Raw genomic sequence first — 42,467 nt, forward strand, 5'->3', positions numbered from 1 at the left:
CCGGCCGCCTCCCCGGACATGCCGTGGCAGACCCCGGACCCAGCCGCCCCGACCACCCGCCCCCGCCGCTCCCGCTCCGTCTCCGACGGCAGCGTCAGCCAGGCCCCCGCGCCGGAGGCCGAGCAGGTCCCCGAGCCGCCCGCCGAGCGGGCCCCTGCGCCGGAGGCCGAGCAGCCTGCCGCGACGGAGGCACCTGAGGCGCAGGCCCCCGCGCCTGCCGCGCCGGATGCGCAGAGCGAGGCGGGCCCGGTCGAGTCGGCTCAGCCTCGGCCGCGCCGCTCCCGCTCCGCGTCGGAGGGCAGCGTCAGCCAGGCGGAGCCGTCGACGCCGCAGGCGCAGGCCGCCGAGCCGGATGAGGCTGCCGAACCCGAGACCGCCGAGGGCGGCTCCGCTTCTGAGGAGGGCGAGTGACCACCACGCTCGACGCGCTGGTGCGCTGCATCGCCGTGCTCCTCGTGTTCCTGGTCTTCCCGCTCGTCATCGGGCAGACCGAGCACAAGGTGATGGCCCACATGCAGGGCCGGCTCGGGCCGATGTACGCCGGTGGGTTCCACGGGTGGGCGCAGCTCGTCGCCGACGGGGTGAAGTTCGCGCAGAAGGAGGACGTCGTCCCCGCCGGGGCCGACCGGAAGATCTTCCAGCTCGCGCCCGCCGTGGCCCTGCTGCCGTACCTGCTCGCGCTCGTCGCCATCCCGCTCGGTCCGGGAGACCTCCTCGGCCAGTCGCTCGACGCCGGGTTGTTCTTCGTGCTGGCCGTCATGGGCGTCGGCGTGCTCGGCTCGCTCATGGCGGGGTGGGCGTCGGCGAACAAGTTCTCCCTCCTCGGCGGCATCCGCACCGCTGCCCAGCTGATGGCGTACGAGCTGCCGATGCTTCTCGCCGCGGCCAGCGTGGCGATGGCGGCGGGGACGGTGTCGCTGACCGGCATCCTCGGGGCGTTCCACTGGTGGTGGGTGCCCTGGCAGATCGTCGGCGGGTTCGTCTTCTTCGTGTCCGGACTCGCGGAGCTCCAACGGCCGCCGTTCGACATGCCGGTGGCCGACTCCGAGATCATCTTCGGCGCCTACACCGAGTACACGGGACTGCGCTTCGCGCTGTTCCTGCTCTCCGAGTACGCGGGCATCCTCGTCGTCTCCGCGCTGACCGCCGTCCTCTTCCTGGGCGGCTGGCACGGGCCGATGGCCGACGGCCTCGGCTGGCTGTGGATGCTGCTGAAGACCTTCGCCCTGGCCTTCCTGGTGATCTGGATCCGCGTCACCTACCCGCGTCTGCGCGAGGACCAGCTGATGCGCTTCGCCTGGACCGTGCTCATCCCGCTCTCGCTCGCGCAGCTCGCGCTGACCGGCATCGTCAAGGTGGTGATCTCCTAGATGGCTCCGTTTCCCGGCCGCGGCCTGGCCAAGGGCCTCGCGGTCACCCTGCGCACGATGACGCGGAAGACCGTCACCGCGCAGTACCCCGACGTGCAGCCGGAGCTGCCGCCGCGTTCGCGCGGCGTCATCGCGCTGCTGGAGGAGAACTGCACGGTCTGCATGCTGTGCGCGCGCGAGTGCCCGGACTGGTGCATCTACATCGACTCCCACAAGGAGACGCTGCCCGCCGCCGAGCCGAACGCCCGTGCCCGCACCCGCAACGTGCTGGACCGCTTCGCGATCGACTTCTCGCTCTGCATGTACTGCGGCATCTGCATCGAGGTCTGCCCCTTCGACGCGCTGTTCTGGTCGCCGGAGTTCGAGTACGCGGAGGAGGACATCCACGACCTCACCCACGAGCGCGAGCGTCTGCGCGAGTGGATGTGGACCGTGCCGGCCCCGCCCGCGTTCGACCCGGCCGCCGAGGACCCGAAGGAGATCGCCGCCGCGCGCAAGGCCGCCGAGAAGGCGCAGGCGGCGGCGGAAGCCGCCAAGGAGGCCGAGGCGTGAACCTGGCTGCCGTACCTCTGGACTCCACCCGCGGGTTCCTCTCGCCGTCCGGCGTCGAGATCGTCTTCGTCCTCGTCGGCCTCGGCGTCCTCGGCGCCGCGCTGCTGACCGTGACCACCAAGCAGCTCGTGCACGCCGCGCTCTGGCTGGTCGTCGCGCTCGGCGGGCTGGCGATCGAGTACCTGCTGCTGACGGCGGAGTTCATCGCCTGGGTGCAGGTGCTGATCTACGTCGGCGCGGTCGTCGTGCTCGTGCTGTTCGGGCTGATGCTCACCAGGGCGCCCATCGGCGCCTCGCCCGACGCGGACTCGGGCAACCGGTGGGTCGCGCTGGGCGTCGCTCTCGCCGCCGCCGCGACGCTGGTGACGCTCGTCGTCGACGCGTTCCGCAGCACCTGGATCGACCTCGGCACCGTCGCGGGCAGCACCAAGGCCAACGGCGTCACCCTGTTCCGCTACTGGGTGCTGCCCTTCGAGGCCCTGTCCGTGCTGCTGCTGGCCGCGCTGGTCGGTGCGATCGTCCTGTCCCGGCGCGAGAAGAAGGAGCCCTGAACGGGATGCATCTCGTGTTCCCGGCCGTTCTCGCGGCCCTGCTCTTCTGCGTGGGCCTCTACGGCGTGCTGGCGCGGCGCAACGCCGTGCTGATGCTGATGTCCGTCGAGCTGATGCTCAACGCCGTCAACCTCAACCTCGTCGCTTTCGACGTATGGCTGCGCGACGCCCTGCACTCCGGCCAGGCGCTGACCCTGTTCACCATCACCGTGGCGGCCGCCGAGATCGGGCTCGGGCTGGCCATCGTGCTGCTGATCTTCCGCAACCGGGGCACCGCCGACATCGACCGGGTGGGCCGCCTGACCGACGGCGACGAGCAGGCCGGCGGTGACGAGCAGGCCGGCGGTGACGAGCAGGCCGACGGCGCTGAGACGGTCGGCGACGATGAGATGGAAGGCGTCGGATGACCCTCACCCTCGCGATCCTCGTCCCGCTGCTGCCGTTCCTCGGCGCGCTCGCCGGCCTCGCGTCGGGCCGCCGCGCGCCTGGGCTGGTCCGGCCGCTGGCCGTGCTGCCGACGCTGGCCTCGGCCGTGCTGGCGGTGCTGGTCCTGACCCGGATCGGCGCCAAGGGGCACCTCGACTCGGCCACGCGGCTGACGCCGACCGGAGGCCTGCCGATCTCGCTGTCGCTGCACCTGGACGGCATCGCGGTGCTGCTGGCCGCGCTGGTCGCGGTCGTCGCCACCTGCGTGCAGCTCTACTCGACCGCGTACCTGCGCGAGGATCCCCGCTACCCCTCGTACGCGGCCCTGGTCTCGCTCTTCACCGCGGCGATGCTGCTGGTCGTCTACTCCGGGGACCTGATCGTGCTGCTGGTCGGCTGGGAGGTCATGGGCGTCTGCTCGTACTTCCTGGTGGGGCATCACTGGGAGCGCCCGGACGCGCGGTCCGCGTCGATCAAGGCGTTCCTGGTCACCAAGCTCGGCGACGTCCCGTTCCTGTTCGGCATCTTCGTGCTGGCCACCGACGCCGGGACGTTCCAGATCAACGGCATCCTCGGGGCGGCGGCCGCCGGGCGGCTGCACCACGCGACGCTCGCCGCGCTGCTGCTGCTCTGCGGCGTGGCCGGCAAGTCGGCACAGTTCCCGCTGCACACCTGGCTTCCGGACGCGATGGCCGGCCCGACGCCGGTCTCCGCGCTGATCCACGCCGCCACCATGGTCGCCGCGGGCGTCTACCTGGTGGCCCGGCTGGAGCCGGTCTTCCTGCTCTCCACCGCCGCGCTGGTGGTGCTCGGGATCATGGCCGTGATCACCATGATCGGGTCGGGTCTGTGCGCGCTCGCGCAGGACGACCTCAAGCGGGTGCTGGCCTACTCGACGGTGGGTCAGCTGGGCTACATGGCCGGAGCGCTCGCCGTCGGCGACCGCGACGCCGCGCTGTTCCACCTGCTCACCCACGGCGCGTTCAAGGCGCTGCTGTTCCTCTCCGCCGGCGTCGTCATCCACGCCGCGCACACCAACTCGCTGACGGCGATGAGCCGCATGGACGGCCTGCGCCGCCGCGTGCCGGACGCCTACGCGACGATGGGCATCGGCCTGGCCGCCCTCGCCGGGCTGCCGCCCTTCTCCGGCTTCTTCAGCAAGGACGCGGTCCTCACCGCCGCAGAGCGCGCCGCCGACGGCGACGCGCTGACCGGCGGGCTCGGCCCGGCCGGGAACGTGCCGTGCTGGCTCGGCTGGACGGTGCTGATCGGCGGCCTGCTCGCCGCGCTGCTCACCGCCGCGTACGCCGCCCGGCTGTGGCTGCTGGCCTTCTTCCCCGTGAAGCGGACCGCGACCGCCGCGACCGCCGCGACCGCCGCGACCGAGGGCGTCGCGGGTGACGCGGGTGTCGCGGGTGTCGCGGGTGTCGCGAGGGAGGGCGCGGTCGCCCCGACCGCCGCCGCAGCCGCCGCGCTGGCCTCGGACGAGCCCGCCGGGCCTGTCGGGCCCGCCGCGATGGTCGCCCCCCTGTGGCTGCTGGCCGTGCCCAGCGTGGCCCTCGGCCTTGTCGGGCTGTGGCCGCACGCCCTCCCCGCCTGGCTGGACGGCGTCTCGCTCACCCCCTCCGGGGTGACCTGGCCGATCGCCACCGCCGTCGCGCTGCTCGGCGCGGGCCTGGCCTGGTTCGCCTGGCGCCGCGCCGCCGCCCGGGTACTGGCCGGGGCGGAGGCCGACGCCGCCGCTGCCGCGGACCCGGCGCCGCTGCTGCTCGGCCCGCTGCTCGTGCCCGCGCGCGTCGGCTTCGGCGTCGACACCTTCTACGACCGCGCGTTCGTCCGCCCCGTCCTCGGCGCGGCCCGGCTGGTCTCCTTCCTGGACCGCGAGGTCGTCGAGACCTACGTCAAGGGCGCCGCCGGCACCCCCGGCGTGATCGGCCGCGTCGTGCGCCGCGCCCAGAACGGCAACACCCAGGGCTACCTGAGCGCGCTCGCCGCGGGCGTCGTGGTGCTGGCCGTGATCGTGGCGGTGGCCCAGTGACGCAGCAGGCAGTGACGCAGCAGGCAGTGACCCAGGAGGCAGTGACGATCCACGCGGAGACGATCCACGCCGTGACCTCGATCGTCCGCAGCACGGAGGCGACCGCCCGATGACCGCCCTGCTCCTCGCCCTGCTCGCGCTGCCGCTGGTCGGCGCCGCCGCCACGCTGGTGCCGGCGCTCCGCGGGCGCCGCGCGCTCCGGTTCGGCGTCGCCGTGACCGGCGCGGACCTGGGCGTGGCCATCGCCCTCGCCGCCGGCTTCGACCTGCACCGCCCGGCCGTCATGCAGGGCGTCACGAACGTCGCCTGGATCCCGGCGCTCAACGTCCGCTTCCATCTCGGCGTCGACGGCATCTCGCTGCCGCTGCTGGTGCTGACCGCGCTGCTGACCTTCCTGTGCGCGCTCTACTCGCTGAAGAAGCTGCCGTCCGGCGGCAGCGAGCGGGCCTGGACGGGGCTGCTGCTGCTCCTGGGCACCGGCATGCTGGCCACCTTCGCCGTGCTCGACCTGCTGCTGTTCTTCCTGGCGTTCGAGATCGTGCTGGTGCCCATGTACTTCCTGATCGCCCGCTGGGGCGGGGAGAACCGGGGCCCGGCCGCCTTCCGCTTCATCCTCTACACGCTGCTCGGCTCCGCCGTCATGCTGCTGGGGCTGCTGCTGCTCGGCCTGAAGGCCGGGACCTTCGACATGTCCGCGCTGGCCGCGAACCACGGCGTCGGCCTCTCCCGTGGCACCCAGATCATCGTCGTGCTCGCCATCGGTGTCGGACTGGCCGTCAAGTCGCCGATGTGGCCCTTCCACAGCTGGCTGCCCGACGCCCACACCGCCGCGCCCACGGCCGGGTCGGTGCTGCTGGCCGGCGTGCTGCTGAAGATGGGCACCTACGGCTTCGTCCGGGTGCTGATCCCGAGCACGCCGCTCGGCATGCACACCCTCGCGCCCTACCTCGGCGCGTTCGCCGTCGTCGGCATCCTCTACGGCTCGCTCGCCTGCCTGTCGCTGGTCCGCCCCGGAGCCAAGGGCGACCTGAAGCGCCTGATCGCCTACTCCTCCGTCGGCCACATGGGCTTCGTCCTGCTCGGCATCGCGACGCTGACCGCCACCGGCGTCAACGGCGCGCTCTTCGCCAACATCGGCCACGGGCTCATCACCGGCCTGCTCTTCTTCCTGGTCGGCGCGGTCAAGGACCGCTACGGCACCGCCGACCTCGACGCGCTCGCCGGAGCGGGCGCCGACACGGGGGCGGCCCTGTACGGGCGGCTGCCGCGCCTCGGCGGGCTGCTGGCCTTCGCCGCCGTGGCCAGCCTCGGGCTGCCCGGGCTGGCCGGGTTCTGGGGTGAGCTGCTGGCGATGCTGGGCTCCTTCCAGCCCGCCGCCGGCCTCTCCCGGCCGACATTCGTGACCCTGATGGTGCTGGCCGGACTCGGCACCCTGCTGACCGCCGCCTACCTTCTCTCCGTCGTGCGCCGCGTCTGCATGGGCGACCCGGGCCTGGAGCCCCCGGCCGTCGCCAAGGCCCCGGCTCTCGCCGACGTCCAGGCCTACGAGGCCGCCACCTGGACCCCGCTGGTCGTCCTGACCGTCGTCGCCGGGCTCTGGCCCGCGCTGCTGCTCGGGCTGACCACCCCCGCCGTCAAGGCCCTGCTCGGAGGCAGCTGAGCCATGCTGACCGTCGCCGCTCCTGCCGTGGACCACCTCGCCGGTTCCCTGATCCAGTCCGTCGACTGGGCAGCGGTCGCGCCGGTGCTGGTGCCCGCCGCGCTGGCGCTCGTCGTCCTCGTCGCCGACCTCTTCCTGCCGCCCGCCCGCAAGGCGCTGCTCGGCCGGCTCACCGTGGCCGGGCTGATCGCCTCGCTGGCGCTGCTGCTGCCGCTGCGCGCCGGCCACCACCGCACCTTCTGCCTCCCGGGCCAGGCCCAGGCACCGGTGTCGTGCTCGTACGTGGCCGACCACTTCGCGCTGGCCTTCCAACTGCTGGTGCTGGGCGGGGCTCTCGTCGTCGCGCTGATGTCGATCGTCTCCGTCGACGAAGACCGGCTCCCCGCGGGCGAGTTCTGGTTCCTGTTGCTCGCCTCGACCTGCGGTGCGGCGCTGCTGCCCGCCTGCCGGGACCTGGCCTCGCTCGTCGTCGCGCTCGAGCTCGCCTCGCTGCCCGCCTTCGCGCTCGTCGCGCTGCGCCGCGACGGCCGCGGCGGGGAGGCCGCGCTGAAGTTCTTCCTGTCGTCGGTGACGGCGACGGCCGTCACGCTGCTCGGCGTCAGCTTCGTCTACGCCGCCGCCGGCAGCCTCTACCTGGACCGGATCGCCGCGGCCCTGCCCGGCGTGACCGGCCAGTTGCAGCCGCTGACCGCCGTCGGCACCGTGCTCACCCTCGTCGGCTTCGCCTTCAAGACGGCGGCCGTGCCGTTCCACTTCTGGGTGCCGGACACCTACGCCGGCGCCCCCGTGCCCGTGGCCGGATACCTCTCCGTGGTCGGAAAGGCTGCCGGACTCTCGGGCCTGGCCGCAATCGCCGTGCTCGGTTTTCACTCCTACGGGCGAGACTGGGGCCTGGCCCTCGCCGTGCTGGCCGCGCTCACCATGACCGTCGGCAACGTCGGCGCCCTGCGCCAGCGCGGCGACGCCCCGCGCAGCGCCGTCCGGCTGCTGGCCTGGTCCTCCGTCGCACAGGCGGGCTACCTGCTGGTCCCCATCGCCGCGGCCGGCTACGGCGCGAACGCGCACGCCATCGGCGCGACCGTCGCCTTCGCGCTCGTCTACGGCGTGGTCAACCTCGGCGCGTTCGCGGTCGTCACCTCTGCGGGCGCCCGCCTGACCGACTACCGCGGCCTGTTCTCGCGCCGCCCCGCGGCGGCGCTGGCGATGGCCTTCTTCCTGCTGAACCTGGCGGGCCTGCCGCCGGGCGTGGTGGGCCTGTTCGGCAAGGTCGTCGTCTTCCGCGCGGTGGTCGACGCGGGCATGGGCTGGCTGGCCGTCATCATGGCCGTCAACGTCGTGATCGCGCTCTACTACTACCTCGTCTGGACCGCCCGGCTGTTCCAGCCCGCGCCGGACGCCGTCGCCGCGCCCCGCCGGGTTCCGGCCGCGCTCGTCGGCGCGCTGGCGCTGGCCGCCGCGCTGGGCGTGGTGCTGTCGGCGGACCCGCAGCTCGTGATGCAGCTCGCCTCCGGTTCCCTCTTCGGCTGACCCGCCGGGGCCCCCGCCCCGGGGGGCCACCCAGGTGAGAAGGGAACTAGAGAATCCGTCTCACCCGTTGAAAATCCTGAACGGGCTGTGAAAGACACCCCCCACGCACGTCTCGGAGGGCTTCCGTGCACCGCCAGCACAACGGTCTGAAGACGGCCGTACTCCTCGGCGCGATGTCCGCCCTGATCCTCGTGATCGGCAGCTTCTGGGGTCGGACCGGCCTCGTCATCGGGCTGGTCGTCGCGCTGGCGACCAACGGGTTCGCCTACTGGAACAGCGACAAGCTGGCACTGCGCTCGATGCGCGCCCGCCCGGTCAGCGAGATCGAGGCGCCGGTGATGTACCGGATCGTCCGCGAGCTCTCCACCTCCGCGCGGCAGCCGATGCCGCGGCTGTACATCTCGCCCACGGACGCGCCCAACGCCTTCGCCACTGGCCGCAACCCGCGCAATGCCGCGGTCTGCTGCACCCAGGGGATTCTCAACCTGCTGGACGAGCGGGAGCTGCGCGGCGTGCTCGGGCACGAGCTGTCCCACGTCTACAACCGGGACATCCTCATCTCCTCGGTGGCGGGCGCGCTCGCCTCGGTGGTGATGTTCCTGGTCAACTTCGCCTGGCTGATCCCGATCGGGCGCAGCGACGACGACGAGGGACCCGGCCTGATCGGGATGCTGCTGATCATGATCCTCGGCCCGCTGGCCGCGGGCATCATCCAACTGGCCGTCAGCCGCTCCCGGGAGTACCAGGCGGACGCCTCGGGGGCCCAGCTGACCGGGGATCCGCTGGCCCTGGCGAGCGCGCTGCGCAAGCTGGAGCGCGGTACGCAGATGCTGCCGCTCCCGGCCCGTCCCGAGCTGGAGACAACCAGCCACATGATGATCGCCAACCCGTTCCGGGCGGGCTCCGGCGGCGGGATCGCCACCCGGCTGTTCTCGACCCACCCGCCCATGCCGGACCGCATCGCCCGGCTGGAGCGGATGGCGGGCCACCGCGACTGACCACCCCGAGGGGGCGTCAGGCCGGCGCCGGGCGGGGGCGCCGGGCGGGAGGGTCAGCCCAACCCGAACCAGCCGAGCACGGTGTCCACCAGCAGGATCGTCGACATCAGCGCGACGCCCACCACGACGACGGTGGCGACGATCCGGAAGCGCGGGCCGTTGGCGTGGGCGCCGAGCAGGCTGCGGCGGTTGGTCAGGATCAGCAGGTAGACCAGGATGACCGGGGTGATCAGGCCCTGCAGCACCTGAGTGCCGATCAGCAGCTGGATGACGTCCACCGGGGTCATCGCCACGGCCGCGCCCAGCAGGATCTGCGCGGTGAACAGGCTGAGGAAGAACGGCGCGTCGCGGAACGAGCGGGAGACGGAACGCTCGACGCCGGCCGCCTCGCCAATGGCGTAGCTGGCCGAGAGCGGCACGACCGCGCCCGCCAGCGCGGAGGCGCCGATCAGGCCGACCGCGAAGAGGGCCTCCGCGCTCTGCCCGGCCACCGGCTCCAGCGCCTTGGCCGCGTCCGCCGCCGAGTTCAGCGGACCCGTGCCGCCGATGGCGGAGGCGGTGGCGATGATGATGGTCAGGCTGATGACGCAGGCGAACACGGCGCCGATGATCGCGTCCGCGCGGATCAGCGGGTAGTCGATGGTCCGGGTTCCCCGGTCGACCACGCCCGAGGCGGCGTAGAACTGCATGTAGGGGCTGACCGTGGTGCCGATCAGGGCCACCGCCAGCAGGATGAAGGCCTTGTCGCCGGTCAGGTGGGGGATCACCAGGTTCTTGCCGACGACGCCCCAGTGCGGCTTGCCCAGGATCATCGCGATCGGGTAGGCGAAGAAGACCAGCGACATCACCAGGAAGATCCGCTCGGCGTAGCGGTAGGAGCCGAACAGCACCAGCCCCCACAGCAACAGCGCGGCGGGCGGGATGATCGCCCACTTGGGGATGCCCAGCAGTTCGAATCCCGCGCCGATGCCCGCGAACTCGGAGACCACCAGGCCGGTGTTGGCCAGCAGCAGACAGCCGAGGGCGAGCCCGGTCGCGCGCAGGCTGAACTGCTCGCGGATCAGCGCGCCCAGGCCCTTGCCGGTGAAGGCGCCGAGCCTGACCGCCATCTCCTGCACCAGCACCAGGGCGATGGTGACCAGCACCATGAAGAACAGCGTCCCGTAGGCGTACTGCGATCCCGCGCTGGCGTAGGTCGCGATGCCGGCCGCGTCGTTGCCGGCGTTAGCCGCGACCAGGCCGGGGCCGGCCACGCCGACCAGGGCCACGATCCTGGTCCAGCGGTTCCAACGGGTGACGCGGCCCAGCACGGGGATCCGGGCCAGTCGGCTCGCCGGCGCTGCGCCGGGCTCGGCCGCCGCGGCCTCGCCCTGGGCGCTGTCGGTGTCGACGGTCACTGCAGGAACCTCCGGAAGTGCAGGCGGCCCCGGGCGGGCAGCAGGTGGTCGAGGACGTCGTCGGCCAGGATCCGGCCGAGGGGACGCCGGTCCTCGTCGACGACCAGGAGCGAGGAGGCGCGTGAGGCGACCAGCCGCGCGGCCACGTCCCCGAGCCGGGTGTGCGCGTCCACCGCCTCGTCGCGGGTGAACTGGCTCAGCCAGTCCGCGATCTCGCCGATCGTGGTGCGGTCCTCGGCGACGGTCAGGTCGAACAGCGGGATGTCGGCCAGCAGCCGGCCGTCGTCGGCCACCAGCGCCACCGCGTCGATCTCGGCGCGGTGCTCGGCGGAGGTGGCCAGCTCGGCGCGGATCTCCGCCACGGTCTGCTCGCGCAGGGCGGTGACCAGGCGGGTCGTCATCGAGCCGCCCGCGGTGTCCTCCGGGTAGGCCAGCAGCTCGCGCAGCTGGGCCGCCTCGTCGTCGCCGATCCGGGTGAGCAACTGCTCTCGCTCGTCGTGCTGCAGGTCGCGCAGCGCCTCGGCCGCCTCGTCCGGCTCCATCTCCTCGACCAGGCGGGCGGCGCTCTCCGGCGGGGCCTCGCGCAGCAGGTTCTCCAGCTCGGCGGGCTCCATCTCCTCCAGCGCGTCGGCGGCGTGCCCGGGGTCGAGCATGGCCAGCAGCTGCTGGCGCTCGGAGCGGCCGAGGTCCTCCAGCAGGTCGGCCAGCTCGGAGGGGCGCAGCCGGTGCAGGGCGGAGCGGGACGCGTTGAGTCGCACCTCGGCCGGGCCGTCGGTGGCGTTCTCGGCGAAGGGGGCGACCGTCTGCCAGTCGACCACTCGTTCGGGTGTAGCCCGGGCCTGCCAGCGCTTGGGGCCGAGGCGCCGCAGTAGGGTGGGGAGGCTGACATCGACTCCCACCAGCAGCACCCGTCCGCCGACGGGCGCGAGGTAGAGGTCGGCCGCGCGGTTCACCTGCACGCCGTCCACGTCTACCAGTTGATGGTCCAGCACATCGCGCCCGAGCAGCACCTCGCCCGGGCGCCGGACGAAGTCGGTCAGGTCCATCCGGGCGCTCTTGAGCTGCACCTGGTCGGCCCGGATCTGCCCGATCGCCGAGGCGGCCAGGAACGAGCGGCGGCGTCCGACGCGGACGACCAGCCCGGTGACGGGCGGGTAGGGCTCGTTGCCGTACAGACGCGCGACGACGTCGACGACGCGGCCGACCTCGTCGCCCGCGGGGTTGAGCACCGGCCGGCCGGTCAGACCGGCCAGGGAGACGAGGGCCTCGCGCACGGCGCGCGTGGCGGTGGCCTGGCGGACCAGCTGGACGCGACGGCCGCGCAGCCGGGTGGTCGTACCGGCGGACAGGGCGGACGAGGTCGGGCTCGCCTCGGACGAGGTGGTGGAAGGCATGGCGGTGGCACCCCCAGTTTTCCGCGCAGAGGCGGAGCAGGGCGGCGCGAAGTCGGGCGGCCTCGGGTGCGGGCCCGGCGCGAGGCGGCGGGCACGGTCTGTGGGGAGACGCCTAGCGGCGCGGGGCGGCCGGCTTCGAGCAGCGGGAGAAGGCGGAGGACGAGGTGGTAACTGGATAGGGCCGACTATGGCCCGGACTACTGTCCACGTTTCGCCTCCTTCCGATCGGGGACGCCGCACACCGGTGCGTGGTCGCGTCGCTGCGAGTCGGCGGTCGGGGGTGCCGTTGACACAATGACAGGTCGACACGGTGACAACCGGCCGGATTCTATCCGGGTGGAGCCGTGGGACGCCATTGGTCCAGCTAGCGCCCCGAGTGGCAGCCCCCCGAACGGGGAACCAGACTGTCATGGACGGGCGTGGAACGCGGTGGAACCGGAAGGGTCGACACGGAGGAGAGAAGTGAAGCTGATCAACTTCGTCCTGAACGTCATCTGGCTCGTCTTCTGCGGCCTGTGGATGTCGCTCGCCTACGTGGTGGCCGGGATCATCTGCGCGATCCTGATCATCACGATTCCGTGGGCCATCGCTTCCTTCCGCATCGCCCTGTACGTGCTGTGGCCCTTCGGGCGGGCGACGAGGGTGCGCGACGACGCGGGCGCCGCGTCCTGCGCGGGCAACGTGATCTGGCTGATCTTCGCGGGCTGGTGGCTGGCCATCGGGCACATCGCCACGAGCATCGCGCTGGCCGTCACGATCGTCGGCATCCCGTTCGCCTGGGCGAACCTGAAGATGATCCCGGTCTCGCTGATGCCGCTCGGCCGCGAGATCGTCTCGACCGAGGACCGTTTCGCGGGCTGGTGAGCCGACGAGCCCGCGATCTGGTGAGTCGGCGAGCCCACGAGCCGGTGAGCAAGCCGGTGAGCCGGTGAGCTGGTGAGTCGGCGACGGCGGGCGCCGGGCGCGGCGCGGGGTCAGCCCTCGACGGCCTCGCGCAGACGGCGGAACTCCGCCGCGATGCCGTCCAGGGTGTAGTGCGCGTTGAGCCCGCTCGGGTTGGGCAGCAGCCAGACGCGGGTGCCCTCCGTCGCGCCGCCGAGCCCTGCCTCCTGCGGGCCCACGGCGGCCTTCGGTCGCCCGAACGCCGCCCGGTACGCCCCGATGCCGAGAACGGCGAGCGCCTTCGGCCGCCACCGCTCCACCCTCTCGACCAGCGCCTTGCCGCCCAGCCGGTACTCCTCGGCGCTCAGCTCGTCCGCCTTCGCGGTCGTGCGGGCGACCACGTTGGTGATGCCGAGCCCCAGCCCGAGCAGTTCGCCCTGCTCCTCGGGCCGCAGTTGAAGCGGCGTGAAGCCGCCGCGGTGCAGCGCGGGCCAGAACCGGTTGCCCGGCCGGGCGAAGTGGTGTCCGGTCGCGCCCGACCAGAGTCCGGGGTTGATGCCGCAGAACAGCACCCGCAGATCGGGGCCGATGACGTCGTCGATGATCGCGTCCTGCGCGGCGGCCAGCTGTTCGGCGGTGGGTTTCACGTGCCCCAGTCTGCACCGGCCCGCGTGCGGCTGCGGCCGGGCCCTCGGTTCTGGGCCCTCGGTTCTGGGCCCTCGGTTCTGGGCCCTCGGTTCTGGGACCGCGGTCAGTTCTCGATCGAGGTGTGCGACCAGGCGGTGCCGTCGTAGAAGTAGGCCGGGTCGCCCTGGAGGCCGACGGTGCGGAAGGGCCGGCCCTGGAAGGTGATCGGCAGCTGTCCCTGTCGGTCGCCGCTGCTCCAGGACAGCTCCAGGTACCAGCTGACGTCCTGGGCCGCGGTGCTCGCGTCCACGTCGAGGACCTGCGGGTCGCCGGTCGAGACCTGGTAGGGGAAGTTCGTGACCCTGGTCGTGACGCCGTTGCCGACGTAGCCCGCCACGGGCGTGGTGCGCGGCACCGGCTGGTCGAGATTCACGGCGAACGACGCCGGGTCGAGTCCGCCGCCGCAGCCGGAGCCGGGGGTGAAGGCGTTGCCCTTCGGCGCGGACTTGCTGCTGATCACGTGCACGTAGAGCGCGTGCAGCACGACCGGCTGTCCGGTCGTGCTCTGCACCGTCAGCTGCAGCCGCAGGTGCCCACCTGGGATCCCGCCGAACGCCGAGGCCCACGCGTCGGTCTGGTCCAGCGACGGCGGCTGGGGGACCTTGCCCGGCTGCTGCTGCGTCAGGAACCACTGGCCGCACTGCATGTCCCAGTTGTTGGCGAGCACGTTGACCGAGATGAGCGGCTGCCCGTCCCCGCCGCCACCGCCCGTCGCCGACGCTCCCTGGGAGCCGCCGACGGCGCTCGGCGAACCGGAGCCACCGGAGGCGGACTGCGACGGGGGCGTGGCCGTGGTGGTCGTGCCCACCGCCGGGCCGGTCGGGGCCGCAGCGCCGGACGCACCCTTCGCGCCCTGGGCGCCGGGCGCACCGTGCAACGCGAGGGGTGAGGTGGCCCCGGCGTTGCGGGCCGAGCCGTCGCCCCCGCTGTGCAGCGCGATCGGAAGGGCGGCGACGGCGGCGACCGCGCCGAGCACGAGCGCGGGGCGCCGCGACCGCCGCGACGCCCCGGCTTCCACGGTCTCGACCGGCTGGATCGCCGCTGGGGGCTCAGGCGTCTCGCCGGCCTCGGGCACGGCGGGCGGCCGGAGCTGCGCCTCTTCCTGCACCTTCGCCTGTGCCCGCGCCGCCGCCCCCTCCTCCGGTTCCGCCACCTGCACCGCGTCCGCCGCCGCCTTCACCGACCGGTCGGGCTCGCGGCGTGCGGCGTCCGCCAGCAGCCAGCGGCGGTGCAGCGTCACCAGCTCCTCCGGCGTCGCGCCGCACAGGCGCGCGAGGCGCTCGACCGGCGCGTAGTCCGTGGGGACGGCCGCGCCGTTGCAGTAACGGTGCAGGGTGGAGGTGCTGACATGCAGTCGCATGGCGAGCTGGCCGTAGCTGCGTCCCGAACGCTCCTTCAGTTCGCGCAGCAGCGTGGCGAAATCCTCGATGTGCGTGGCCATTCCACTCTCCCCCGTCCCGCACCGCCGTTCCAGGCAACGCCATCATCGCAGCTCAGAGCGGCGGGAACGTTCCAGCGTCCCCGACTGTCGCGAGACTGTGGCATCCGGGACGGGTTCGGCCCGACGGTGGTGACGCAAGCCAGCCGACGATCACACAGCGACGATCACACAGCGAAGGTCAGCCACCATGTCGATGAAGTCCGCCCTCACGTCCGCCGCCGTCCTCACCCTCGGGGCGCTCGCCCTCACCGCCTGCCAGGCGGGCACGACCGGAACGGCCGGCGGGTCCTCCCCCTCCTCCGTCGCGTCGAGCCCCGCGGCCGGCACCGCCGGCACGAGCGGCGGCACCTCCGGTCAGCCGGTCTCCGACCCGTCCGGGCCCGCCGCGCCGAACGGCAGCTCGGGCGGCTCGGGCGGCTCCGGTGGTGCCGGCGGGGCGAACGGCTCCGGCGGTGACGCGACGAGCGACAGCTACGCCTACAAGCACCCGTGCGCGCCGCAGCAGCTCTCGGTCCACGTGGTCCGCCGCGCGGCGGCGCCGCCCCAGCGGGTGATCGAGGTTCGCAACAACGGGTCGCGCTCCTGCGGCCTGAGCTACTTCCCGCTGGTCTCGCTGGACAACGCGAAGGCGGCGGACGGCAGCCAGGCGGTCAGGCCGCTGATCCCGAGCGGCCTCGGCGGCGCGCCCGCCTACCCGGTCTACGCGGGCCGGACCGCCTACGCCGTCATCGACCTCGACCCGAGCGGCGCGACCACCGGCACCACGGCGGGAGTCGACGAGCTGAACGTGCTCGCCGACGGAAACCACATGCCGAACGCCGCCACGCTGAACTTCCCCCTCGGCGACGGCGCGCTCGTGCTGAAGCCGAAGCTGGGCCTGTACCGCGACAACATCGCGGACGCCGTCAGCTCGATGCAGTCCGCGGACTACCAGTCCTGAACGTCCGGCCCGACGTCGCCCGTCTCGCGGCGCAGGGCCCAGGCGTCCGCCACGGGCCCCAGGTGGCCGAGCTTGTCGGGGTTGACCACCGAGCGGATCGTCTGGATCCGTCCGCCGAGCGTCTCCACGACGAGGGCGCTGAGGATCCGGCCGTCCCGGGCGCGAAGCAGCGCGCCCGGCTCGGTGTGACATCGGCGCGCCGACCTGCGACGACGCAGGCCGACGCGCCGCTTGGGCTTGCGCGTTCCGGTGTCCGGCTTCCGGCTTCGGACTCCCGGCTCCCGGCCCGCAACTGCTGGCTCCCGGCTTCGGACTCCCGGCTCAGCGGTAGTTCACGAACTGGACCGCGAAGTCCAGGTCCTTGCCGCGCAGCAGCGTCTGGACGGCCTGCAGGTCGTCACGGCTCTTCGAGCTGACCCGCAGCTCCTCGCCCTGCACCTGGGCCTTGACGCCCTTGGGACCCTCGTCCCGGATGATCTTCGCGATCTTCTTCGCGTTGTCCTGGGTGATGCCTTCCTGGATGGTCGCGAAGATCTTGTACTCCTTGCCCGAGAGCTGGGGGTCGCCCGCGTCCAGTGCCTTCAGCGAGATCCCGCGCTTGACCAGCTTCGTCTGGAAGACGTCGAGGATGGCCTTGACCCGCTCCTCGCCGTTGGCCTTCATCTCGATCTTCTCGCCGGACCACTCGATGGACGCCCCGACGTTCTTGAAGTCGAAGCGCGTGGCGATCTCGCGGCCGGTCTGGTTGAGCGCGTTGTCGACCTCCTGCCGCTCGACCTTCGAAACGATGTCGAAACTGGAGTCGGCCATGATGCTTGAGTCTCCTTGATTCCTTCGGGTTCCGTGCACCGGCCCGGGCACGGCGGTCGATCCAGCCTAGCCACCCGTCCGGCCTCGTGCCCGCCCCCACACTGATCAACCGAGTGGCGAAGCACCCCCCACCATCAGGTATGGTTTACGACGTCGGAGCGGGAGACCGCGAAGACGCCATCCCTGGCGGGTTGCCCGAGCGGCCAAAGGGAGCAGACTGTAAATCTGTCGCGCAAGCTACGCAGGTTCGAACCCTGCACCCGCCACGTGGAAGTCGAGAGGCCCCGGACCAGCACGAGCGGTCCGGGGCCTTTCGCATGACGTCGTCCGGTAGCTCACCCGCTTGACCCCCTGATTCCCCGCCTCTTCTGGCACACGTACGGCACCCCGCGGCCGGCGCTGCTCCGGGCGCGGCAAGATCTCTCGGGGAGGGGCGGCCATGGATGTCGTGGAATTCATGGCGTGGCTGGCCGAGCATGGATGCTCTGCGGTCTTCAAAGCCGACGGGGAGCGTACGCCGGGCACACGTTGGATGGTGATCGTCTCCGGTGGCGCCTTGGGGGCAGAGTCCTTCTTCCGAGTTGATATGCCCTCGCCAGATGCCTGCCTTCAGGCCCTCCTCGATCGCCTTGAAGCGGTCGGCCTGTCCCCGTTCGCCTGAGCCCGGACATGAGCTTGGCTGATCATGGGGTCCGGGGGGCCTCTTCAGGGCGGCGGTCGTTCGCCACGCGTGCAGCCACCCCGCGAGCTGCCTCTTACTCCCACCGGTTCGGCGGAGCCTCTTGTTCAGCGACCTCGTAGGGGTCGCGGAGTGCCCAACGGCGGCGCCCCACCGAGCTACTGCTGCTCCCACTGCTCCTTGGTGATCTCGAACTGCACTCCCCCGAGCTCGGCGCCCTCGACCATCTGCATGTCATCAGGGGTGGGAAGAGTGTGCGCGAAGGTCATTCCGACCTTCTCCATGACGTGGCGCGAACCGCTGTTCAGGGCCATCGTCGCAGCCCAGACCTTTCGGACGCCGAGCTCGGTGAACCCCTTGTGGAGCAGGGCCCGTGAGACTTCGGTGGCGTATCCCTTGCCCCAGGCATCCTGCCGAAGCCGGTAGCCGAGTTCAGCCTCGTCCCGCGGGCCGTCCGGCTCGGGGCGCAGGCAGAACCAGCCGACGAACGCGTCGCCGACGATCTCGTACGCGGCGAACAGTCCGAGCTCGCCGTGCCACCTCTCGTAACCGGCGAGGATGAACGGCAGGTGGCTCTCGCGGACAGTCTCCGGCGCGGTAGCAGCGCCCCCGGAGAGGTAGCGCATCACCGCCGGGTCGCTGTCCAGCTCGATCAGCAAGTCCGCATCATTGGCGGTGAAGCGTCGCAGAACGAGGCGTTCGGTCTTCAGGTACGTGTCCACGCGGGGATGATTCCTGAACGGGCTCGGGATGCCCAACGAATTTGGGAGCCAGTCGGCCTGGGCATCGCCGAGCCCGACGAGCGGTACAGAAGCGGGCCGCCACCTGAACTTCCTTGTGCGCGACATGGTTTGCCCCTCCCTGTTCATGCCGGGTCACGGGGACAGGCGAAGGCCCGGCCCGGGTGGTGTCGGGCCGGGCCTGGTGTGTGTCCCGGAGGGACGTCCCGCGGGGAGGAGGCGGGAGGTCAGTCCGAGGCGGAGGGGGAGGAGGCGCGGAGCGCGTCGGACTCCTCGAGGATCTCGTCGAGGTCGGCGTCGGAGAGGAAGCCGTCGTCGGAGGAGGGGGCCGGGGACGGGCGGCCGGGGATCTGCGGCATGGTCTGCGCCTCCCAAGGGCGGAGTAGGGGAGTAGGGCAGGACAGAGCGGAACCGGGCAGGACAGGGCGGAACCGGGCGGGACAGGGCAGGACGAACAGGCCCACGCACCGTCGCCGAACGCGCCGGAGAGACGCTCGAAGGCGGGGTGAGCGGAGCGGGGGAGGCCGGTCTCGCGGGGGCCCGGTGGCGCGCTCAAGGTCGACTCGAGGAGCGCGGCGCACAGTGCGGCCCCGAGACGCCCACCGCGGAAACGGCCGAAGGAGCGAGCGACCATGCACACTGCGCCCTGGGACCAGAAGTTCGAGCGGACCGTCCGTGCGGCCCTGCCGTACCTGGAGCCGGACGAGCCGCTCTTGCCCGCCACCTCGCTGACCGACTGCGGGCTCGACTCGATGGGCATGATCCAGCTGACCGAGGTGCTCGAACGCACCTACGGGGTCTCGTTTCCGCCCGGGACGATGCCGACGACGGCGTTCTCGTCCGCCGGGACGCTGTGGGGCGCGGTGCAGACCGCGCGCGTCACGCAGCAGTTGGACGCGGCCGACGGCAGCGGCGGCCGACGCTCGGCGGGCTCCGCGGGCGGCGCCGCGGCTCGAGCAGGGCACCTGGCGCAGCCGTGGCTGCCGTGAGCGAACGGCCATGAGCACGACGGCACCCTTCGAGTACGGATGAGGTAGGTCGCGAGTCGGCCTCTGTCCGGTTCGACATGGTTGCGAGGGGCTCTCGAGAGTCCCGTCCCATCCTCGGCTCCAGCGGATCCAACGGAGGATCCCGCACACGGTCCGAGCTGAGGGGGAACAGACGTGACGAGTGGGGTCGAGCCGTCGAGCGCACGCACGTTCACCGACGCACGCACGTTCACCGAGCGGTTCCGTGCACACGCGGAGACGCTGGGCAGGCGGAACGCGTTCGTCTTCCTGCACCAGAAGCCCGGCGGGCCCGAGCCGGAGCGGGTCTCCTACCAGGAGCTCGACCGCGCCGCCCGCGGCATCGCCGCGTGGATCCAGGAGACCGGCAAGCCCGGCGACCGGGTGCTGGTGCTGCAGTCCTCCGGGCTGGCCTTCCTCACCAGTTTCCTCGGCTGCCTGTACGCAGGCGCCGTCGCCGTGCCGACGCCCGTGCCGGACGCGTCCAGCGCCAATCTGGAGCGGTTCCTCGGCATCATCAGAGACGCCAACGCGAGTCTGGTGCTGACCGACAGCGCCAACGCGCCGGAGATCTCCCAGCGGTTGGCCGAGGCGGGCCGGCCGCAGGTGCGGTGTCTGGCCACCGAGTTACTGCCCGGGGACAGCGCCGACAGCTGGGTCGAGCCGGCCTTCGCGCCCGACAAGCTCGCCTTCCTCCAGTACACCTCCGGCTCCACCGGCGAGCCCAAGGGCGTGATGGTCTCCCACGGCAACCTCGCCGCCAACCAGGAGACGATCCGTCGGGCCATGCGCACCGGTCCGGACTCGGTCATCGGCGGCTGGCTGCCGTTCCATCACGACATGGGCCTGGTCGGCCACCTGCTGCACCCGCTGTGGCTCGGCGCTTCGGGCGTGCACATGGAGCCGGTGGCGTTCATCCGCCGGCCGGTCTCCTGGCTGCGCATGATCACCGAGTACCGGGTGACCACCGGCGGCGGTCCCGACTTCGGCTACCAGCTCTGCCTGGACCGGATAAGCGACGAGCAGATGGAGGGGCTGGAGCTCTCCAGCTGGCGCAACGCCGTCAACGGCTCCGAGCCGATCAAGGCGAGCACGCTGACCCGGTTCGCGGAGCGCTTCGCGCCCGTCGGGCTGCAGCGCGGCGCGCTCTACCCCTGCTACGGCATGGCCGAGGCGACGCTGCTGGTCGCGGGCGACACCCCCGGCAGGCAGCCGGTGCGGTTCCGCGCCGACGGTGCGGAGCTCGACGGGCGTCGTCTCGTCGGCGCCGGGATCGGCGGCGGGACGCCGCGCACGATCGTCAGCAGCGGCCGTCCGCACGGCTGCGAGCTGCGCGTCGTCGACCCCGACACGCACGCGAGCCTGCCCGACGGCACCGTCGGCGAGATCTGGCTGCGCGGCCCCGGCATCGCGCTCGGGTACTGGAACCGGCCGTTGGAGACCGGCGAGACCTTCCAGGCCGTCACGGCCGAGGGCGACGTCGGCTGGCTGCGCACCGGCGACCTGGGTGTGCTGCACGAGGGCCGGCTGTTCGTCACCGGGCGGATCAAGGAGATCGTGATCCTGGCCGGGCGCAACCTCTACCCCCAGGACATCGAGCGGGCCGTGCAGCGCGCGGACGCCCAGTTCGGCTCCGGAGCCGCGTTCGGGATCGACACCGGCGAGACCGGGCGCGAGCAGGTCGTGCTGATCCAGGAGGTGCGCCGCCCCGGGCAGCCCGACACGGACTTCGCCGCGCTCGCGGCCACCGCGCAGCGCAGCATCCTGCGGGAGTTCGACATCCCGGCGGAGAACGTGCTGCTGGTCCGCCCGGGCACACTGCGCCGCACCACCAGCGGCAAGCCGCGGCGCGGCGAGATGCGGCAGCTGCTGCTCAACGGCTCGCTGCGCCCGATCCACTCGGTGCTGCACCCCTACCTGAGCGAGCTGATCGGCGCCGGGGCGGGCAGCCTGGCAGGCGGCGCGGCAGGCGGCCTCAGGCGGAGCGACCCGCGCGGCGACCTGCGCAGGGACCCGCGCGGCGACCTGCGCAGTGACCCGCGCGGCGACCTGCGCAGGGACCTGCGCAGCGGGCCAGGCACGAGTGGGAGGCAGTCGTGGTGACCACGCCGCGGCGCGTCGTTCCCGCCGAGCTCGACTGGCCGCTGCCGCACCCCTCCTGGGAGCTCGGCGCGCGGCTCGACCGCGAGCTCGGCGACCCGGCCGACGACGCCGGGGTGCACTCCTACCGCGAGTCGCTCCGGCTGGACGAGGGCGAGGAGTTCCCCGCCGAGCAACTCGCCGCGCTCGACCTGTGGGGACTGGCCGAGTACTACGTCCCGGCCCAGTACGGGGGCCGACTGACGGACTACCAGGACCTGTCGCAGCTGATCCGGATGCTGGCCCGGCGCGACCTCACCGTCGCGATCGCGCACGGCAAGACCTTCCTGGGCGCGGCGCCGGTCTTCCTCTCCGGCGACCACGCGGCCGCCCGGCGGCTGGCCCGGCTGGTCCGCCGGGGCGCCCGGGTCTCCCTGGGGCTGACCGAGCGCACCCACGGCAGCGACATCCTGGCCGGTGAGCTCACCGCCGAGAACCACGGGGACGGCCTGCGCCTGAACGGCGAGAAATGGCTGATCAACAACGCCACCCGGGGCCGGCTGCTCTCGCTGCTCACCCGGACCTCGCCCACCGGCGGACCGCGCGGCTTCTCGCTGGTGCTGGTCGACAAGGACGAGCTGCCCGAGGGCACCTACCGGCATCTGCCCAAGCTGCGCACCCTCGGCATCCGCGGCGCGGACATCAGCGGCGTCGTCCTGCAGGACGCGCCCGTCGGCGCGGACGCGGTGGTGGGCGGCCTGGGCGGTGGGGCGGAGCTGGTGCTGCGCACGCTGCAGGTCACCCGGACGCTCTGCCCCGCGCTCTCGCTGGGTGCCGCCGACCACGCGCTGCGGCTGGCCGTCGGCTTCGCCCAGGAGCGGGAGCTCTACGGGCGGACGCTGGCCGAGCTGCCGCTGACCCGGCACACGCTCGCCGGCGCCTACGCCGACCTGCTGCTGTGCGAGGCGCTCAACACCGTCGCGGTGCGCAGCATCCACGCGCTCAGCAGCGAGCTGGGCGTGACCGCCGCCGTGGCCAAGTACCTGGTGCCCTCGGTGGTCGACGACATCGTCGCCGAGCTCGGCGCGCTGCTGGGCGCGCGCAGCTTCCTCGCCGACCACTACGCCCACGGCCGCTACCAGAAGCTGGCGCGCGACCACCGGATCGTCGGGATCTTCGACGGCAACACGATGGTCAACCTGTACTCGCTGGTGGTCCAGTTCCGGGCGCTGGCACGCAGCTTCCTGGCGCCCGCGGACCACCGGCCCCGGCTGGCCTCGCTGTTCGACCTGGAGCGGCGGCTGCCCGAGTTCGACCCGGCGCAGCTGGTGCTGGTCTCCCGTTACGGGAGCAGCATCATGGGCACCCTGCCCGCCGCCGTCCGTGCGCTGCGTGCGGAGGCGGCGGACCGGCCCGCGCTGGCCCGCGCGGCCGCGCTGGCGGAGGAGGTGCACCGTGCCGCCCACGAGCTGCACGAGCGCATCGCAACGTGCACCTCGACCGTCGGCGACGCGGCCCCGTCGAGCTTCGAGGACGCCCGCCGGTACTCCCTGTGCTTCGCGGGCGCGGCGGCGCTCGGATTGTGGCTGCACTCCCACCGCGCCGCCGAAAGCGGCCCGACGGGCGAACTGTGGCGTGACGGCCTGTGGTTGGAGGCCGTACTCGACCGGGTGCTGCGGCGTCAGGCCCTCGGCGGGCCGGCCCGGCGGTCGGCGCCGGCGACGGGCGGCGCCACCGAGGCGGACCTGAGCGAGCGGCTCGAGGCCCGGCTCATCGAGCAGTACCAGCAGGGCAGCCTCTTCTCGCTGCTGCCCTGCCCAGTGGCGGAGGGACCCGTGTCATGTTGAGCAGGCTGAACGACACGCCGTGCAGCGGCGATCCGGCGCAGGGTCCACAGGCGGCAGAGGGTCCACACGCGGCAGAGGGGCCACAGACGGCGCGGGGTCCACAGGCGGCACAGGAGTCACAGGCATACGGCGCCACGCCCGACCCCGGGTGCGCCGACCTGGACGCGGGCGAGCTGCGGATCCGCGAGCGGGTCGCCGCCTTCGAGGGGCTGCTGGGCGACCCGCGCGACGCGGGCAACCCCTTCGGCAACGCGGCGCTGCTGGAGGCCGACGAGCGCGGCGAGCTGCCTGCCGAGGCGGAGCGGGCGCTGGCCGGCTTCCGGCTGAACGACGAGTTCGTCCCGCGCGAGCTGGGCGGCAACCTGGACCGGATCGACGGGCTGGCGCGGGTGCTGCGCCCGCTGTTCCGGCGCGACGCCTCGCTCGGGCTCGGCTACGGCGTCACCTCGTTCCTGGCCGCGATCGCGGTGTGGGCGGCGGGCGACGAGGCGCAGCGGAACTGGACCGCGGAGCTGCTGCGCGACGGCGGCCGCCTCGCGATCGCCTACCACGAGCTGGCGCACGGCAACGACTTCGTCCGCAACGAGTTCTCCGCCCGGCCCGACGGCAGTGGCGGCTACCTGCTCGACGGGCGCAAGGACGTCATCAACAACGCCGGGCGCGCGGAGGGCCTGGTGCTGTTCTGCCTGACCGCCCCGCCCGGACAGCGTGGCCCGCGTAGCCACTCGGTGCTGCTGGTCGACACCGCCGGACTGCCCGAGGACAGGTGGTCGGTGACCGACCGGTACCGGACCGTGGGCGTGCGCGGTTGCCAGGTCGCGGGCTTCTCGTTCGAGCGGTGCCGGGTGCCGGGCAGCGCGCTGGTGGGACGCCAGGGCGGCGGCGTGGAGACGGCGCTGCGGTCCTTCCAGATCACCCGCAGCGTGGTGCCGGGCATGGTGCTGGGCGGCGCGGACACGGCGCTGCGCACGGTGGTGCGCTTCGCCACCAGTCGGGAGCTGTACCGCAGGTCGGTGCTGGACATCCCGCACGCGCAGGCGACGGTGGCCAGCGCCTTCACCGACCTGCTGGTCTGCGACAGCATCTGCCTGGCCGCGACCCGCGCGGTGCACCTGCTGCCCGAGCAGACCAGCGTCTACGCGGCGGCCGTCAAGTACCTGGTGCCCAAGCTCCTCCAGGACGCCTGCTACAACCTCTCCATCGTGCTCGGCGCCAACTTCTACGTGCGCGACGGCGACTACGGCGTCTTCCAGAAGCACGTGCGGGACCTGCCGATGGTGAGTCTCGGGCACGCGGGCAGCGCGGCCTGCCAGGCCACGATCATCCCGCAGCTGCCCCGGCTGGCCCGGCGCTCCTGGGGGCAGGGCACTCCGGCGCCGGAGGCGCTGTTCCGCACCGGCGGCGGGCTGCCGCCCCTCGACACCGACCGGCTGGTGCTGGCCGCGGAGGACGACGCGCTGGTGGCCTCGCTGCTGGCGGCCGTCGACCGGCTGGAGGGGCCGGCGGAGGCGGGCGCCGAGCTCGCCCCCGTCCGGGCGCTGCTCCGGGCGCTGGTGGCCGAGCTGAACCGGGTCCGCGAGGAGTGCCTGGCGCTCGGCCCGCACGACCGCACCGCGATGGCCAGCCCGCACGCCTACGCGCTGGCCGACCGCTACACCCTGCTGCTGGCCGGATCGGCCTGCGTCAACGTGTGGCTGGCGCAGCGACAGGGCGGCGGGGCCGGTGGTGACGGTGCGGGCTTCCTCGCCGACCCGCGCTGGGTGGTCGCCGCGCTCACCCGCGTCTGCCGGCACCTCGGCCTGGCGCTGCCCGAGGAGGCCGACGAGCACAGCGAGTGGATGCTCGCCGAGGTGCTCTGCCGCTACCACGAGGGCCGCAGCTTCGACCTGTACGACACCCCCCTGGCCGGCCCGCTCGTCGTGGACGAGCCCGCCGCCGCACGCCACTGACTCCCCTGGGCCGAATCGAAGGGACCACGCGATGCCTGCTGTCACGCCTCTCGAGGCCGAGTACCGCGAGTGGCTCGTCACCCGGCTCAGCGGCTACCTGCGCCGACCGGAGAACGACATCAACGTCTGCATCCCGTTCAGCGAGTACGGCATGGACTCGGTGGCCGCGCTGAGCCTGTTCGGTGACATCGAGGACGCGTTCGGCCTGTACCTGGAGCCGACGGTCGCTTGGGACTACCCGACCATCGAGGCGCTGGCCCGATTCCTGGTCCGCGCCGGGAAAGACGGGGAGCTGTGATGCCCGGACCGTTCGCCGGTCAGGCCGCCGAGCAGGGCGGCGGGCCGTTCGCCGGTCAGGCCGCCGGACGGATCGCCGTGGTCGGGCTCGACTGCCGGTTTCCCGGCGCGCCCGATCCCGACGCCTTCTGGCGGATGCTGCTGGCGGGCGCGGAGAGCGTCGCGCCACGGCCCGCGAGCCGGGGCGCGACGGGTGAACAGCCGGGCGCGCCCGGCGGCTTCCTCGACGACGCCGACGCCTTCGACCACGCCTTCTTCGGGATCAGCCGGGCCGACGCGACGGCGATGGACCCGCAGCAGCGGCTGCTGCTGCAGACCGCCTGGCGGGCCCTGGAGGACGCCGGACTGAGCCCGCTGCAGCTGGCGGGCAGCAACACCGGCGTCTTCGTCGGTGCCATGTCTGACGACTGGGCCCGGCTCCAGCTCTCCGACACGGCCGAGCCGACGCCCCGGCTCGGCATCGGCGCGGGCCGCTCCATGCTCGCCAACCGCCTCTCGTACCAGCTGGATCTGCGCGGCCCCAGCCTCACCGTCGACTCCGCCTGTTCCTCGGCGCTGCTCGCGGTGCACCTGGCGGTCAACTCGCTGCTGGCCGGGGAGTGCGACACCGCCGTCGTCGGCGGCGTCAACCTGGTGCTGACGGACGCGCTGGACGCGATCTACCGGCAGGCCGGGCTGGCCGCCCCGGACGGGCGGTGCAAGCCGTTCGGCGCTGCGAGCGACGGCATCGGCCGGGCCGAGGGTGTCGGCGCCGTGGTGCTGCGCCGCGCGGCCGACGCGCGACGCGACGGGCAGCCGGTCCACGCGCTGCTGCTGGGCAGCGCTGTCAACCAGGACGGGCGCAGCAACGGCATCATGGCCCCCTCGCGCCGGGCGCAGCGCGAGGTCATGCTCGCCGCGTGTCGCCGCGCCGGGGTCGAGCCCGCCGAGGTCTCCTTCGTCGAGGCGCACGGGACCGGCACCCCGATCGGCGACCTGATCGAGGCGCGGGCGCTGGGCGACGTCTACGGCCCCGGCCGGGCGGAGCCCTGCGGGATCGGCTCGGTCAAGGGCAACATCGGCCACGCCGAGGGGGCGGCCGGGATCGCCGGGTTGATCAAGGCGACCCTGGCGCTGCGCAACGGCGTGATCCCGCCGCTGGCCACGGTCGGCGGCGAGCACCCGAGCCTGGCCCTGCGCGACCACGGGCTGCGGCTGGTCGAGCGGCCCGAGCCGCTGCCCGCCGACGTCACGCGGGTGCTGATCGGGGTGTCCAGCTTCGGCATGGGCGGCAGCAACGCGCACGTGATCCTCGCCGGCGCGCCACGTGAGGCCGACGCCCCGCAGGCCGCCCTGGCCGCGGACCCCGCCCTGGCACCGGACTCCGAGGAGGTCTCCGCCGCCGTCTTCACCCTCACCGCGCCCTCCGGCGAGGGTCTGCGCCGCAACGCGGCCGCGCAGGCGGCGGCGTTGGCCCGGCTCACGCCCGACTGGGCGGGCGAGCCCGCGGCGGTGCCGGTGGGCCGGGTCTGCTGGACCAGCAACCGGGTGCGCACCGGGCAGGCGTACCGGCTCGCGCTGCCCGCCGCCGACCTGCCGGGCCTGGTCGAGGCGCTGCGTGACGCCGCGTCGGGCGAGGAGCGCTGCGGCAACGCGCCGGGCGAGACGCCCGTGCTCGGCTTCCTCTACACCGGCCAGGGCGCGCAGTACCCCGGCATGACCGCGCGGCTGTACCGCGAGAGCGCCCTGTACCGCCACCACCTGGACCGCGCCTCGCGCGCGCTCGACCCCCACCTGCCCGGCTCCGTCGTGGAGTTGCTGCTGAGCGGCGACGAGGCGGTGCACCGCACCGACTGGACCCAGCCCTGCGTCTTCGCCGTCGAGTACGCGCTCGCGGCCACGCTGGCCGAGCTGGGGGTGCGGCCGGACGGCGTCGTCGGGCACAGCATCGGCGAGTTCGCCGCCGCCGTCGCCGCGGAGGCGCTCACCCTGGAGGAGGCGGCGGCCGTGGTGGCCGCCCGCGCCACCGCCATGGGCGCGCTGCCCGAGGGCGGCGGGATGCTCGCGGTGCGCGCGGACGTGGACGCGCTCGCCGAGCTGGTCGAGGCTGAGCCGCTGGTCTCCCTCGCCGCCGTCAACGGCACCGGCGCCACCGTCCTCGCCGGTGACCTGGGCGCGCTGGCCCGGCTGCGCGAGCGCTTCGCCGAGCAGGGCACGGGCGCGACCGCGCTCAAGGTCTCGCACGCCTTCCACTCGACGCTGATGGAGCCGGTGCTGCCCGAGTTCCTGCGTCGCGCCGGGCGGATCCCCACCGGCCGCCCGCGGCTGCCGATGTTCTCCACCGTCACCGGGGGCGTGCTCGACGCCGTCGGCGACGCCCTGGACGCGGACTACTGGTGCCGGCACATCACCGGCACCGTGCGCTTCGCCGACGCGGCGCAGACGATGCTCCGCGCGGGCATCACGCACCTGGTGGAGCTCGGACCCAAGCCGGTGCTGCTGACGCTGGCCCGCCGGGTGCCGGGCGGCGCGCGGGTGCCGGGGCTGAGCGTGCTGAGCGGCCCGCAGTCGGGGGCGCAGGCGCTCGCGGCAGCCGCCGCCGAGCTCTACCGGCAGGGCGCGGAGCTGGACTTCGACCCGCTCTACACCCCCGCCGACCGGCGGCTGACCCGGCTGCTGCCGCAGGTCTTCGACGACTCGGTGCGGCTGTGGCGACGCCCGTCCGCGCCCGGCGCGAAGCCGTCCGCCGCGTCGACCGCCTCGTCCGTCGCGCCCCGCGACCACGCGGAGCGCGCGGGCGAGCGGGCCGCCCGGACGGAGAACCCGGCCGAGGCGGTGCCGGCCAGCGTGGCCGCCGTCCTCGGCGTCGACGCCGCCGAGGTGGGCCGCTACGACCGCTTCTACGACGACCTCGGCTTCGACTCGGTGATGCTGATGGAGCTGAAGACGCTGCTGGAGGAGCGGCTGCCCGCCCTCGGTGAGCTCTCGCTGCCCGAGATGATGGCCGCCCTCGTCAGCGTCGACTCCCTGGTCAGTCATCTGGACGAGCAGCTCGCCGTGAGCAGGGCCGCATGAGCACGGCCATGTGGCTGCGCTCCGCCGCGGCCGCGCTGCCCGGGCCGCCGGTGGACAACGCCGCGCTGGGGGCCAGGATCGGCCTCCCCGCCGAGTGGATCGACCGCTTCGTCGGCACCCGCGCCCGGCACTTCGCCAAGGGCCGCACCGACCTGTCGGGCCTGTGCGAGCGCGCCGCCCGCGACGCCCTCGGCCGAGCCGGTCTCGCGGCACGTGAACTGGACTTCGTGGTGCTGGCCACCGCCACCCCGGACGCGTTGATGCCGACCACGGCCGCCGTGGTCGCGGACCGGCTCGGCGCCGGCGACGTGCCCGTCTACCAGCTGCAGTCCGGCTGCTCCGGGACCGTGCAGGCGCTGGCGCTGGCCCGGGCGCTGCTCGCCGACGGGGCCGGGCGCGGCCTCGTCCTCGGCGGCGACGTGGCGGCCAAACACCTGGACCTGGACCAGGACTTCCGCTCGATGCGCCCCGCCCAGCTGGTCAACTACGTCGTCTTCGGGGACGGCGCGGGCGCGGCGGTCGTCTCCGCCGACCGCGCGCCCGGCGCGGCCCGCTGCGCGGCCGTCGGCCACCGCCCGGTGCTGCCGGGCGTCGCGCCCGGCCAACGGCTGGAGTGGTACGGCGCGGCCGAGCGCGACTCGCAACTGCCGCCCGCGACGGAGGACTACGCCGCCGTGGAGCAGCGCGTCCCGGAGCTGGCCGAGCAGGCGGCCAAGGAACAGCTGGCGGCGCTGGGCTGGACCGGCGAGCAGCTGGACCACCTGCTGCCGCCGCAGCTGGGCGGCCGGATGACGAAGGCGATCACCGCCCGGCTCCGGGCCGCGCTCGGCGCGGAGCGGGCGGCGGAGCTGTCCTGCGTCGCGGACACCGGCAACACCGGGAACGCGCTGCTGCTCCAGCAGTTGGCGCTGCTGCTGCCGCTGCTGCGCGAGGGGGAGCGGACCCTCGCCGTCTGCGTCGAGTCGAGCCGCTGGATCACCGGCACCCTTGCGCTCGGCCCGGAAGGACGGTCGGCATGACCAGCGTGAACGCGCCCGGACCGGGCGCTCCGGCCGACCTCGCCGACCTCGGCGGGCTGATGACGCTGCTCAACGAGGAGCTGGACCTGGAGCTCTCGGCGGACCAGGCGGACCTGCCCCTGGACGCCCTCCCCGGATGGGACTCGATGCTGCTGCTGCGCGTCCTGCTCGCCCTGGAGGCCGCCGCGGGCCGCGCGCAGTCGCTCGCCGACCTGCTCACCGCCGGCACGCTGCGCGAACTGCACCGGGCGGTGCGGCTGTGACCGCCGTGAGGACCGCGAGCCGACAGGACCGCGCCCGGCGTCACACCCGGTACTTCCTCGACTGGACGCGCAGCGCCGCCCCGGTGCACCTGGGCGCCGAGGTCGACATGCGCGGCGTCGAGGCGCACCGGGCCGCCGCCCGTGCCGCGGGCACGCCCGTATCCGTCGTCAGTTACCTGCTGTACACGGCGGGACGGGTGCTGGCCCACCATCCCGAGGCCAACGCCGTCGCCGTCGGCCGGCTCTTTCCGAGGACGGTCCGCTTCGACCGGGTCCACGCCAAGCTCGCCGTCGACACCGGCTCGGGCGCGGAGCGGCGGGTCCACACCGCCGTGCTGCGCCATGTGGACCGGCTCTCGCTGGCCGAGCTGCAGGCGCTGGTGGAGCACCACCGCGACGACCACACGGACGGCAGCGCCGACGCCGCCCGGCTGCTGGCACGCCTGCCCGCCCCCGTGGGCCGGCTCGCCTTCCGGGCCGCCATGGCCCGCACCTCGCGCAGGCCCGAGCTGCTCGGCACGGTCGCCGTCAGCTCGCTGGGCCACCGGCGCGTGGACACCTTCGACGCCTTCGGCGGCACGGCGGTCACCCTCACCGCCGGCCGGATCACGCAGCGCCCCACCCCTGTGCTGCGCCTGGGGCTCACCTTCGACCACCGCGTCCTCGACGGCGCCGCAGCCGCGGATGTCCTCGACGAGCTCGTCCACTTGCTGGAGGCCTGTGATGCCGCTCTTCCCGGGGGGTGGGACGACCCTCGACTCCGTCTCGGTGATGGACCGGCCGATCCGCCTGACCGGTCCGGAGGGGCCCTGGCACCGGTTCGTCAAGGCCTTCCGTGAGCACGGCGTGGCGATGGTGCACGCCCGGCTGGCCGACTGGGTCCCCGAGGACCTGGACGACCCCGGGCTCGTCGTCGCGCTCGGCCGCGACTACGCGCGCTTCCGTGACATGCGCCACCGGCCCGTCCGCGAGCGGTTCGCCGCGTCGCGGTCGCTGCTGCACTGGGTCGCCGGACAGGCCATGGACGCTCCGCCGGAGACCGTGGAGATCGCGTACAAGCCGGGCGGCCGCCCCTACCTGCGCGGCTGCGACCAGATCGACATCAGCCTGAGCCACACCGACGAGCTGCTGCTCGTCGGCATCACCCGGCGCGGTTGGATCGGCGTCGACGCGGAGCTCTCGGACCGGCCGATGCTCAGTCCCGGCATCGAGCGCCAGGTCTGTACCGCGTACGAGCGCACCATGCTGGCCGACGTGGACGAGGACGACCGCAACCACGAGATGGTCCGGCTGTGGACGCTCAAGGAGGCCTACAGCAAGGCCATCGGGCAGGGGCTGCGGTTCCGCTTCAACGAGTTCGGCTTCGGCCCGGCGGGCCGCCCGCTCCAGGTGCTGCGGCCCGACGGCTCACCGGGCACCGGGGACGAGTGGGTCCTGGACAGCTGCACCATCGACGGGAAGTACACCGTCAGTTGGGCGCTGTACGACGCGGGCTTCGGCGACACCGAGGACACCCGGGCCAGCACCATGCTCGATCCCGGACTGCTGGAGGCACTCATGGACGGAGCGGGGGCATGACCGTCACCGGAATCGACGGCGGCGTGGGCGTCGAGGAGCTGTCCGAGCTCGCGCTGCTGCACGCGCTGGCCCAGGGCATCGACGAGGAGGCGGCCAGGGAGCTGCTGGCGCGCGTCCGTCGGCCGTGGGGCGGGAGCCCCGACGCCTGGGGCCCGGTCTGGACGGAGGCCGGCGACCGCCTCGCCGGGCGTGGCCGTCCGCTGGACGCCTGCCGCCATTACGCGGTGGCGCGCTTCCCCTACCCTGGCGACGAGGCGCGCCGCGTCGCGCAGCGGCGCTGCGTCGAGAGCTTCGACCGCTGGCGTCAGGCCCAGCCGACCCGGATCGACCGGCTGACGGTCACCCTGGACGGCGAGCGCTTCGTCGCCTGGACGGCGGGCCTCGACCCGGTGCGACCGCGACCGCTGCTGCTGGTGCTCGGCGGCATCGTCAGCCTGAAGGAGCAGTGGGCGCCGCTGCTGACCCAGGCCGACGCGCTGGGCGTGGCGCTCGCCGTCACCGAACTGCCGGGCGTCGGCGAGAACACCCTGCGCTACGACCCCGCCGCGCCGCGGATGCTCTCCGCCCTGCTCGACGCGCTGCTCGGCCTCGCCGACGTCCGCCGCGTCGCGGCGGTGGCGCTGAGCTTCGGCGGCCACCTGGCGCTGCGCTGCGCCCTCGACGACTCCCGGATCGCCTCGGTCGCGACGGTCGGCGCGCCGGTACGGCGGTTCTTCACCGACGCGCACTGGTGGACGACGCTGCCCGCCACGACGCGGGCGTGCCTCGCGCACACCCTGCGGACGCCCGTCGCCGGGCTTCAGGAGTCTTTGCGGGACTGGGCGTTGACGGACGAGGAGCTGGCGCGGCTGGCCGTGCAGGGGGTACCGGTGCACTACGTGACGAGCCTGCGCGACGAGATCATGCCGCCGGGGGAGGCCGCCCTGCTGCGTCTGGCCGGTGTGCCCGGCACGGACCGCGCCTTCGACGACGTCCACGGCGCGCCGGACCACCTGGACGAGACCCGCCTCCACCTGATCGGCGGCGCGCTCGCGACGTTCAGAGCGGGCCCGGGGGCCGGAGGATGAGACCCGGCTGGACCTACCGCACGCCGACCGGCCGCGCGACGAGCGCGGCGGTCGGCGTCGCCGCGCTCGCGGCGGCGCGGTGCGTGGCCGGGCGACGCAGCAGGACCCTGTGGGTGTGCGCGGTGGCGCCCGACGTGGCCCTGCTGATCGGCGTGGCCGCCGCCCCGACGTGGAAGCAGATGCCATCCTACGCGATCCGGCCGTACAACACCCTGCACTCGCCGGCGGTCCCGGCGGCTCTCCTGCTGACGGCAGCGGTGTCTCGCCATCGCGGTACGACGGTTGCGGGCCTCGCCTGGCTGGCGCACATCGCCATCGACCGCGCCTTCGGCTACGGGCCACGTGACGGGGAGGGGTTCGTTGCCCTTCGCTAGGGGCGCGGGCTGTGCCGATATGCGGCTCCTCCCCGCCCCCGGCGGCTACCACTCGACCGGTAGCTCGACCAATCGGTTCACCAACAACCCGCTGTGCATCCGCAGTTCGTCGACCGGGACGGCCGGGCGCAGGTCGGGGAGGCGGCGGCCCAGGACGCGGAGCGCGGTGCGGAGTTCCGCGCGGGCCAGGGATGCGCCGAGGCAGTAATGGGGGCCCTGGCCGAAGGCGAGGTGGGGGCGGCCGTCGCGGGAGGCGTCGAAGCGGTCGGGGTCGGGGAAGACGGACTCGTCGCGGTCCGCGGAGCAGATGGACGCGATCACCGCGCTGTTGCGCGGGATGCGGGTGCCGGCGATCTCGACGTCGCGCAGGGTGACCCGGAGCGGGCCGCCGTCGCCGACGGGGTTGTAGCGCAGGAGCTCCTCGACCAGCGCGTCGAGGGCTTCGCCGTCGTCGGGGACGGCCCGCAGGCCCTCGGGGCGCAGCAGCAGCGTCAGCACGGAGGTGCCGATGACGCCGGCGGTGGTCTCGTGGCCGGCCAGCAGCAGGGTCACCGCCATCGTCAGCAGTTCCCGCTCGTCGAGGCCGCCGAGGGCCAGCGCGCTGAGGAGGTCGTCGCCGGGGCTGCGGCGCTTCGCGGCGACCAGGCCGCCGAGGTAGGCGAGCAGCGCGGCGCGGGCCTCGGGGCTGGGGGCGGTGAGCGAGAGGACCTGGTCGGACCAGGCCTGGAAGGTGTCCCGGTCGGCGAAGGGGACGCCGAGCAGCTCGCAGATCACGAACGCGGGCAGCGGGAAGGCGTAGTGGCCGATCAGGTCGGCCCCGGGACCGGCGGCGACGAGGCCGTCGACGAGACGGTCCGCGGCCTCGTCCAGCAGCGGCTGGAGCGCCGCCGTGCGGCGCGGGTTGAACTCCTGGGCGACCAGGGCGCGCAGACGGGTGTGCTCGGGGCCGTCGAGGGTGAACAGGCCGCCGGGGTCGAACGGGAGCCGGGTCAGCTTGGGGGCGTCCGGCAGGACCGTCGCGGCCCGGCTGAAGTCGGGGTCGCCGAGGATCCGGCGCACGTCCTCGTAGCGGCTGACCAGGTAGCCGTGGTCGCCGCTGGGGAAGCGCACGTGGGCGACGGGGCAGGAGCCACGCAGGTCGCGGTAGGCGGCGGGCACCTCGGTGGCGTTCGCGCGGGCGGGCGGGTAGTCGAGGCTCATGCGGGGAGTGTCGGCGCGGTCGCTCGGGTTCCGGTCGAGGTCGTGAACCACACCGACCATGACTCGACCTGGAGTGGCTCTCGAGCGGACGGCGCGACCATGTAGGGCATCCCCTTTTGTGCCAAGGAGGTGCCCTCGTGGGCAGGTTGGGGCGAAATCTCGCCAAGTACTGCTTCTATCCGGTGTTGCGGGCCCTGGCCGTCTACGGGCAGTGCCAGGTAGGGGTCTTCCATCCTGACGTCAACCCGACGGAGCTGGCCCGCCAGCTGCGCCCGGCGGACGACCGGATGCCGTTCGTGCCCGCCACGTTCCTGGGGTTCTCCGGACCGCCGCTGGGGCACCCGGAGCGGCTCACCGCCGGGATCGGGCTCTCCTCCTACGAGCGCGAGGTGCTGCGGCAGCTGGACCTCAGCGGCTGATCAGCGGTCCGGTGCGATTGAGGAAGTCCCCCGCAAGACGTGAAGATCTCACTGTTCCCGGCAGCCGCGCCTTTGGCACTCTGGTGCCTGGCTCTCTCCGCAGCGACCTCGAAAGGAGAAGGCCGCGGCGCCTACCGTGGAGGGGACGGTGAGGGCATGGAGATCAAGGTACTTGGCCCGCTCGAGGCGGTCGAAGCGGAAGTCTCGATCGTTCCCACGGCCGGCAAGCCGCGCCAACTGCTGGCACTGCTGGCGCTGAACGCGCGTCAGATGGTGCCGGTCGTAGCGATGATGGACGAGTTGTGGGGTCCGCGTCCGCCGCGCAGCGCGGCCACGACCCTGCAGACGTACATCTTCCAACTGCGTCGTTCGCTCTCGGCCGCGATGGTCGGCACGGGACGCGACGCCAAGGAGGTGCTGATCACCCGCAGTGCGGGATACCTGCTCGAGACGCCGATGGGCGATGTCGACGCCTGCCGGTTCGACGAGTTGACCGTCAGAGGCTACGCGGCCTTCGAGGCGGGAGACCCGGAGGCCGCGTCGCGCCAGCTCGGTCAGGCGCTGGGCCTCTGGCGAGGCCCGGCGCTGATCGATCTTCCGCGCGGCAGCAGGCTGGAGATCGAGGCGACCCGGCTGGACGAGAGCCGGGTCGCGGCGTTGGAACGACGCCTCGACGCGGACCTCCAGCTGGGGCGTCACCACGAGATCCTCGGGGAGCTGGCCGGGCTGACCGCCCAGTACCCGTTGCACGAGAACCTGCACGCCCAGTTCATGCTGGCGCTCTACCGCTGCGGCATGTCCGCGCGGGCGTTGGAGGTCTTCCGGCGGCTGCGCGCCTCGCTCATCGACGAGTTGGGCCTGGAGCCCTCCGCGCCGGTGCAGCGGCTGCAGCGGGCCGTGCTGTCCTCCGATCCGATGCTCGACCCGGTCCACCCGCTGCGCCCGCGGACGCCGGGCCTGGGCGCGGACCGCAGGCAGGCCCTGGAGGGCCCGGGCCGGGCCATGGCCCCGAGGGCGGGGAGCCGCGGCTGATCCGCCCGTACATCATCGCTCCGACCCGGCCCGCGCCGTCGGCCTCGCTGCCGCGCGCGGGCTCAAGAGCATGTCAAGCGTTCCTGCAGGCCCTCTGAGGACGATCGTTCGCACCTGAGGGTTGTTCAGGGTGTGCGCGACGTGACGAGGGGGTGCGGTCATGGGCGGCTGGTTCGCGGTGGACCCGGGGCCTTCCGGGTCGATGATGCGTCTGTTCTGCTTCCACCACGCCGGCGCGGGCGCGCTCTCCTTCGCCCGTTGGCAGAATCGTTTCCTCGCGGCGCTCCCCGCGGAGGCGCCGGTGCGCGTGGTGCCCGTGCGGCTTCCCGGGCGGGAGAGCCGGCTGCGCGAGGAGCGGATCACCTCGCCCGAGCGGCTGCTCGACGAGTTGGAGGCCGTGCTCCTGCCGTACTGCGCCGAGCCTTACGCGCTCTACGGGCACAGCCTCGGCTCGCTGGTCGCCTACTCGGTCGCCGACCGGCTCCGCGGCCGCGGCCTGCGGCCGCCCGAGCTGCTCGCCGTCGGCGCCTGCTCCGCGCCCCACCTCGGCATGCCGCTGCTCGACGGCGCCGAGCTCGACGACCGCGCGCTGCACGGCCTGCTCGAGCGCACCGGCGGCGAGATGCCGCAGAGCTCCCTCAACCTGAGCTGGTCGCGGACCATGCTCGACATCCTCAGGGACGACCTGCTGTTGGCCCGAGGTCTTCGAGCCGCCGCAGGCAGGACGTTGGACGTTCCCGTGCTCGCCCTGGCCGGCCAGGCCGACCACGTCGCGCCGGTGGCCCAGGTCGCCGAGTGGAGCGCCTACACGGTCGGGGGCTTCACTCTGCGGAGCCTTCCCGGCGACCACTTCTTCGTCCGTGACGAACCGGTCGTGGCGCTGCTCGCGGAACGGCTTCGAGACTGCCTGACCACCGCGACCGCCGCCCCCCTGGGCTGACTCAAGAAGGAGCTCGACGATGGACATTGGTGTGCTCGGGCCCTGCCAGGTCACGCTGGCGGGGGCCTCCGTGGTACCGACAGCGATCAAGCCGCGGAAGGTGCTGGCGCTGCTGGCGATGTACCCCGACCAGGTGGTGGCCGTCTCCCGGCTGATCGAGGAGCTGTGGGGCGCCAACCCGCCCCGGAGCGTGCAGACCACGCTGCAGACCTACATCCTGCAGGTGCGCAACCTGATCGGCGCCGCCCTCGCGGCCGACCCCGGGGGCAACCCGGGCTGCGGCCCCAAGGACATCCTGGTCACCTCCGCCAACGGCTACATGCTGGACACCCAGGGCGGCCTGGTCGACGCCGTCGAGGCCGAGCGGCTGGCCGCCATCGGCCACCGGGCCCTCTCGGTCGGCGACCACCAGACCGCCGCCACCCGCTTCCGCCAGGCGCTGGCCCTGTGGCGCGGCCCCGTCCTCGTCGACGTGCAGGTCGGCCCGCTGCTGGAGGCCGACGTGATCCGGCTGGAGGAGTGCCGTCTGAGCATCCTGAGCCAGCGGATCGAGTCGGACCTGGCCCTCGGCATGCACCACGAGATCCTCGGCGAGCTGGCCGGACTGGCCGCCCGCCACACCACCCATGAGCGGCTCCAGGCGCAGTTGATGCTGGCCCTGTACCGGGCTGGACGACGTGGCAGCGCCCTGGAGACCTACCAGCGGCTCCGGATCACCCTCGGCCGCGAGCTCGGCCTCGACCCGTCCCCGACCCTGCAGGGCCTGCAGCGGGCGATGCTCTCCGACGATCCCGAGTTGGAGTACGCGGGCGCGGGCACCGGGCCGGGCGCGCTGGCGGTGGGCCGGTCGGGCTGAGACCTGGTCAGCCCCTCGGCGCCGCAAGGCACCACTCACCTCACCGAAAGGACCGCACGCGATGGCCATCTATACCGTGCAGGAGCTGACCGCTGCGCTGCGCGAGTGCGCCGGCGACTCCGACACCTACGACCTGTCCACGGCCGACGACTCCGTCCTCGACGTCACGTTCTTCGAGCTCGGTTACGACTCCCTCGCGGTGCTCCAGGTCACCGGTGTGATCGGGCGCCAGCTCGGCATCCAGATCGACGACGACGCGGTCGCGCAGGCGGAGACGCCGCGACTGCTGCTGAAGATCATCAACGCCGCCCCGTCGCGCGCCGCCTGACTCGAAAGGTCGAACGTCCATGCCGTACGCAGCCATCACCTACCGGGTCAAGCCCGGCTTCGAGGACGAGATCGCCGCGATCTTCGCCGGGTTCCAGCGGGTGGACACGCCCGACCTCCCGTCCCTCCAGGGCGCCGAGGCGCCGGCCGGGCGCCTGCTCGGGACGGGCGTCTTCATCAAGGACGACGTCCTGGTCCGCGTCATCCACTACGAGGGCGAGTTCGCCGCGGTCGGCCGTCACATGGCCGCGCAGAAGGGCGTCCACACGCTGGAGGAGGAACTGCTCCCCTACCTGGCCGAGGAGCGCGACACCCGCAGCGACGCGGACTTCGCCGCCTACTTCAGAAACGCGACCATGCGCACCATCGCCCAGCTCACCGTGGACACCCACCCGAACGGCTGACCGGTACGGCCGAGAGAGGAGAGGGCCGTGGTCGAGACTCTCAGCGTGCTCGCCGCCGTGGGCACCGGAGTCACCGCGGGCGTGCTGTTCGCCGTCGCGCTCAGCGTGCTGCCGGCGCTGTTCGCGATGGAGCCGCGCACCTACGTGGAGGCGCACCGGCTGCTGGGGCGCAACTGGGATCCGGTGATGCCCCTGACCGTGCTCACCAGCACCGGCCTCAACGTGGCGCTCGCGGTGCTGCGGACCGGGACGGCGCGGGAGCTGTACATCGTGACCGCAGTGCTGCTGCTGGGCGTCTCGACGGTCTCGCACCTGTGCAACGTGCCCATCAACCGCAGAGTCAAGGCGGTCGCGACCGACGGGGCGTTACCTTCGGACTGGGAGGATCCGCGCCCGCTGTGGCGACGATGGCACATGCTGCGGACCGGCCTGGCGCTGGCCGCCCTCGTGGCGGGCAGCGGCGCGACAGCCCTGCACTGACCCTACTGACAGTCCCCGGGCGGGGCTCCCCTCGGAGTCCCGCCCTTCTCCGCCTCCGGGCGGACAGCTTCAGTCAGCTAAGGAGACGACCCATGCGATTACGACCACGCCTGCTCACCGCGGCGCTGGTGCTGGGCCTGGCCCTGCCCGGGCTCGCGGCCTGTGCCGACGCCAAGGGGTCCTGCGACAAGGGCCAGTGCCGTCTCGACCTGCACGAGGGTTCGCAACTCTCGCTCGACGGAGCCGACTTCGTGGTCAAGCGGGTCGATGCCGCCTCGATCGTGATCAGTTCGCACGGCTTCAGCTACACCCTGCAGAAGGGCTTCGACCTCAAGCTGGGCCGGTTCCACCTGAAGCTGGCGGACGTCAGCGACGGCTCGGCCGGCGTGGACGTCGCCAGCTGAACGCACCGGAAGAGGCCGGACCCGTCCAGGGTCCGGCCTCGCAGCGTTCCGGCGGCGTCAGCCGCGCACCGAGATCTGGGTCAGGCAGGGCAGCAGGCTGCGGTTGAAGGTGGCCACGAAGCCCTCCGGCGTCCCGGTGTCGCGGGGCTTGCTGAGGTAGGGCTTGAGCTTGGCCTCGACCTCCTGGACACCCGGCTGGGCGGCCATGTGCCAGGCGACCTCCTGCAGGTCGCCCTCGTACTCGATGAAGCGGACCATCGTCGCGTCGCGCAGGAAGACGGCCGTGGACAGGATGCGCGTCGTCGGCGCGGGCGCGTCGGCGCCCGGCGCGGCGTCCGGCCGGCCCTGCACCGAGGACGAGCCGACCCGCTTGAAGCTGCCGAAGATCTCCGCCAGCTCCTTCTCGAAGCCGGGCTTGATGTCGTACTGGATCGCCGCGAAGGGCATGCCGTCTCCTCTCCTCGTGGTCGCGGGCGGGCCGGGCCGTCGGCGGGGGGAAGGCCGACGGCCGCGCGGCCCGCCCGGCGGTCTCCATGCTGGCCCACGCCTTCGCGCCGGACTCGAGCCCGACTGGTCCGCCCGGTGTGCAGCCCATGTCGAGCGCCACTCGAGGGAGGCGGAGGAGTGTTCGGGCTGCTGCTGTGAAGCACGTCATCGACCCGCAGAGGAGGCGGCGGTGCACCGGACACTGATCGTGGCACGGATGGACCCGAAGAACGCGGATTCGGTCGCGAAGCTGTTCGAGGAGTCGGACGGGACGGATCTGCCGCACCTGATCGGCGTGTCCCGCCGCACCCTGTTCAACTTCCACAACCTGTACTTCCACCTGGTCGAGGCCGACCAGGACATCTCGCCGAACCTCTACAAGGCGCGCAGCCACCCGCTGTACGAGCGGATCAACACCGGTCTGACCGACTGGATCTCGCCGTACGACCCGAACTGGCAGGAGCCCAAGGACGCCATGGCGACCCCGTTCTACGTGTGGACCAGCGAGCAGGGGAGGATCCAGTGACCACGCCCGTCTCCGACCCGAGCGTCCTGCGTGTCAACGCCGCCGACGCCACGCCCAACCGCAAGCGCGGCGGTGACATCCGGGTCACCCTGAGCCCCGTGACCGTCGGCTGCGGCTCCGGCTTCGGCGGTGTGCTGCACCTGGAGGCCGGCGAGTACATCACCCGGCACTACCACCCGTACTCCGAGGAGTTCCTGCACGTCATCCAGGGCCAGCTGGAGCTGACCCTGGACGGCAAGCCGCTCGAACTCGGCCCGGAGGACTCGGTGCTGATCCCGATCGGCGTCGACCACCGACTGGTCAACGTCGGCAAGGTGCGGGCCACCGCCGTCTTCCACCTCTCGCCGCTGGCGCCCCGGCCCGAGCTGGGCCACGTGGACACCGAGGACGTCGTCGACGCGGGCGCGCCGCAGCCGCAGGTGGGCGATGCCCCATGACCCGTCGTGCCGTCATCACCGGCATAGGGGTGGTCGCTCCCGGCGGACCCGACCGGAAGGCCTTCTGGGACCTGCTGTCCGCCGGGCGCACCGCGACCCGGCGTATCTCCCTCTTCGACCCGGCCCCGTTCCGCTCCCAGGTGGCCGCCGAGGTCGACTTCGACCCGGCGGCCCGGGGGCTGACGGACGCCCAGATCCTGCGGATGGACCGGGCCGCGCAGTTCGCCGTCGTCGGCGCCCGTGAGGCCGTCGAGGACAGCGGCATCGAGCTCGGCGCCGTCGAACCCGAGCGGATCGCGGTCAGCATCGGCAGCGCCGTCGGCTGCACCATGGGCCTGGAGCAGGAGTACGTCACCCTGAGCGACGGCGGCCGCAACTGGCTCGTCGACCACACCAAGGGCGTGCCGCACCTGTACGGCTACATGGTGCCGAGCACCCTGGCCGTCGAGGTGGCCAGGGACGCGGGCGCGGAGGGCCCGGTCGCGCTGATCTCGACCGGCTGCACCTCCGGGCTCGACTCCATCGGGCACGCCATGCAGCTGATCGAGGAGGGGTCGGCCGACATCGTGCTCGCGGGCGCGACCGACGCGCCCCTCTCGCCGATCACCTCGGCCTGTTTCGACGCGATCAAGGCCACCACCCCGGACAACCACCGTCCCGAGTCGGCGTCCCGGCCCTTCGACCGGGACCGCTCCGGCTTCGTCCTGGCCGAGGGCTCGGCGGTGCTGGTGCTGGAGGAGAAGAGCGCGGCCGAGGCGCGCGGCGCGCACATCTACGCCGAGCTGGTCGGCTTCGCCGGCCGCAGCAACGCCTTCCACATGACGGGCCTGAAGGCCGACGGCCGGGAGATGGCCGAGGCGATCACCCGGGCGCTGGCCCAGGCGAAGCTGGACCCGACCGCCGTCGGCTACATCAACGCGCACGGCTCCGGCACCAAGCAGAACGACCGGCACGAGACGGCCGCGTTCAAGCGCAGCCTGGGCGACCACGCTTACCGGACGCCGGTCAGCTCGATCAAGTCGATGGTCGGCCACTCGCTCGGCGCGATCGGCTCGATCGAGGTCGCCGCCAGCGCGCTGGCCCTGGAACACCAGGTCGTGCCGCCCACCGCCAACCTGGAGGTCCCCGACGTCGAGTGCGATCTGGACTACGTGCCCAAGACCGCGCGCGAGCACCGCATGGACGTGGTGCTGAGCGTCGGCAGCGGGTTCGGCGGATTCCAGAGCGCGATGCTGCTCGCCCGTCCGGGCGTCGTCGCCTACGAGAGGAGCTGAGCGTGTCCGCCGCAGCAGACGACGCCCCGCTGATCACCGGTATCGGCGTGGTCGCGCCGACCGGTCTGGGCACCGCCGACCACTGGGCCGCGGTCCTCGCGGGCAAGTCCGGCATCGGCCCGATCAGCCGCTTCGACCCGGCGACCTATCCGGTCCGCTACGCGGGCGAGGTCCCCGGCTTCGACACCGCCGCCCAGGTGCCCAGCCGCCTGGTCACCCAGACCGACCGGTGGACCCACCTGGCGCTGGCGGCCACCGCGGACGCGCTGGAGGACGGGCACGTCGACCCGAAGCAGCTGCCCGAGTTCGAGATGGCCGTGGTCACCTCGTCCTCCTCCGGCGGCACCGAGTTCGGCCAGCACGAGATGGAGAACCTGTACCAGCACGACCCGTCCTGGGTGGGCGCCTACCAGTCGATCGCCTGGTTCTACGCGGCCACCACCGGTCAGGTCTCCATCCGCCACGGCATGCGCGGCCCCTGCGGCGTGCTCTGCTGCGAGCAGGCCGGAGGCCTGGACGCGATCGGGCAGAGCAGACGACTGCTGCGCCGCGACGCTCGTCTGGTCGTGACCGGGGGCACCGACTCCTCGCTCTGTCCCTACGGGGTGACCGCGCAGCTCAGCTCCGAGGGCCTGTCCACGGTGGACGACCCGCTCCGGGCCTACCTGCCCTTCTCCGCGGAGGCCTCCGGCTTCCTGCCGGGGGAGGGCGGCGCGATCCTGATCACGGAGCGCCCGGACGCCTTCGCGGAGCGCGGCGGCGGCCGCGCCTACGCCCGGGTGCTCGGCTACGCGGCCGGCTTCGACCCGGCGCCGGGCGGCGACCGCCCGCCGGTGCTGCGCCGCACCATCGAACGGGCCCTGGCGGACGCGGGGTTGCGGCCGGAGGAGATCGACGTGGTCTTCGCCGACGCCTCCGGCGTCCCGCAGGCCGACGCGGAGGAGGCGGCGGCGCTGCGTGCGCTGTTCGGCCCCGGCGGCGTCCCGGTCACCGCGCCGAAGACGCTCACCGGCCGCCTCTACGGCGGCGGCGCGCCCCTGGAGGGGCCACCGCCCC

44 protein-coding genes, 1 tRNA gene and 2 pseudogenes are annotated in these 42,467 nt (G+C 73.1%); 37 read left to right on the forward strand and 10 right to left on the reverse strand.

What is annotated here, in order from left to right; all coding sequences use genetic code 11:
* The 9 genes and pseudogenes from TR48_RS43615 to htpX all read left to right on the forward strand — a co-directional run.
* Positions 1-411: pseudogene (locus TR48_RS43615) on the forward strand (NADH-quinone oxidoreductase subunit C); the annotation flags it as partial.
* Positions 408-1,370, forward strand: a complete 963-nt coding sequence (locus TR48_RS26280; RefSeq protein ID WP_042371722.1) for a complex I subunit 1/NuoH family protein — start codon at positions 408-410, stop codon at positions 1,368-1,370. The pseudogene TR48_RS43615 and the gene TR48_RS26280, both read left to right, overlap by 4 nt.
* Positions 1,371-1,922: a NuoI/complex I 23 kDa subunit family protein gene (locus TR48_RS26285; RefSeq protein ID WP_042371724.1), complete on the forward strand. Its 552-nt coding sequence runs from the start codon at positions 1,371-1,373 to the stop codon at positions 1,920-1,922.
* Complete coding sequence (locus tag TR48_RS26290) at positions 1,919-2,473, forward strand: NADH-quinone oxidoreductase subunit J family protein (protein WP_042371733.1); 555 nt, start codon at positions 1,919-1,921, stop codon at positions 2,471-2,473. The genes TR48_RS26285 and TR48_RS26290 overlap by 4 nt, the downstream gene beginning before the upstream one ends.
* Before the next feature lie 5 nt (positions 2,474-2,478).
* Positions 2,479-2,880, forward strand: coding sequence for an NADH-quinone oxidoreductase subunit NuoK (nuoK, locus tag TR48_RS26295; RefSeq protein ID WP_042371734.1), 402 nt, complete (start codon positions 2,479-2,481; stop codon positions 2,878-2,880).
* The gene (locus TR48_RS26300) at positions 2,877-4,937 is read left to right on the forward strand and encodes an NADH-quinone oxidoreductase subunit 5 family protein (RefSeq protein ID WP_042371736.1); all 2,061 of its coding nucleotides are present in this window, start codon (positions 2,877-2,879) and stop codon (positions 4,935-4,937) included. The genes nuoK and TR48_RS26300 overlap by 4 nt, the downstream gene beginning before the upstream one ends.
* Before the next feature lie 109 nt (positions 4,938-5,046).
* Positions 5,047-6,597, forward strand: coding sequence for a complex I subunit 4 family protein (locus TR48_RS26305; RefSeq protein ID WP_042371738.1), 1,551 nt, complete (start codon positions 5,047-5,049; stop codon positions 6,595-6,597).
* A gap of 3 nt (positions 6,598-6,600) precedes the next feature.
* Positions 6,601-8,124: an NADH-quinone oxidoreductase subunit N gene (locus tag TR48_RS26310; RefSeq protein WP_042371740.1), complete on the forward strand. Its 1,524-nt coding sequence runs from the start codon at positions 6,601-6,603 to the stop codon at positions 8,122-8,124.
* 125 nt (positions 8,125-8,249) lie between these two features.
* A complete protein-coding gene (gene htpX, locus TR48_RS26315) occupies positions 8,250-9,122 on the forward strand; it encodes a zinc metalloprotease HtpX (protein WP_042371741.1) in 873 nt (290 codons plus the stop codon).
* 53 nt (positions 9,123-9,175) lie between these two features.
* Here htpX and TR48_RS26320 read toward each other — a convergent pair whose 3' ends face one another.
* Positions 9,176-10,519 carry an NRAMP family divalent metal transporter gene (locus TR48_RS26320; protein WP_236652343.1) on the reverse strand — a complete coding sequence of 448 codons (1,344 nt, stop codon included), beginning with the start codon at positions 10,517-10,519 and terminating at the stop codon, positions 9,176-9,178.
* Positions 10,516-11,913, reverse strand: coding sequence for a magnesium transporter MgtE N-terminal domain-containing protein (locus tag TR48_RS26325; RefSeq protein ID WP_042371743.1), 1,398 nt, complete (start codon positions 11,911-11,913; stop codon positions 10,516-10,518). The genes TR48_RS26320 and TR48_RS26325 overlap by 4 nt, the downstream gene beginning before the upstream one ends.
* Positions 11,914-12,375: 462 nt before the next feature.
* On the opposite strand from TR48_RS26325, the gene TR48_RS26330 reads away from it, so the two are divergent.
* A complete protein-coding gene (locus TR48_RS26330) occupies positions 12,376-12,777 on the forward strand; it encodes a YccF domain-containing protein (RefSeq protein ID WP_042371745.1) in 402 nt (133 codons plus the stop codon).
* Positions 12,778-12,887: 110 nt separating this feature from the next.
* Here TR48_RS26330 and mug read toward each other — a convergent pair whose 3' ends face one another.
* The gene (gene mug / locus TR48_RS26335; protein WP_042371747.1) at positions 12,888-13,442 is read right to left on the reverse strand and encodes a G/U mismatch-specific DNA glycosylase; all 555 of its coding nucleotides are present in this window, start codon (positions 13,440-13,442) and stop codon (positions 12,888-12,890) included.
* A 104-nt stretch (positions 13,443-13,546) separates the two neighbouring features.
* The gene (locus TR48_RS26340) at positions 13,547-14,923 is read right to left on the reverse strand and encodes a helix-turn-helix domain-containing protein (RefSeq protein WP_042371749.1); all 1,377 of its coding nucleotides are present in this window, start codon (positions 14,921-14,923) and stop codon (positions 13,547-13,549) included.
* 187 nt (positions 14,924-15,110) lie between these two features.
* On the opposite strand from TR48_RS26340, the gene TR48_RS26345 reads away from it, so the two are divergent.
* Positions 15,111-15,863: a DUF4232 domain-containing protein gene (locus tag TR48_RS26345; RefSeq protein ID WP_042371750.1), complete on the forward strand. Its 753-nt coding sequence runs from the start codon at positions 15,111-15,113 to the stop codon at positions 15,861-15,863.
* Here TR48_RS26345 and TR48_RS40910 read toward each other — a convergent pair.
* Both TR48_RS40910 and TR48_RS26350 read right to left on the reverse strand, forming a co-directional pair.
* A pseudogene (locus tag TR48_RS40910) lies at positions 15,851-16,045 on the reverse strand (RNA polymerase subunit sigma-24); the annotation flags it as partial. The gene TR48_RS26345 and the pseudogene TR48_RS40910 overlap by 13 nt on opposite strands.
* A 139-nt stretch (positions 16,046-16,184) precedes the next feature.
* Complete coding sequence (locus tag TR48_RS26350) at positions 16,185-16,673, reverse strand: YajQ family cyclic di-GMP-binding protein (RefSeq protein WP_042371753.1); 489 nt, start codon at positions 16,671-16,673, stop codon at positions 16,185-16,187.
* A 185-nt stretch (positions 16,674-16,858) separates the two neighbouring features.
* Between TR48_RS26350 and TR48_RS26355 the strand changes: the two genes are divergently transcribed.
* Together TR48_RS26355 and TR48_RS26360 are read left to right on the forward strand one after the other, a co-directional pair.
* Positions 16,859-16,939 (forward strand) — tRNA-Tyr (locus TR48_RS26355).
* Between the two features lie 173 nt (positions 16,940-17,112).
* Positions 17,113-17,334, forward strand: a complete 222-nt coding sequence (locus tag TR48_RS26360; protein WP_042371754.1) for a hypothetical protein — start codon at positions 17,113-17,115, stop codon at positions 17,332-17,334.
* Between the two features lie 176 nt (positions 17,335-17,510).
* On the opposite strand, the gene TR48_RS26365 is transcribed toward TR48_RS26360, so the two are convergent.
* Together TR48_RS26365 and TR48_RS46405 are read right to left on the reverse strand one after the other, a co-directional pair.
* Complete coding sequence (locus TR48_RS26365; protein WP_042371756.1) at positions 17,511-18,074, reverse strand: GNAT family N-acetyltransferase; 564 nt, start codon at positions 18,072-18,074, stop codon at positions 17,511-17,513.
* Positions 18,075-18,319: 245 nt separating this feature from the next.
* Positions 18,320-18,451, reverse strand: a complete 132-nt coding sequence (locus TR48_RS46405) for a hypothetical protein (protein WP_268873601.1) — start codon at positions 18,449-18,451, stop codon at positions 18,320-18,322.
* A 273-nt stretch (positions 18,452-18,724) separates the two neighbouring features.
* On the opposite strand from TR48_RS46405, the gene TR48_RS26370 reads away from it, so the two are divergent.
* The 12 genes from TR48_RS26370 (at position 18,725) to TR48_RS26425 (ending at position 32,626) form a co-directional block, all read left to right on the forward strand.
* Positions 18,725-19,081, forward strand: a complete 357-nt coding sequence (locus TR48_RS26370; protein WP_052443048.1) for an acyl carrier protein — start codon at positions 18,725-18,727, stop codon at positions 19,079-19,081.
* Positions 19,082-19,255: 174 nt separating this feature from the next.
* Complete coding sequence (locus TR48_RS26375; RefSeq protein WP_063771066.1) at positions 19,256-21,202, forward strand: fatty acyl-AMP ligase; 1,947 nt, start codon at positions 19,256-19,258, stop codon at positions 21,200-21,202.
* On the forward strand, positions 21,196-23,025 hold the full coding sequence (locus TR48_RS26380; RefSeq protein WP_152628195.1) for an acyl-CoA dehydrogenase family protein: 1,830 nt from the start codon (positions 21,196-21,198) through the stop codon (positions 23,023-23,025). Before TR48_RS26375 ends, TR48_RS26380 begins: the two co-directional genes overlap by 7 nt.
* Positions 23,019-24,974, forward strand: coding sequence for an acyl-CoA dehydrogenase family protein (locus TR48_RS26385; RefSeq protein WP_084729783.1), 1,956 nt, complete (start codon positions 23,019-23,021; stop codon positions 24,972-24,974). The genes TR48_RS26380 and TR48_RS26385 overlap by 7 nt, the downstream gene beginning before the upstream one ends.
* Positions 24,975-25,005: 31 nt before the next feature.
* Complete coding sequence (locus TR48_RS26390; RefSeq protein WP_042371758.1) at positions 25,006-25,272, forward strand: acyl carrier protein; 267 nt, start codon at positions 25,006-25,008, stop codon at positions 25,270-25,272.
* The gene (locus TR48_RS26395; RefSeq protein WP_084729784.1) at positions 25,272-28,325 is read left to right on the forward strand and encodes a type I polyketide synthase; all 3,054 of its coding nucleotides are present in this window, start codon (positions 25,272-25,274) and stop codon (positions 28,323-28,325) included. The genes TR48_RS26390 and TR48_RS26395 overlap by 1 nt, the downstream gene beginning before the upstream one ends.
* The gene (locus tag TR48_RS26400) at positions 28,322-29,344 is read left to right on the forward strand and encodes a 3-oxoacyl-ACP synthase III family protein (protein WP_042371761.1); all 1,023 of its coding nucleotides are present in this window, start codon (positions 28,322-28,324) and stop codon (positions 29,342-29,344) included. Before TR48_RS26395 ends, TR48_RS26400 begins: the two co-directional genes overlap by 4 nt.
* A complete protein-coding gene (locus TR48_RS26405; RefSeq protein ID WP_042371762.1) occupies positions 29,341-29,607 on the forward strand; it encodes a hypothetical protein in 267 nt (88 codons plus the stop codon). Before TR48_RS26400 ends, TR48_RS26405 begins: the two co-directional genes overlap by 4 nt.
* Entirely contained in the window at positions 29,604-30,446 is an 843-nt protein-coding gene (locus TR48_RS40915) for a 2-oxo acid dehydrogenase subunit E2 (RefSeq protein ID WP_236652344.1), read from the forward strand. Before TR48_RS26405 ends, TR48_RS40915 begins: the two co-directional genes overlap by 4 nt.
* A complete protein-coding gene (locus tag TR48_RS26415; protein ID WP_052443049.1) occupies positions 30,331-31,185 on the forward strand; it encodes a 4'-phosphopantetheinyl transferase family protein in 855 nt (284 codons plus the stop codon). Before TR48_RS40915 ends, TR48_RS26415 begins: the two co-directional genes overlap by 116 nt.
* Positions 31,182-32,252 (forward strand): alpha/beta hydrolase, encoded by a 1,071-nt coding sequence (locus tag TR48_RS26420; RefSeq protein ID WP_042371764.1) that lies wholly within the window; start codon positions 31,182-31,184, stop codon positions 32,250-32,252. The genes TR48_RS26415 and TR48_RS26420 overlap by 4 nt, the downstream gene beginning before the upstream one ends.
* Positions 32,249-32,626, forward strand: coding sequence for a DUF4260 family protein (locus TR48_RS26425; protein ID WP_042371766.1), 378 nt, complete (start codon positions 32,249-32,251; stop codon positions 32,624-32,626). Before TR48_RS26420 ends, TR48_RS26425 begins: the two co-directional genes overlap by 4 nt.
* Before the next feature lie 45 nt (positions 32,627-32,671).
* Here the strand turns inward: TR48_RS26425 and TR48_RS26430 are convergent, their stop codons facing one another.
* On the reverse strand, positions 32,672-33,826 hold the full coding sequence (locus TR48_RS26430; RefSeq protein ID WP_042371837.1) for a cytochrome P450: 1,155 nt from the start codon (positions 33,824-33,826) through the stop codon (positions 32,672-32,674).
* Between the two features lie 137 nt (positions 33,827-33,963).
* Between TR48_RS26430 and TR48_RS26435 the strand changes: the two genes are divergently transcribed.
* From TR48_RS26435 to TR48_RS26470, 8 genes are all read left to right on the forward strand, one after another.
* Positions 33,964-34,245, forward strand: a complete 282-nt coding sequence (locus TR48_RS26435) for a DUF6059 family protein (protein WP_042371768.1) — start codon at positions 33,964-33,966, stop codon at positions 34,243-34,245.
* Positions 34,246-34,401: 156 nt separating this feature from the next.
* Entirely contained in the window at positions 34,402-35,277 is an 876-nt protein-coding gene (locus TR48_RS26440) for an AfsR/SARP family transcriptional regulator (RefSeq protein WP_063771067.1), read from the forward strand.
* Positions 35,278-35,437: 160 nt separating this feature from the next.
* Positions 35,438-36,217: a thioesterase II family protein gene (locus TR48_RS26445; RefSeq protein WP_042371769.1), complete on the forward strand. Its 780-nt coding sequence runs from the start codon at positions 35,438-35,440 to the stop codon at positions 36,215-36,217.
* A gap of 19 nt (positions 36,218-36,236) precedes the next feature.
* Entirely contained in the window at positions 36,237-37,073 is an 837-nt protein-coding gene (locus TR48_RS26450) for an AfsR/SARP family transcriptional regulator (protein ID WP_042371771.1), read from the forward strand.
* A 61-nt stretch (positions 37,074-37,134) separates the two neighbouring features.
* On the forward strand, positions 37,135-37,401 hold the full coding sequence (locus tag TR48_RS26455) for an acyl carrier protein (protein ID WP_042371773.1): 267 nt from the start codon (positions 37,135-37,137) through the stop codon (positions 37,399-37,401).
* 19 nt (positions 37,402-37,420) lie between these two features.
* Positions 37,421-37,804 carry a SchA/CurD-like domain-containing protein gene (locus tag TR48_RS26460; RefSeq protein ID WP_042371774.1) on the forward strand — a complete coding sequence of 128 codons (384 nt, stop codon included), beginning with the start codon at positions 37,421-37,423 and terminating at the stop codon, positions 37,802-37,804.
* Positions 37,805-37,831: 27 nt separating this feature from the next.
* A complete protein-coding gene (locus TR48_RS26465) occupies positions 37,832-38,284 on the forward strand; it encodes an anthrone oxygenase family protein (protein WP_042371776.1) in 453 nt (150 codons plus the stop codon).
* A gap of 92 nt (positions 38,285-38,376) precedes the next feature.
* A complete protein-coding gene (locus TR48_RS26470; RefSeq protein ID WP_042371778.1) occupies positions 38,377-38,688 on the forward strand; it encodes a hypothetical protein in 312 nt (103 codons plus the stop codon).
* Positions 38,689-38,745: 57 nt separating this feature from the next.
* Here TR48_RS26470 and TR48_RS26475 read toward each other — a convergent pair whose 3' ends face one another.
* Complete coding sequence (locus tag TR48_RS26475) at positions 38,746-39,135, reverse strand: SchA/CurD-like domain-containing protein (protein ID WP_042371780.1); 390 nt, start codon at positions 39,133-39,135, stop codon at positions 38,746-38,748.
* Positions 39,136-39,364: 229 nt separating this feature from the next.
* Here TR48_RS26475 and TR48_RS45790 point away from each other — a divergent pair, with 229 nt between their 5' ends.
* From TR48_RS45790 to TR48_RS26495, 4 genes are all read left to right on the forward strand, one after another.
* Complete coding sequence (locus TR48_RS45790) at positions 39,365-39,700, forward strand: TcmI family type II polyketide cyclase (protein ID WP_042371782.1); 336 nt, start codon at positions 39,365-39,367, stop codon at positions 39,698-39,700.
* Positions 39,697-40,137: a cupin domain-containing protein gene (locus TR48_RS26485; protein ID WP_042371784.1), complete on the forward strand. Its 441-nt coding sequence runs from the start codon at positions 39,697-39,699 to the stop codon at positions 40,135-40,137. The genes TR48_RS45790 and TR48_RS26485 overlap by 4 nt, the downstream gene beginning before the upstream one ends.
* Entirely contained in the window at positions 40,134-41,411 is a 1,278-nt protein-coding gene (locus tag TR48_RS26490; RefSeq protein ID WP_042371786.1) for a beta-ketoacyl-[acyl-carrier-protein] synthase family protein, read from the forward strand. The genes TR48_RS26485 and TR48_RS26490 overlap by 4 nt, the downstream gene beginning before the upstream one ends.
* Positions 41,412-41,413: 2 nt before the next feature.
* Positions 41,414-42,467, forward strand: a 1,054-nt coding sequence (locus TR48_RS26495) for a beta-ketoacyl synthase N-terminal-like domain-containing protein (protein WP_201777160.1), incomplete at its 3' end; no start/stop codon positions are given.

Origin of the sequence: Streptacidiphilus neutrinimicus (genome assembly GCF_000787815.1) — a bacterium.
Lineage (GTDB): Bacteria > Actinomycetota > Actinomycetes > Streptomycetales > Streptomycetaceae > Streptacidiphilus > Streptacidiphilus neutrinimicus.

Bases quoted from the DNA above. Each gene is read 5' to 3' on its own strand.
- TR48_RS26285 (WP_042371724.1), top strand. From the start codon at position 1,371: ATGGCTCCGTTTCCCGGCCGCGGCCTGGCCAAGGGCCTCGCGGTCACC.
- nuoK (WP_042371734.1), top strand. From the start codon at position 2,479: ATGCATCTCGTGTTCCCGGCCGTTCTCGCGGCCCTGCTCTTCTGCGTG.
- TR48_RS26300 (WP_042371736.1), top strand. From the start codon at position 2,877: ATGACCCTCACCCTCGCGATCCTCGTCCCGCTGCTGCCGTTCCTCGGC.
- TR48_RS26305 (WP_042371738.1), top strand. From the start codon at position 5,047: ATGACCGCCCTGCTCCTCGCCCTGCTCGCGCTGCCGCTGGTCGGCGCC.
- TR48_RS26310 (WP_042371740.1), top strand. From the start codon at position 6,601: ATGCTGACCGTCGCCGCTCCTGCCGTGGACCACCTCGCCGGTTCCCTG.
- TR48_RS26325 (WP_042371743.1), bottom strand. From the start codon at position 11,913: ATGCCTTCCACCACCTCGTCCGAGGCGAGCCCGACCTCGTCCGCCCTG.
- TR48_RS26340 (WP_042371749.1), bottom strand. From the start codon at position 14,923: ATGGCCACGCACATCGAGGATTTCGCCACGCTGCTGCGCGAACTGAAG.
- TR48_RS26345 (WP_042371750.1), top strand. From the start codon at position 15,111: ATGTCGATGAAGTCCGCCCTCACGTCCGCCGCCGTCCTCACCCTCGGG.
- TR48_RS26350 (WP_042371753.1), bottom strand. From the start codon at position 16,673: ATGGCCGACTCCAGTTTCGACATCGTTTCGAAGGTCGAGCGGCAGGAG.
- TR48_RS26360 (WP_042371754.1), top strand. From the start codon at position 17,113: ATGGATGTCGTGGAATTCATGGCGTGGCTGGCCGAGCATGGATGCTCT.
- TR48_RS46405 (WP_268873601.1), bottom strand. From the start codon at position 18,451: ATGCCGCAGATCCCCGGCCGCCCGTCCCCGGCCCCCTCCTCCGACGAC.
- TR48_RS26370 (WP_052443048.1), top strand. From the start codon at position 18,725: ATGCACACTGCGCCCTGGGACCAGAAGTTCGAGCGGACCGTCCGTGCG.
- TR48_RS26385 (WP_084729783.1), top strand. From the start codon at position 23,019: ATGTTGAGCAGGCTGAACGACACGCCGTGCAGCGGCGATCCGGCGCAG.
- TR48_RS26390 (WP_042371758.1), top strand. From the start codon at position 25,006: ATGCCTGCTGTCACGCCTCTCGAGGCCGAGTACCGCGAGTGGCTCGTC.
- TR48_RS26395 (WP_084729784.1), top strand. From the start codon at position 25,272: ATGCCCGGACCGTTCGCCGGTCAGGCCGCCGAGCAGGGCGGCGGGCCG.
- TR48_RS26400 (WP_042371761.1), top strand. From the start codon at position 28,322: ATGAGCACGGCCATGTGGCTGCGCTCCGCCGCGGCCGCGCTGCCCGGG.
- TR48_RS26405 (WP_042371762.1), top strand. From the start codon at position 29,341: ATGACCAGCGTGAACGCGCCCGGACCGGGCGCTCCGGCCGACCTCGCC.
- TR48_RS26415 (WP_052443049.1), top strand. From the start codon at position 30,331: ATGCCGCTCTTCCCGGGGGGTGGGACGACCCTCGACTCCGTCTCGGTG.
- TR48_RS26420 (WP_042371764.1), top strand. From the start codon at position 31,182: ATGACCGTCACCGGAATCGACGGCGGCGTGGGCGTCGAGGAGCTGTCC.
- TR48_RS26425 (WP_042371766.1), top strand. From the start codon at position 32,249: ATGAGACCCGGCTGGACCTACCGCACGCCGACCGGCCGCGCGACGAGC.
- TR48_RS26430 (WP_042371837.1), bottom strand. From the start codon at position 33,826: ATGAGCCTCGACTACCCGCCCGCCCGCGCGAACGCCACCGAGGTGCCC.
- TR48_RS26440 (WP_063771067.1), top strand. From the start codon at position 34,402: ATGGAGATCAAGGTACTTGGCCCGCTCGAGGCGGTCGAAGCGGAAGTC.
- TR48_RS26445 (WP_042371769.1), top strand. From the start codon at position 35,438: ATGGGCGGCTGGTTCGCGGTGGACCCGGGGCCTTCCGGGTCGATGATG.
- TR48_RS26450 (WP_042371771.1), top strand. From the start codon at position 36,237: ATGGACATTGGTGTGCTCGGGCCCTGCCAGGTCACGCTGGCGGGGGCC.
- TR48_RS26455 (WP_042371773.1), top strand. From the start codon at position 37,135: ATGGCCATCTATACCGTGCAGGAGCTGACCGCTGCGCTGCGCGAGTGC.
- TR48_RS26460 (WP_042371774.1), top strand. From the start codon at position 37,421: ATGCCGTACGCAGCCATCACCTACCGGGTCAAGCCCGGCTTCGAGGAC.
- TR48_RS26470 (WP_042371778.1), top strand. From the start codon at position 38,377: ATGCGATTACGACCACGCCTGCTCACCGCGGCGCTGGTGCTGGGCCTG.
- TR48_RS26475 (WP_042371780.1), bottom strand. From the start codon at position 39,135: ATGCCCTTCGCGGCGATCCAGTACGACATCAAGCCCGGCTTCGAGAAG.
- TR48_RS26490 (WP_042371786.1), top strand. From the start codon at position 40,134: ATGACCCGTCGTGCCGTCATCACCGGCATAGGGGTGGTCGCTCCCGGC.